Origin of the sequence: Nocardia acidivorans NBRC 108247 (genome assembly GCF_001625085.1) — a bacterium.
GTDB classification, from domain to species: domain Bacteria; phylum Actinomycetota; class Actinomycetes; order Mycobacteriales; family Mycobacteriaceae; genus Nocardia; species Nocardia acidivorans.
This window is the reverse complement of sequence record NZ_BDAW01000039.1, coordinates 1-57,671: the sequence shown is the minus strand read 5'-3', so window position 1 is coordinate 57,671 and position 57,671 is coordinate 1. Positions and strand designations below refer to the sequence as shown.

Here is a 57,671-nt window from a genome sequence, read left to right as displayed (position 1 = left end):
CATGGCGCACCGCCACCTCGCGACGGGCCTCCCGCGCCGGGGAGCCGCCGGGCGGAATCACATCGAACGGCCGCACACCGGTCTTCTCCACCACGTCGTAGTCGTTGTACAGCCGTCGCGTCCCCGCACCGGCCATCAGCGCCACCACACAGCCGAGAATGACGCCGCCCACCAGGCCGGTCGCCAGGGTGCGGGTCTTGCCCGGGCCGATGCCCATCGCGCCCGCACCCGATTGCAGAATCGTCAGCCGATTGGCGTCATTGGCATTGAGTTGATCGATCTGCTGCTGCAATTGGATCTGCGCGGTGAAGGCGCTGGGATCGTTGGCCGAGAGCCGATCACCCCACACCCGCAGCATGGCCGCGGTCATATCGGCGGCGGTGGCACTGCGACTGGCATCCAGACGCCCGTTGATGTCATCGATGAACAGCTGCGCGACCTGCGGTGCGGCAGTGGTCGCGGCCGTGGGCGTGGCCGCGATGACCTGGACGTAGAAAAGCGGGCTGGCCGTGACGAATTCGGCCGAGAAGGCGGAGATGCCGGCCGGGAAGCCCTGCTTCTGCCGCAGGCTGGACTGATACGTCGGATCGTTGAGGTAGTAGGTGTAGCCCTGCGCGAGGATCGCGTCCTGGGTCGGCGGCCGGGTGGAGGCCGCCGAGACCAGCACCCGGCTGGTGTAGGTGGTGGTGTGCCCGTGCGCGGTCAGATACGCCCCGAAGGCGGCGACCAGCGCGATGGCCGTCACCAGCCGGCGCCGCTGCCAGATCCGATCGCGCAGTACCACCAGGGTATTGGGTGTGCGGGTAGTCGGCTCGACGGTCATTTGTGATCCACCTCCACCACGATCCGGATCGGATCGGTCAGCGCGGTCACCCGGAACGCGCGCTGCGGGGTGGCCAGGCCGATGAACGCCTGGGTCACCCCGCGCAGCGCGCTGGCGTACCGGACCTCACCGATGGTGCGCAGCTCGGGATCGGTGACGACCGGTGGACCGGAGTAGGGCGGCACCCCCGATTCGAAGGGATTGGCCGCCTCGCGAATGAGCACCTCGATGATCGACTGACCCTGCACCGGGAACTCCGACAGCGTACTGGTATTGGAGACCGCCTGTTTGACGTAGTGCACCGCCCAGCCCGGTACGGCGCTGCCGGTGAACTGGAAGGTGACCCGATCGGTCTTATCGGTCGAGGACAGTGCGATAGTGGTCAGCCCGATGCCCACCGCCGCCGGATCGGGCGTGCGGGTCTTGGGGACGAACTCGTCGACCGGTGCGGCCGTGGTGCTGGGCGACACCGGCCCGGGCGGTGGCGCGGAGCCCCCGCCGCAGGCCGTCACCAGCAGCGGAATCGCCGCCAGCACCGCCATTTTCGCCAATCGCACGGCGACTGCCCCTCTCGTCATGGCTGTAGGCGCTCGGCATGCTCGACCACCGCGGTCTTGAGCTTGCCGCTGCGCGGCCGGGGTAGTCGGTCGAACACCCGCACACCCACCTCCTGACCCGGACCGAACTGCTGCGCCACATTGCGCCGCGCGTGCGCGACGGTCCGCGATTCGCAGAATCCGGTGCCGGGTACCACTCTCAGCTCGAAGACGCCCGGCCGCAACTGGGCGATCTGCGCCTCGCGCAATCCGGTCAGATCGTCGACCACGCTCGAGGGCAGCGGCAGCGGCCGGCCATCGGCGGCGGTGAAGGTGTCCTCCACCCGGCCGTCCACCACGCCCAGCAGCGGAAACGCCCGCCCGCACGGGCACGGGCCCGGCTCGGCGGGGTGCACCTCATCGCCGGTGCGATACCGGAAGAGCGGAAAACCATTGTTCTGCAGGGAGGTTCCGACGATCTCGCAGCGCGAACCCGCCCCCGGCACCGGGAGCAGCTCCACGATCCCGTAGTGCGGGAAGACGTGATACCCGCCCGCCTCACAGGTGCCCGCCATGGCCACCCGCTCGGTCTGCCCGTAGTGATCGACGATCGGCGCGTCGAACACCTCCCGCATGAGGGTGCGCTGCCCCGGGGCCATCAATTCCGAGGAGGTGATGATGGCCCGCACCCGAATCGTGCTGTGGCGATCGCGCAGCAGTGCGGCCAGCAACGCGATGCTCGACGGCCAGCCCTCGATGACATCCGGACGGAACCGGCGAATGTTCTGCTCTATCAACTCGATTCGATCCGGCGTCAGGTGATAGCTGGAGACCAGCAATTGCCGCGCCCCCGGCAGGGCCAGGGTGGGGCCGTGCGTTCCGTCGCTGGCGAATCCGCTACCGCGCAGCACCACCCGGCGCGCATCGGCGGGCAGCCCGAACCAGCTCCACTGCCGCTCCATCGCCGCCAGTTCGAAGATCGAGGAGTGGATCGTCCGATAGCACTCGATCGGCACCCCGGACGTGCCTCCCGAGCGCACCGACCACATCAGTCGCCGCGGCAGCGTGCGGAAGTCATCGGCCCGTTCGGCCAGCTCCTGCCGCGAGATCAACGGCAGCGCGGGCAGGTCCGCCAGGGTGCGGATACTCGCCGGATCCACCCCGCTGGTCCGGAAGTACTCGCGATAGAACGGTGACCGCGTCGCCGCGATCCGCACCAAACCCCGCAAACGTCGTTCCTGAAACTCCTGGAGCGCGGCCGCATCGGCTCCTTCCAGCCGCGCCAGCGTGCGTTCGATCGCCCCGCGACGCGGATGAGCGCGCCGGAGCCGATATTTCACGCCCAAGCCCACGCTCGCCAAAATCATGTACTCAGCAACCCCCCAGCCGGGCCCCCGCGAAGGTTCCGGCCTCGACTTCCTCACCCCCGACCGCGACGTACACGGGGACCGTCGCGCGTTCCACCGCACGATGATAACTCGAACGATTCACGGAATACATTGGTATAAAGCTAAATAGCGGTGGCGACGATCCCTGATGGGGTGCAGATGGACGAGCATGACCGGCCGGCGGCAAACGGACAGGATCGGCGCACGGGGCGGGCGCTGGCGGTGAGTGTCTTCGGGCTCGGATACGTCGGTTGCGTCTCCGCGGCCTGCCTCGCCGCCAGGGGGAACTCGGTGATCGGGGTGGATGTGAATCCGCAGAAGACCGAGTTCATCCGGCAGGGGCGCACCCCCGTCGTGGAGGAGCGCATCGGGGAGGTGATCGCCGAGGTGGTGGCCTCGGGTCGGCTCACCGTCACCGAGAAGGTAGCCGAAGCCGTTGCGGGCAGCGATATCTCGATCGTCTGCGTGGGCACGCCGTCCGCACCCGGGGGCGGGTTGTCCACGGAGTACCTGGAACGGGTGAGCGCGGAGATCGGGGCGGCGCTCGCGGTCAAGGGCTCCTGGCATGTGGTCGCCTATCGCAGCACCATGGTGCCGGGCACCTGCGCGGGCACACTCATCCCGATACTGGAGCGGGCGTCGGGCAAACGCGCCGGGGTGGATTTCGGGGTGTGCGTGAATCCGGAATTCCTGCGCGAGGGCAGCAGTGTGCGCGATTTCGAGAATCCGCCCAAAACCGTTGTCGGCGAGACCGATACTCGTACCGGCGCGGAGATGATGAGCCTGTACGACGATCTGCCCGGGCCGCGTTTCCGGGTACCCATCGCGGTCGCGGAGATGACCAAATACGTCGACAACAGTTTCCACGCGCTCAAGGTGACCTTCGGTAATGAGATCGGCGCGCTCTGCGCCGAACTCGGCCTGGACTCGCACGCGGTCATGGATATCTTCCTGGCCGACACCAAGCTCAATATCAGTCCGGCGTACCTGCGGCCCGGCTTCGCCTTCGGCGGCTCCTGCCTGCCCAAGGATGTGCGGGCGCTCACCCACACCGCCCGCCAGCACGATCTGGAACTGCCGGTGCTGCAGAATGTGCTGGCCTCCAACGAATCCCAGCTGCGCCGCGCGGTCGATATGGTGATCGGCCTGGGCCGTCGCCGCGTCGGCATCTTCGGGCTGTCCTTCAAATCCGGCACCGACGATCTGCGCGAGAGCCCGATGGTGGAATTCGCCGAGCGGCTCCTCGGCAAGGGCTATGACGTGCGCATCTACGATGCCAATGTGGCGCTGTCCCGGCTGATGGGCGCCAATCGCGCCTTCATCGAGGAGCGGCTGCCGCATATCGGCGAACTGCTGACCGACGATATTGCAACGGTTCTCGCGCACGGGGAGATATTCATCGCGGGCAGCGCCGAACCCGAGGTGGTCTCCGCCATCGACGGACTCGGCCCGGAACACACCGTCATCGATCTGGTGCGGTTGCCGGGGGCCGCGACGCGGCGGCAGCGCCCCGGATATCTCGGCATCGGGTGGTAGCGGCGAAGGGATAGTGATGGCGGCGTCCGAACCGGCGTTCAGCTTTCTGACAACGGCGTACAAGACCGAGGACTATCTCCGGGACACCATCGATTCGGTGGTGGGACAGACGTTTTCGGACTGGGAGCTGATCGTGGTCGACAATGGCATGTCCGATGCCATCGCGGCCATCGTGGACGGCTATGCCGACGACAAGCGAATCCGACTGGTGCGCCAGGAGAACAAGGGCTACGACGGGGGAGTCATGGCCGCGGCCGCGGTGGCGACCGGCCGGTTCTTCGTGGTGCTGGACAGTGACGATCAGGTCATGCCGAACTTCTGCGAGGTGCTGGGCCAGGCCCTGGACGCCGATCCGCATATCGACGCGATCGGTTGTGACGCATTCCGTTTCGACGATTCGGGAGCGGACCTTCCGACCGGCTACTACCGCTCCACCAATGTCAAACAGAAGCCGGACCCCACGAAGCCGCTCAGCCTGACCGATCTGCTCGGCGGACTGGTCCCGTACTACACCGCCGCCATTCGGCGCTCGGCCTGGGAGGCCGTCGGCGGTTACGATCGCGGCGGACAGGAGCTGCACGAATCGGTCGCCATCTGGATTCGCATGGTCGGTTCCTACGACATTCGCATACTGCCGCAACGACTCGCGCGCTTCCGGCTGCGCAGCGACTCCATGACCCGCGATCCGGCCAAGGCCGAGGCGTTCATGGCCGAACTGGAGCGCTCCTTCGCCTGGGCCGCGCCCACCGATCCGGACGCCAGGGCGGCGCTGGACAAGACGCTTCGGACCTTCCGGTACTGGGTGTGGTTGTGGCGGGCGCAGCAGGCGCTGCTGGCGGGCGACGATCCGGCGGCCAGGAGTGCCGCGCGCGACGCCTTCGCGCAACGGCGCACGGTGCGCGCCGCCGCGATCATCGTGTCGGTCAATACCTTTCCCGGCCTGCTGCGCCGGATCCACCCGGTCAAACAACAGGTCTCCGAGCGGGTCGCGCACGCGGCGGGCCGGATTGTCACCACCGTCAAACGGTGACCGACGCGGCACCCGGCGGTCTGCTCGCGGTACTCACACGCGGGGCCTCGCTCTCGGCGGCGGGAATCGCGGCGGTGCAGGGCATCGCGCTGGCGCAGACGCTGGTGCTGGCGCATCTGCTGTCGCCCAGCCAGATCGGCGTCTTCACCGCCGGCACGGTGCTGACCACGTTCGTCGTGGTGTTCTCGCACAGTTCCCTCAGCCATGCGCTGATTCAACGACGCGATCACCTGGCCGATGCGGCGGAAACGGTGTTCTGGGCGACCCTGATCTCCGGTGCGATGCTCGCGGTCGTGCTGCTGGCCACCGCGCCGGTGCTGTCGGCGCTGTTCGGCAACTCGCAGGTCGGGCTCGTCGCCGCCGCGTCCTCGGGCACGGTGCTGCTCACCTCGCTCATGGCGGTGCCGGATGCCTTGATGCAGCGCGAGTTCCAGTTCAGGCGGCGTGTCATAGTCGATCCCGCCAACGCCGCCGCCTTCGCGATCGTCTCGATCACCGGTGCGGCGGCGGGCTGGGGAGTGTGGGCGCTGGTGACCGGCTACTACGCCGCGCTGACGGTGTCGGTGATCGCCGCGTGGTGGCTCTCGGGCTGGCGGCCGGGGCGCGGCCGGTTCCGCCTCGGATTATGGCGGGAAATGGCGGTTTTCGCGTTCCCGCTGCTCATCGAGAGCGTGCTGGAGCGGGCCATCGAGGTGACCGAGGTGGTGCTGGTCGGGCACCGGCTGGAGACCGCCGCCCTGGGCAACTACCGCAATGGCCGGCGGCTGGCCTTCCTGCCCGTCATGGCGATCATCCAAATCTGTTCCTACGTCTTGTTTCCGGCGTTCGCGCGCATCTCCGGGGAGCGGGAGCGCTTCCGGCGCGGCTACCTCACCGCCCTGGGCTGGATGTGGCTGGCGGTGGTCCCGGCCTCCGCGCTGCTCGCGGCCATCGGTGAGCCGACGGTGGTGCTGCTGCTCGGCGATCCCTGGCGCGGAGCCGGTGTCCTGGTCGAAACCATGTGCGGGGTAGGCGTCGGATACGCGCTCATGTCGGTGTCCGCCGAGGCGCTCAAGGGCGCGGGCCGACCGCAACTGATCAATGGGATGAGCGGCGTCGGCGCACTCACGGCCATCCCGCTGCTGGTGCTGTTGCTACCGCGCGGATTGTCCGGTGTCGGGGTGGCACTGTCGATTTCGGCGCTGCTCACCGGACTCACCGGACTGATCTTGGCGGGTAGAGTAATCGGGGTGTCCCGTGGCGAACTCGGGCGCTGCCTCGTGCCCGCACTACTGGCCGCGGTGGTCGCGGCCGTGGCAATCGGAGTGCTGGAACAGCGCGTACTGCACGCCGGTGCGCACGCGGTGGCTCCCGGACTGGGTTTGATCGCGGTGGAGGCGCTGGCCTTCCTCGGGCTCTTCGGCCTTGTGCTACAGCTGATTTCACCCGCCACGCTGCGGCCGATATGGCGGCGGGCGCGCCGCGCATGACGGGTCCGGTGCGGCCGCGGCGCACTCGCCGCCGGATCTCCGTCGCCGCCGCGGTCATCGCCCTGATCGCCGGGATCATCGCCGCCGGATACCCGGTATACGTGCGGCCGCAGGTGGATCCGCTCCGGCATGCCGACGCCATCCTGGTGCTCGGCGGTGAAGGTGTGGACCGCTACGCCTACGGGCTGGACCTCGCCCGGCGGGGCTTCGCCTCGACGGTGCTGTTCTCCAATCCGTATGGCGAGGACACCGATATCGACGAGGTCCGCGAACCGTGCCATACCCCGCAGCGGGGATTCATCCTGGAATGCTTCGCGCCGAATCCGCCGACCACCGTGGGCGAGGGCCGCGAGCTGCGCGCGCTGGCGAGTCAGCGCGGCTGGCAAACCGTCATCGTCATCACCATGCGCCCGCATCTTTCCCGGGCGCGCTACATCCTCGAACAGTGCTTCGCGGGCGCGCTGATCATGGAACCCGGACCGGTGCACATCAGCCCCTGGTATTGGGCGTGGTCCTACGCGTATCAAAGCGCCGGATACGTCCGGGCTTTCATCGATCCGGGGTGCTGAGCAGGACCGCGCCGTCCCGCCGCGGGTCGATGACGAGGGAGTACGCGGTCGCACCGGTGCGCCATCGCGCCCGGATCGCCTCGTCGGTCCGTGTGACCAGCACCTCGCGGCTCGCGACCGGGCCGAGCACCGTCACGATCACGAAAGGCGCTGCCCCGGAACACCTCGCGCCGATCAACCAGGCGGGCTCCCGTGCCTCCAGCCGCTCGGACCACCAGCCCAGCTGTTCGGTCTCGTCACCGCGCACCTGATCGACCATGAGCGGCACCGTCGCGCCGTAGGCCAGCGCGACCACCGGATCACCGTCGCGGTGCACCAGATGACCGCTCGCGACCGGATCGGCGGTGAGCGCGGGATGCAGCGGCCAGGAAACCCGTGCGGAGTGAATTCCACTGCCGGACAACTGATCCACCACCGCGATCGGTCCGCTGTCCGGCGGCGCGATGAGCCATCGCCGATGCGTCACCGGTGCTTCGAGCCGGTGGTAGCCGTCATGCTCGGCATCGACGATGCCGCGCAGCGGATCGACCGCCCGCACCCGCACCCGCGCGTGCGCACTCCACAGGAACGGCCCGCCGACCACGGACTGATCCACCTCGTCGACCGTGACAGTCGGATGCGCGCGGGTACTTCGATGCGCGACCCGCCATCGCGGATGCCCGTAGTAGCTCGCGGTGCCCGGATCCCCGATGACCTCCGCACCGTCCAGTGCGAGGGTCACCGACAGCGCATCGGCATGCCCGTGCGCGGCGATCGAAAGATAGCCCAGCGGACCGACATCCATGAGTACGCGCCGTCGTCCCGACCGCAGCACCACCATTCCGCCGTCTGGGGCGTACCCGCTGGGCGCGGGCTCGGTGGCGGGGGCGACCGCGGAGCCGAGCGCATCCCGCAGCCACAGCGCCGTGATCGTCGCCGTCCCCACCCGCGCCGCCGCCGGATCCGGCACCACCGCGTCGGCGATGCCCAGATGGTCGCGCACCGTGCGAATCTCCTCCGGCCCCAGCCGAAGGGCGAAGCCGCCGTCGTCATCACCGAAGCGCGGCGGCGGATCCGCATCGCCCACCAGCAGGGCCAGAAAACGGGAGCTGCGCGCGATGGCCGCGCCGAGCCGTTGCGGCGGTTCATATTTCAGCGCCAACAGCGCGTAGACCAGCGCGAGCAGCTCCACCGTGAACAGCTGATAGGCGATCGCCTGCTCGGCGCCCGCGCCATCGGGCAGCAGTTGCCGATCGGCGTGCTCGACCAGCAGGGCCGGCGCATCGCGCTGCCACACCGGCGCGGCGGGCAATTCGGGGAACAGGATCGCGACGGTCGCCAACCCGGTCAGCTCACCGATCAGATGATTATTGGCCGAGCTGAACAGCGACCGCTCCACCCAGCACCGCCGCGCGCTCTCCCCGAGCAGGGTGAGGTACCTGCCATACCGTTCGGGCGTCAATCCCGGCGCGTCCCGCAACCCCTGGAGTGCGAAACCCACTGATATGGACCGTATGCCGCATTCGAACGCGCCGCGCCAGGCGATCCCCGCCCCGGGCGGCTGCTGTTCGATCCAGCTGTCCAGATGATCGAAGGCCGCCTCGGCGAAGCGCTCCTCACCGGTGAACAGCCACGCCTGCGCCAGCCACGGCAGATGCTGGAGCCGGTTGAGCTCCCAGATCCACTTCGGATCGCCCGTCGTGGTGCGATGGTCGATGCGCTCGGAACTCACACTCGGCCAGCGTATTTCGGCCAGTGGATCGCGATTCCAGTCGATCAGCGGTCCGAGCCGGGCCGGGGGATAGCCGAAGAACCGCACCTGCCCGCCCAGCACCCGCTCCGCCGCGGCGATGACCGCGGCCGCCGCGGCCGGATCGGTATCGGCGATACGCGCCGCGCGCGCCCGATCCAGGATGACCGGGCGTCCCGCGCCCGCGCGGAAATCCCGCAGCAGCGCAACCCAATCCGGCCGGGAGCGCCCGAACAACGCCGCCTCGGTGGACTCCCAGCTCACGGGCCTGGCGAGAAGCCGCTGCCGCAATCGGCCCGAGCGCCAGAGCAGCTCCTGTCCGCTCATGGCGCGCAGCCGGTGCAGATACCAGGTCAGATGGCTCGACACCGCAGGACCATACCGCGAGAATCGGTTGTGGACTGCCCGAGTGGTGGGGGATCATTCACCCCGTGATCGATTCCAAGGAGAGCCTGCGGCGTTATCTCGCAGAGGATTTGGCGGCACACGGCCTCACGGCATGGCGACCGTACTACTGGCTCACCTATCGGCCCCTCTACTTCCAGCGACTGCTGCGCAGGTCCGAATACTGGCAGAACGTGCGCACCGATCCGATCGGCCGCGGCGTCTTCCTGTGGTATCTGCTGCGCACCAAACTGCTCGGTGAACGATTGGGATTCTCCATCCCGCGCAATGTCTTCGGGCCCGGCCTGTCCATCGCGCACGTCGGCATGCTGCTGGTCAGTCCGAACGCCAGGATCGGCGCGCGCTGCCGTATCCACCAGGGCGTGTCCCTGGCCAGCGGGGCACCCGGGAAATATCCGGTGATCGGCGACGATGTCTTCATCGGGCCCAATGCCGTGGTGGTGGGCTGCGCGATCGGTGATCGGGTGGAGGTTCGGCCCGGAGCCGTGGTCATCAACGACGTGCCCGCCGATGTGCATGTGGCCGGTGTGCCCGCGCGCATCATCCACGACTTCCGGGAAGAATCCGTCCCGCCGCCCGAACCGGATCGACTGGGTTCGAAACCATAAACGTCACAGGCGCTTTCGTAGGTCCCCAACCCCGCCCGCGACACGACTAGGCTGGCGGGTGCAGACTCGTACGCGATTTCCGCTACGACTGCGGGTGAAGGGGAGTCGATGTGTGTGGCATAGTCGGCGTGCGCCGATTCGACGGTGGTCCGGTCAGCAAGGAACTGCTCAGCGATATGAGCGCCGCGCTGCACCATCGCGGCCCCGACGATCACGGCCTCTGGTGCGACGGGCCGGTGGGTTTCGCGCACACCCGGCTCTCCATTATCGATCTGGCCGCCTCCGCGCAGCCCATGACCGGCGCGCGCGGCACCACCCACCTCACCTTCAACGGCGAGATCCTGAACTATCGCGAACTGCGTTCGGGGCTGGACTATCCGTTCACCAGCCGCGGCGACACCGAGGTGCTGCTGGGCCTGTACGAGCGCTACGGTCCCGCCGGGGTGAGCCGGTTGCGCGGCCAATTCGCCTACGCCCTGCACGATTCCGAGACCGGTGAGACCCATCTGTTCCGGGATCGGCTCGGCATCCTGCCGCTGTACTACTACGCCACCGAGACCCTCTTCGCCTTCGCCTCGGAGATCAAGGCGCTGTACCCGGTGATCGAGCGGCCCGCCGTGGACACCGCGAGCCTGCACGACTTCCTGGCGCATCGATCGGTGCCCGCGCCGTACACCTTCATCGAGGGCGTGCGCAAGGTGCCGCAGGGGCATCACCTGGTGGTGCGCGCGGACGGCAGCATCCACACCGAGGCGTACTGGCGGCTGCCCCGCGATGCGGACGCGCTCGATATCAGCCCCGCCGCCGCGGTGGAACTGCTCGACGAGGCGCTGCGGGCCTCGGTGCGCGATGCGCTGGTCGCGGATGTGCCGGTGGGCGCGTACCTTTCGGGCGGGGTCGACAGCAGCCTGATCTGCGCTCTGGTCGCCGCCGAGCGCGGGGGAGCCGGACTGCACACCTTCTCCGCCGGATTCGGCGATGAGCGCGTGGACGAAACCCATTGGGCGCGGATGGCCGCCAAGATCGTCGGCAGCACCCATCACGAGACCGTGATCACCGCCAATGACTTTCAGGAGAACTGGGCGCGGCTGAGCTGGCATCGGGATTCACCGCTGTCCGAACCCGCCGATGTAGCGGTGTACGGGCTCGCCCGGCTCGCCCGCGAACAGGTGAAGGTGGTGCTCTCGGGCGAGGGCAGCGACGAATTGTTCGGCGGCTACCCGAAATACGGGTTCGCCCGCGCCACCCGGTTGGGCGGCGTGGTGCCGAAGGGGCCGCTGCGACTGCTGGAGCAGCGGCTCCCCGCCAACCAGGCCAGACTCACCGTCGCGCTGCGGGCCCTGTCCGAGCCCAGCTATGCCGAGCGTATGCGCGGGTGGTTCGCACCGTTCACCAGTCTGGAGCGGGACCGATTGCTCGGCGGCCCGCCCGCCCGCACGGTCCTGGACCCGTACCTGAACGGACGCGGCGATTCCCTGCGCCGCATGCTCTATGCCGATACCCACACCTGGCTCGCCGACAATCTGCTCGAGCGCGGCGACCGCATGTCCATGGCCGCCTCCCTGGAACTGCGCCCGCCCTTCCTGGACCATCGGGTCGCCGAACTCGCCTTCCGGCTGCCCAGTTCGGTGAAGGTGCGCGGCGGCACCACCAAATGGATTGTGAAAGAGCTGGCGCGCCACCACCTTCCGGTGAATCTGGTGGACCGCCCCAAGGTCGGTTTCAAGGTTCCCTTGGACGAGTGGTTCCGCGGGCATCTGCGCGAGATGGCCTTCGACCTGCTGGACGGCCCCTCCTCGTTCGTCGGCTCACACTTCGATCGGGGCGCGGTCCGACGACTGCTGGACGGGCACACCTCCGGTGCCCGCGATGAGCAGCCCCGAATCTGGACGCTGCTCTCGCTCGAGGTCTGGCATCGCGAACTACAGCGCCGCCTGACCGGCTAGTACGCGCCGTCGCTGCGCGCCACCGCGAAGATGGTGCGCTTGATGATCATGAGGTCCTGAACCATGGACCAGTTCTCGACATAGGACAGATCCAGCCGGACCGACTCCTCCCAGGACAGATCCGAGCGGCCCGACACCTGCCAGAGCCCGGTCACCCCGGGTTTGACCAGCAGGCGGCGGCGCACCTTGCCGTCGTAGCGCTCGACCTCGCCGCGCGTGGGCGGGCGCGGGCCGACCACGCTCATCTCACCCCGGAGCACATTGATGAACTGCGGGAGTTCGTCGAGGCTGAATTTGCGCAGAATTCGCCCGATGGGCGTCACGCGCGGATCGGCGCGCATTTTGAACAGCAGACCGGCACCCTCGTTCTCGGCCTGGAGGTTGGTCAACTCTTTATCCGCGTCCTCGCACATGCTGCGGAACTTGATCATTCGGAACGGTTCGCCGTTCAAGCCGATGCGCTCGGATCGGTAGAACACCGGTCCGGGGCTGGTGATTTTGACCGTCAGCGCGATGGCGATCATGACCGGGGAGATCACCAGCAGGGCCAGCGCGGCGAAGACGAAGTCGAACGCGGCCTTGCCGAAGGATTTGGCGCGATCGTACTGCGGCTTCTCGATATGCAGCAGCGGGAGGTTGGCGACCGGTCGAATCGATAGTCGCTGATCGGCCACATCCACCACGCCCGGTGTCACCACCAGGTCGATACCGAGCGGAGAGAGCTTCCAGACCAGGTCGTTTATCCCCTGGGTGCCCAGGTGCTCGGTGGCGGCGATGGCCACGGTATCGGCGGCGACCGCGCGGGCGGCGTCGAGCACCGAGGACTCCTGGAGAATCGGCAGATCGGACTCGGCGGTGACCGCCGCATCGTCCTCGGGATAGGGAATGTAGACCCCGGCCACCGAATAACCCACGGCCGCATCGCGTTCGAAGCAGCGCATGATCTCCCGGGCCGAATCCCGCCGTCCGACAACGAGAACCGAGGTGAGGTAGTCGCCGTTGCGCCGCCGCCGCGCCGCGTATTTGCGCCAGGCCATCCGATTCAGGATCAGGCCGATCAGGCCGACCGGCAGCGCGATGCCGAGATAGCCGCGCGCGAAATCCATCCGCAGCAGTAGCGAGATGATCGCTATCAGCCCGAACAGGCGCATCGTGGCGGCGATGATGAGCCGGTATTCCTCTGGGCCGGTACCGATTACGGGTGGCGACCAGGTATTGCCGACCGCCAGGAACACCAGCCAGATCAGGGCCAGCAGCACCGAGATGACCGAGTAGCCGATTCGGGCGTCGCCCGCCCAGTCCAGTGGGGAGTCGTAATTGAGGCCGCCGAACCGAATCAGCTGGGCCAGCGCGACCGCACCGCAGACCACCACGGCATCGGTCATACGCAGGCGGCGGCCGTATTCGGCCTGCCAGCGGCGTTTTCCGGAGGGTTGTGGTCGCGGCGGCGTACGAGGTACAGAGCGGTCGAGCCTCTGTTCCCCGTCGAGCTGGAAGGCCATCCTGGAGCTCCATCATGTGGACACTTGAGCCTCTGGCGATCCCCCTCAACGGACGCCCGAGCTGATACTACTGGTTTCGTTCGCGGGGCGGCCGGCATTACCGGAACCGAATGGACTGGAACCCAAGGGATTTCGATATACCGGGCAGTCCGCCGCCGGATCAAGTGATACCTATTTACTAATAGGTGTTCACAAACTGCCCCGTGATGTGGTTCACTTCGTGGAACGTGTTCCAAAGGAGGTACCCGTGTCCGCGCCGTCCATCCCCTCCGGGTTCGACTTCACCGATCCCGACCTGCTCTCCCAGCGCCTGCCCGTCGAGGAGTTCGCCGAACTCCGCCGCACCACGCCCATCGCCTGGGTGCCGCAAGTCGGCAGTGGCTTCAAAGACGACGGCTACTGGGCCGTCACCAAAATGGAAGACATCAAGGAGATCTCCAAGACTCCGGAGGTGTACTCCTCCGAGGAGAACACCGCGGTCATCCGCTTCTACGACGACATCATGCGGGAGGAGATCGAGGTCCAGCGCTTCCTGCTGCTGAACCAGGATCCGCCCCGGCACACCAAACTGCGTCGCATCGTCTCCAAGGGCTTCACCCCCCGCGCCGTCGAATCGCTGCGCAACGCGCTGCGCGACCGCGCCGAGAAGATCGTGCACGAGGCCAAGAAGAAGGGCTCGGGCGACTTCGTCACCGAGGTCGCCTGCGAACTCCCGCTGCAGGCCATCGCCGAGCTCATCGGCATCCCGCAGGAAGATCGCGGCAAGATCTTCGACTGGACCAACCAGATGATCTCCTACGACGATCCCGACTTCGAGGGTGATCACAAGGTCGCCACCGCCGAGGTCATGGGCTACTCGTGGAACCTGGCCGAAGAGAAGCGCAAGTGCCCGGTCGACCTCGGCGGCGCCGAGGACATCATGTCCACGCTGCTCAATGCCGATGTCGACGGTGAATCGCTCGCCTCGGACGAATTCGCCTGGTTCGTCATCCTGCTGGCCGTGGCCGGCAACGAGACCACCCGCAATGCCATCACGCACGGTATGAAGGCATTCGTCGACAATCCCGAGCAGTGGGAGCTCTACCGCGAGCAGCGCCCGCGCACCGCTCCGGACGAGATCGTGCGCTGGGCCACCCCGGTCATCGCGTTCCAGCGCACCGTCCTGCAGGACACCGTGCTCTCGGGCCAGAAGCTCGAGAAGGGCCAGCGCGTCGGAATGTTCTACTCCGCCGCCAACTTCGACGAAGAGGTCTTCGACAAGCCCTTCGAGTTCAATGTCCTGCGAAACCCGAATCCGCATGTAGGCTTCGGCGGCACCGGCACCCACTTCTGTGTGGGCGCCAACCTCGCCCGCCTGGAGATCGACCTCATGTTCAATGCCATCGCCGATGTCATGCCGAACCTGAGCCAGGTCTCGGACCCGGTCCGACTCCGTTCCGGCTGGCTGAACGGCATCAAGAGCTGGCAAGTCAAGTACGAGTGAGTAATTCAGCATGAGTGAACCACGCCGACGCGGACGGACACCTGCGGTGAGCGACGCAGACATCCGCCGCGTCGCGCGGTCACTGCTGGTCGAGCAGGGGCCGGACGCGATCACCCTGCGCGCCATCGCGCGCGAACTGGGTATCACCGCGCCCGCGCTCTACCGGTACTACGAATCCCGCGACCAATTGGTCGCGGAGGTTCGCACCGACGTCTGCAACGATCTGGCGCAGGCGCTCTCGGCCGCCTGCGACGGCCTGCCCGATGACGCGGGCATCCGGTTCTTCGCCATCTGCCGCGGCTTCCGCCAGTGGGCGCTGGACCACGCCCGCGAATTCACCCTGGTCTTCGCCTCGCCCAGTGCGGCCGTACTGGGCAGTGCCATGCAGCAATTCGGCGAACCCGTCGGCCGCCTGTTCCTGGAGGCGGCCGGTCGGCTGCTCACCGATTACGCCGTGGTCACCCCGCCCATGGAGTTCATTCCCCCCGAACTCCGCGACGACCTCATCGCCTTCCAGACCGAATTGCTGCGCGTACTCTCCGATTCGGGCCAGAAGTTCCCCGCCGAGAAACTCGACCTCGGCGTGAGTTACGTGATGATCCAGTTCTGGGCCCGCCTCTACGGCCACGTCACCCTCGAGGTCTTCGGCAACTACCCGATCCCCATTACCAACCCGGACGTGCTGTTCGACGCCACCCTGGCCGATATCGGCCGCAGCATCGGGCTGGCCGGCTAGACCTGCCGCTGTTTGGTCAGCACACGGCGGCCGTACTCATCTGGAATCTTGGCGCGGTAGTGGGTGATTCGCTTGTCCTCGCTCACCCATACCGCGAGGCGCTCCACGGCCCGGCGCGGCAGCGTGGTGAGGAGTCCGTACAGGCCCTCACCCAGCTTGTCGCCGAGTTTCGCGAGCCGCGGTCAGTGCCGGGCTTCGCTGAGATCGGGGAGCATGGTCGGCGGAAGATCATCTTCGAGCACCGGCTCACCCAAGCCGATGCGGCGCTGGATCCGCTGCATCCAGGCCGGGGCCCACCAGACGCGATCGCCGAGCAGGCGCATGGTCGCGGGCACCAGGAACATGCGCAGTACCGTCGCGTCGATGAAGAGCGCGGCGATCATGCCGTACGCGATGTACTGCATGAGAACGAGATCCGAGAAGGCGAACGCGCCCGTGACCACCAGCAGGATCAGCGCCGCGGCGGTGATGATGCCGCCGGTCTGCGCGGTGCCGGTGCGAATCGCCTCGATCGTTGTCGCGCCCCGCGACCGCGCTTCGACCATGCGCGACACCAGGAATACCTCGTAGTCGGTGGAGAGGCCGTAGACGATGGCGATGATCAGCACCAGCATGTTCGCCTGGCCGGGTTGCGGGGTGAAGTTCAACAGGCTCGCGCCGTGACCGTCGACGAAAATCCAGGTCACGATGCCCAGCGTGGAACCCAGACCGAGACCGCTCATGAGCGCGGCCTTGATCGGCAGTATCAGCGAGCCGAAGGTCAAGAACATGAGCAGCGTGGTGATCAGCAGAACCAGGGCGATCATCCACGGAATGCGTTGCAGCAGTGCGTCGATGCTGTCCTTCTGCAGGGCGGGCACACCGCCCACGAACACCCGCACCCCGTCGGGCAGGGGCATCGCGCGCAGGTACTCGATGGTCGCTCCCGCATCATTGATATCCAGCACGGGAGCCTTGGCCCGATAGGTGTCCGGATGCGAGATCGACCGCGCGGGAATATCGAACTGCCCCACCAGGCCCGGCGCCTGATTGGCCAGATTCCAGACCGGGCCGACCGCCGCCGAATTGCTCGAGATGAACACGATCTCCAGCGGATCGGATTTGCGCAGCGGGAAATAGTGGTCGATCTGCTCCTGCGCGACCCGCGTGGGATTGTCCGGGGGCAGATACTTCTCACTGAACCCGCCGAAGACCAGATTCCGCATCGGCAGTATCAACAGCACCAGGGCCAGCAGCAGCGGGACCGCCACCTTGCGCGGATGCCTCATCACCCAGCCGGTGCTGCGGCCCCAGAAACCGTCATTGAGCGAAGTCGCGGACTTGGTGCGCCGAAAACGCTCCAGCCCCAGCAGATCCACCCGCGGTCCGAGGATCGCCAGCATGGCGGGCAGCACAGTGAGCGCCGTGATCGCCGCGATGGTGACCGTCGCGATCGCCCCGTACGCAATGGATTTCAGGAATCCCTGCGGAAACAGCAGCAGCCCGCCGAGACTCGCCACGATCATGGTCGCGGAGAACACCACGGTGCGCCCCGCCGTCATCACCGTGCGCCGCACCGCCGTGCGCGTGTCGTATCCGGCCGCCAACTCCTCGCGGAACCGGCTGACGATGAACAATCCGTAGTCGATCGCCAGCCCGAGCCCGATCATCGAAACCACCGGCGAGACGAAGGAATTCACCTCGGTGAAGTTGGTGACGAACCGCACCACGCCGAAGGCCCCGAAAATGGTGAGCAGTCCGATGATCAGCGGCAGCGCGGCGGCCACCACCCCGCCGAAGATGAAGAACAGCAGCAGCCCGACCAGCGGAATGGCCATGATCTCCATGCGGTGCAGGTCCACCGCGACGGTATCGCTGAGTGTTCCGGCCACCGGCTGCAATCCGCCGACCTGGATATTCAGTCCCCGAATGTCGAAGTCGTCCTTGACCGCGAGGTAGTTCTGAATCAGCTCGGTATCGTTCTCCCCGCGCAGCGCGATCGCCGCCAGCGCCCGGGTCCGATCCTTGGTCACCAAAGCCGCTGAGACCGCCCCGGTCTCGGTGGGCCAGTAACTGCCCTTGATCCCGGCGATCTGCTCGGGATGATCGCGCGGCAGGCTGTTCAGATACGAGACCGCCCGCTCGGTGAAGTCCGTGTCATCCACCGTCTGCCCGTCGGGCGCGGTGAACATCACCACCACATCCACATCGTGATTGCGCCCGAACGCGGCATCCGCCAGCCGCCCCGCCTCGGCGGACTCCGACGAATCATCGAACATGCCACCCGAACTCAGATGGTCGTCCAACCCGAGTCCGTACCCACCCAAAGCGAGCAACCCCGCCACCATCACACCGATAACGGCGAACCGCAATCGGCAGGCCAGATCACCCCATCGCCCGAACAGGTTCATACGTCACGGTAGCAAGCAAGATCGCCGCCTTCACCCCCGCCACCCGCTGTTCACCTGTGCCACAACTGTTTCCATACATCCCGGCTGCTCAGGCCATCCGAATAGCGTGAACACATGCCCCGGCCCCCGACACCCAGACTCCTGAACCATGCATATCGCGATGGCGGTTCGGACTCGGCGTGCTGAGATCAGCTCGGATTCTCCACGAACCGCTTGACGCGCTCCAGGGTTTCGAGCATGCCCCTGCGGTTCGTCCTGCCGCGCGTCCACCCCGCCAGCAGCCAGTACAACCGCATCGGCAGAATCCGGGACAGTTCGAAGGATTCGGTCACATCGGTGCCGTCACCGGCCGGAACCAGTTGGTAGCGCCAGGTATTGAGCCCGAGATTGCCCGGCGCGTACACGGTGAACGCGAATTCGCGCCCCGGCTCGCACGCGATGATCCGGCATTCGGTGGAGTACTTCAGCCCCCACCCATTGCGATTCACATGCCCGCGAAACCGCACCCCCACCGCCGGACCGGTCGCCCCGTCGAGCCATTCGGCCCCGAACGTCTCCGGACTGAACCGCCCCACATCGGTTACATCGCTGACCACCGCCCAGATCGCCTCGGGAGAAGCCGCCATATGAACTGTCACTGAATCCCGCACCGCCCGACCCTAACCCGAGCGCGTACCGGCGGTCACTTCTGAAACCGGGGACGCCGGATGGTGTTGAGGCGGGTGATTATTCGCGGGCGGCGCAGATCGCGGGCGATCCACTCGCCGAGTGTGACGCCCGCCGCCAGCGCACAGCCGACCGCGAACGCGCTGAACAGCTGATTGAGCCCGATGAGCTGTTCATTGTTGAGCAGCGCGTAGAGGCCGCGATAGACGCGCAGACCGGGCAGCAGGGGAGTGATACCGGCGAGGGTGACCACCAGGGGCGGGGTGAGGGCGCGGCGCGCGAGCAGACCACCGGCCAAACCCACGACCACCGCGGCCACGCCCGAGGAGATGACCGGACCGAACCCGGCGTGCTGCACCATCAGATACGCGATGGTGGCCGCCGCTCCGCTGAACGCCGCGGCGGCCAGGGCCCGGCGTTCCGCATAGCAGGCCAGGGCGAAGGCCAGCGAGGTGATCGCACCGGCGAGCAGCTTCACCGGCAGGTTGGTGAGATCGCGGCCCGGTGACATATCGACCGTCGGCACGGTGAGGTTCAACAGTTCGGACACCCGCAGGGTCAGCACGATGCCCGCGATAATGCCGCCGGTCATCATCACCACCTCGAGCATGCGCGCCGAGGCGGTGATCGGTGCACCGGTGATCGCGTCCTCGACCGCGCCGACCAGCTGTAAACCGGCCAGCAGCACGGAGATTCCGGCGGCGATGATCAGCGCGGGATCCATATGCAGATGGCTGGCGAAGCTGGAGACCAGCACCGCGGGTGCGGCCGCGATCGCACCGCCCACCATGTGCTGGAAGAAGAACGGCAGTCCACGACGATTCAGCCGCCGATTGGTGCGATCGATGAGGAAGGTGGTGGCGAAGCTGACCAGGGCGATCAGCAGCCCACCGTTCAACAGCAGCGCCACACCCGCCGCCATCAACGCCCACCCGAAGGTCGCGATCCACCGGTTGTAGGGATGCGGTGCGGTGGTGATCTCATCGAGCGTGGCCAGCGCCTCCTCGGGCGGGACCAACTCGCGGCGAATCCGCCGGGTGAACCGATCCACCGCCGCCAACCGGGTGAAGTCCAGCGAGCGGTAATGCACGATCCGCATGGTGCTGGCGGGCGGCAGGGTCGGCCCGCGATCGGCCGAGATGCGGATCGAGTTGTAGGTGACATCGATATCGCAGTTGGACAGCCCGTACGTGGAGGCGATGAACTCGATCTGATCGGTGGTGTCGGTGACCGCGGTCCCGGCCGCGAGCACCACCTCCCCGACCCGCTCGGCCAGATCGAGCACCTGGGTCACGGTCGCGTCATCGGTGAGATCGATCGGCTGCAGCGGCGCGGGCGCCTCGACCACGGCGTCGGCCATGGCATTGCGGTCGGCGACCGCGCGGTCCACGATGCTGGTCAGCAGGTGTCGCCACCGCCCGCGCAGGCCCGCCACGGCCCCGCCGGTTTTGGTAGCTAGATCGTTGCTCACAGGAGAAAAGTACACGGGTGCGATAGATCACCGGGCCGACCAGGTCTATAGCAGTAGTGTTTTGGAGTATGGCTAACGGTGGCGATCAGATAGCGGAACATCTACGCGCAGCCCTCGACGGTCCGTGGCGGCATGTGCGCGAGAAGGCTCGGGAACACCTCGACGACGACCGCCTGTACGGCGACCCCTACCTGGATTACAAGGCCGCGCGAGCGCGCGTACTGGAGCAGATGCATCTGGTGTCCTCCTTCGGATGGGCCGAACTCGGCTTCGGTAGGGTCACCGGCGGGACCAGCGATCCGGGCGGGGCCGTGACCGCGCTCGAAATGCTCGCCTACACCGATCTGTCGCTGTGGGTGAAATGCGGTGTGCAGTGGGGACTCTTCGGCGGCGCGGTCGACAATCTCGGTACCGAACGGCATCGCGAGATCATCGAAAAGCTGCTGCCGCTGGACCTGCTGGGCTGCTTCGCCATGACCGAGACCGGACACGGCAGCGATGTGGCCAATCTGGAGACCACCGCGACCTACGATCCCGCGACCGAGGAATTCGTCGTACACAGTCCCACTCCCTCCTCGCGCAAGGATTACATCGGCGGTGCGGCCGAACACGCCCGCATGGCAGCGGTTTTCGCACAGCTCGTCACCGGCGGTGAGACCCAGGGCGTGCACTGCTTCCTGGTGCCGATCCGCGATGAGGCGGGCAATGATCTGCCCGGCGTCACCACCTCCGACGACGGTCTCAAGGGCGGTCTGCCCGGCGTCGACAATGGCCGAATCCTGTTCGACCAGGTGCGAATTCCGCGCGAGAATCTGCTGAATCGCTATGCCGACGTCGCACCCGACGGTACCTACAGTTCCGAGATCGTCAACCCCAGCCGACGGTTCTTCACCACGCTCGGCACCCTCGTGCGGGGCCGGGTCAGCGTCGGCGGCGCGGCCGCGGCGGCGGCCCGCGTGGCGCTGAGCATCGCGGTCCGCTACGGCGAACAGCGGCGGCAATTCCAGGATCCGGACACCGGCGTCGAGACCGTGCTCATGGACTACCGCAGTCATCAGCGCCGCCTGCTGCCGCTGGTCGCGCGCGCCTACGCGTTGCAGTTCGCGCAGAACGATCTGGTGCGCCGCATGCACCTGGTGCAGACCGGACAGGATCTGGCCGAGGGCGCGCAGCGCGCGCTGGAGAAGCGCGCCGCCGGATTCAAGGTCGCGCAGACCCGGCACGCCACCCGCACCATTCAGGAATGCCGCGAAGCCTGCGGCGGCGCAGGATATCTCACCGAGAACCGGCTCGTCACGCTCAAGGCCGATAGCGACGTGTTCACTACGTTCGAGGGCGACAACCTCGTGCTGACCCAGTTGGTGGCCAAGGATCTGCTCACCGCCTACTCCGATGAGGTGCGCGATCTGGACGCCATGGGCTGGGTGCGCTTCGCCGCCACCATCGCCCGCGATGAGGTCCGTGAGCGCTCCGGCGTGCGCCAGCTCATCCAGCGCCTGCGCGACCGCTCCAGTGAATCGGTCGACGACGGCGACCTGTCCCGGCGCTCGGTGCAGCTGCAACTCTTCGCCGACCGCGAGGATTATCTGGTGCGCACCGCCGGGCATCGACTGCGCGCCCGCGCCAAGGAGACCGGGCCGTTCGAGGCGTTCAACAATGCCCAGGACCACATTCTGGCGGCGGGCACGGCCCATATCGACCGGCTGGTGCTGGAGGCGTTCATCGAGGGCATTGCCGGCATCGAGGACGACGAGGCGCGCGAACTCGCCGAAACCGTGTGCGATCTCTACGTTTACAGTTTGCTCGAAGAAAACCAGGCGTGGTACATCATGCACCGGTTCATGTCCGTGGAGCGGGCCAAGAATGTGCGCCGCGGCGTCAATGAGCTGGTGGATCGCCTGCGCCCGCACGCCTTGACCCTCATCGACGGTATGGGTGTGCCGGAGAAGATGCTGCGGGCCGCGATGCTCGACACCCCATAGCGCGACCCGGATTCGACTGCCGCACCGTGAACCACGGTGCGGCAGTTCCTCGTTGAGATCTACGACAGGAGATGGCCAATGGCCATGAGCGTGAACGGGCGCTGATCCCGGCCATGCGGCGCGGCGGCCGCGGGACTGACTATCGTGTCGGCGTGACCCGATCGACCGCGCACCCGCCCGACACCCCGGCCCGGCAGGCGGCGCTGCCCGCGCTGATCCTCGCGGCCGTGATCGTCACCCTCGTTGTGCCGCAATTCTTTCCGGCAGACGGCGGCCCGACGGGCTTCGACACCGCCCTCGACGGACACATCCACTCGTCCTTCGACGGACATCAGTGGCTGTATCGGGTGCTGGTCGCGCCGAGCAACAACTACATCGCCATCCCCTTGCAATTGGGTTCGGCGGTGTGGTTCGCGTACCGGCGGCAGTGGTGGGCGACCGGATTCATGATCATCGGCCCCGAGTTCGCGATTCTGGTGAACACCTTCGCGCTCAAGCCCTTCTGGGATCGGCAGTTGCACCACTACCTCGCCTACCCGAGCGGGCACACCGTGCAATTGGTCGCCATCGTCACCGCATTGGCCCTGGTGAGCGCATCGACCCGGGCCCGCATCACCCTTGTGGTGGGCATGGCCGTGGTGCTGCCCGCGGTCCTGGTCGGCATGGTGGGGCTGGGCTATCACCATCCCACCGATGTCATCGGCGGTACCGCGGCCGCTGTCGCCATGGTGACCGCACTGTACCTACCGTGGCGCTACCTCGCGCTCACCCGTACGCCACCACCCCCGCGATGATCATCCAGAACACCCACAGCAGCGCCACGATCATGCCCAGGGTCAACATGATCCGCATGAACCCGCGCCCGAAATCGATATCCCCGTGCTCGCGCGGATACAGCTTGGTCGGCGCGAACCACGGCGTCGGCACCCGGAAACCACCCCCGGCCGCCGCGGCCTCGGCCTCCAACCGCGCCTGCTCCTCGGCATAGGCCTCGGCCTGCGCCTGCTGCGGTCCGCCGTGCCACAGCGTGATATCCACCGGACCCAGGAAACCCTCGTTCAACAGATCCTGCGGCGCGGGCAGATACGGCAGGATGCCGAGCCCGCGGAAGGCCCACGCCACATCATTGGCCGACCACTGCGGCCGTCCCCGCGCCGAGAGTCCGGTGAAGTATTCGTGCAGTCTGCGCGGATCATCGCCGACCAGCACCTCGAAACTGGGATCGCTCCACAGCTGGGTCACCCGCAGATTCGAGCCCGGCGGAGGCACCACCAGCACTGCGCCGTGCACCACGCGCTGACCCAGCCCGCGCTCGGCGAGCCAATTCTGCAGCGCGAAGGTGTGATCGCGGGATTTGTCCAGCGGGGTGCGCTTGTCATTGCCCTCGAAGTTGATCAGCCTGTCGCCGACCCGCCAGGGCCCGTTGAGCGGTACCTCCAGCTCACCGTCCGTGCGCTCCACCAGGGCCTCGGCCTCGATGACCACGCAGCTGCTGGGCGTCCAGATGACCGCGTCGAACGGATAGAGCCGATCACCGTGGAAGAGACTGCAATTCACGGTGGCGACACCCTTGGGATCGCCGCTGCCCTTCCATGTGCGCAGCCAGTCGATCAGAACCTTCTCCGCATGCGTGCCAGCGGGATTCTGTACTCGAACGAGCATCGGCGCTGCACCTCTCTCGTCGAAATCGGTACTGCTGAGGGAAATGGTACGGACGGTTCAGACCCACCGCCCAGATTTACACCGCGTCGTGTGTCGGTGGCTTCACGCTGTTTCGGTGTCTTCGCTTCACGCTGTTTCGGTGTCCTTGCCTCACGCTGTTTCGGCGGGTAGTCGGCCCTCCTTGACCGCGGTCAGCAACTGGGCGTGATCGACCTCGGTCCGATCGGCGTAGCGCACCGCGAACCGCGCCACCGCCTCGTCGAAGGCCTCCGCGCCGTCGAGATATCCCGCCACCAGCCGCGGGTCCACCGAGCGCGCGTGCGCCCGCGCCAGCAGCGCGCCCGCCAGCCGCCCGTAATCGTCGAGCAGGCACGCGTCCAGCGAGGCGGGATCGATGCCGCCCTTGAGATTCCGGAACTGCCGCACGATGAACGGCAGCCGTGCACCGTTCAGGGTCAGCGTGGTCCAGCCCAGCAGAATATCGGTCTCGGCCTGAACATGCCTGGCGCCCTGCACGATTCGCTCACCCTCGTGCCGCGTCGGCGCGGGCGGCAGATACGGGGTCAGCGCCGAGGGCGAGGCCTGCTTGATCTGCAACACCAGCACCTCATCGTCATTGCCGTGCAGCAGCGCCAGATAGCTGTGCAGGCCCACACTTCCGGTGCCCACGATGCGGAAGGCGATATCGGAGACGGTGAACCGGGTGATGAGATTGCGCCGGGATTCCCGCAGCGTGCCGACATAGCTGGTCAATCCGTCGATGACCGCCTCGGACACCGTGTCCTCGACCGCAGTCAGCAGCGGCGGATCCTGGACGAACTTCCTTGTCCCGTACCCGGTTTCATGATCTTCGAGGTGCTCGGTCCACTTGCGCGCCACCTTGGCGCTGGTGTTCTTGCGCGCCTTCTTGGCCGCCTTGCGGAAGTGTTCGAGCAGCGGATCGGCATTGGCCCGGCCGATCACCGACTCGTCGGGCAGCGCCGTCCACGAGGTCAGGAACGGCTGCCCCGCCAGCTCGGCCACCGCCAGCCGATACGACCGCGCCGCATCGCGCGCGGCGTCCAGGCAGTCGTCCTCCGACGCCCCGCCCTCGCGCCCGGCCAGCACCAGGCTCGCCGCGAGGCGCTCGAGATCCCACTCCCAGGGCCCCGGCGCGGTCTCGTCGAAATCATTGATATCCATCACGATCTCACCGCGCGGCGTCCCGTAGAGACCGAAATTCGCCGCGTGCGCGTCACCGCACAGCTGTGCGGTCAGTCCGCTGCCGGGGCCGCCCGCAAGATCAGCCGCCATGAGCCCGGCGGCGCCTCGGAAGAACGAATACGGCGACGCCGCCATGCGCCCGATCCGCAGTGGAATCAGGTGTGGCAAACGTCCGGCATTACTGGCATCGATGAAGTCGAGTACTCCCGGCCGGGCCGCGGAAACCGCGGCCCGGTCCCGCGATCGCACCGGGGTGCGGTCCCGCAGTGCTCGACCGCGATCCCACACCTCCCGCGACGACACGGGGGTACGGAAGTCGATCACGTTGGAGCACACAGCAATCGAACTTACCGTCAGTTGACGGGCACCGCCGGATCGACCGGGAAGATGGGCAGCCGCAGCGCACCCGAGGCCGACTCCGGCACCGTGGGCTGCTTGGGTCGCACCGGATTGATCCGCCGATACGGCGCACCCAGCTCCGGTCGCGGATCGGCCTCATTCCGGTTGGGCCAGAACGCCATTGCGCGCTCGGCCTGCGCGGTGATGGTCAGCGACGGATTCACGCCCAGGTTCGCCGTCACCGCCGAACCGTCCGCGATATGCAGGCCCGGATAGCCGAACACCCGCTGATAGGGGTCGACCACACCGGCCTCGGGTCCCTCACCGATCACACAGCCGCCGATGTAGTGCGCGGTCGCCGGGATATTGAACATATCCATGATCAGGCTGTGCACATCGCCGTCGACCTTCTTGCCGAAGCGCCGGCCCACCTCGTGTGCGAGCGGAATCCAGGTCGGATTGGGTTTGCCCGTGCCCTGTCTGGTCTTGAGCTGACCCCAGCGCCGATACGAGGTGAGCGAATTGTCCAGCGACTGCATGACCAGCAGGATCACCGATCTGTCCGAGGCATTGCGGGCATTGAGACTGCGCGCGAACACGATCGGATGCAGCAGGATCGCGAGCAGGAAGCGAAGGAATCGGAACGCCCCGCCGTCCACGATCGGCACCGACATGGGGAACAGGCCGTTCTGCCCGTGCCCGTAGTGGCACACCTCGACATGGGTGTTCGGCTCCGGATGAATCGAGGAGGTGATCGCTACGCCCTGCGCGAAATCGTCGCGGCCGTGGCTCACCACATTCAGGATCGCCTCGGAGTTGGAACGGGTCAGCTCGCCCAGTCGCGGCGACAGATCCGGCAGCACCGCCTCATCGCGCATCTTGTGCAGCAGTTTCTGGGTGCCCAGCGCCGCCGCGGCGAAGACCACCTGCTCGGCGGTGAAGGTCTTGCGGTCCTTGCGAATCCAGCGATCCGAGCGCACCGTCTCAACGGCGTAGCCGCCGCCGGTCATGGGCCGCACCTTGGTCACGGTGGTCAGCGCGAAGACCGTCGCCCCGGCCTGTTCGGCCAGGTAGAGGTAATTCTTGGGGGTGGTGTTCTTGGCATTGTGCGGGCAGCCGGTGAAGCAGCGCGCGCAGTGGATACAGCCGTTGCGCCGCGGGCCCGCGCCACCGAAGTACGGATCCTCGACCTCGGCGCCCGGATCGGCCTCATTGAAGAACACGCCCACATCGGTGGCATGGAAGGTGTCCGCCACCCCGAGGTCCTCGGCGACCGAGCGAATCACCTCGTCGGCGGGGGTCATCCGCGGATTGGGCGCGACGCCGAGCATGCGCTGCGCCTGGTCGTAGTACGGCGCGAGCTCGGTCTTCCAGTCGGTGATATGCGCCCACTGCTTATCGGTGTAGAAGTCCGGCAGCGGTTCGTACAGCGTGTTCCCGTAGATCAGCGATCCGCCGCCGACCCCGGAGGCGGAGAAGACCGCGCACTTGCCGAGCACGCTGATGCGCTGCGTCCCGGTCAAACCCAGGCGCGGGGCCCAGATCGCCTTGCGCACATTCCAGTTCGTCTTGGGGATGTCCTGCGCTTCCCAGCGGCGGCCGGATTCCAGCACGGCCACCCGGTAGCCCTTCTCGGTCAGGCGCAGCGCGCTGACGCTCCCCCCGAACCCGGAGCCGATCACAACGACGTCGTAGTCGAAGTCGGGCATGGTTTTTCCTCTCGCATGCCTGCGTAACAGATGAGAAACTTCCCAACTCATTCTGTCATTTCCCTGCTATGGCCGAGACCATACAACAGAACACTCGCGACCCACCCGCCTGGAGACTCCCGGGCCGATGGGGTAAGACGTGAGGTTGTGACAACCGAGCGGAACGCCGAACCGGTGTACAGCGATCGCATCCTCACCGTCCCGAACGTGCTGAGTGCGATCCGGCTGATCGGCGTCCCCGTCTTCCTGTGGCTGCTGCTGGTGCGGAAGGCAGACGGCTGGGCCTTCGCGCTGCTGGTCGCCAGCGGTTTCACCGATTTTCTGGACGGCAAACTCGCACGGCTGCTTGACCAATCGTCCAAGCTGGGCGCGATCCTGGACCCGCTCGTCGATCGCCTGTATCTGCTGGCCACCCTGGCGGGCTTCCTGATTCGCGGCATCCTGCCCTGGTGGGTGGTGCTGATCCTGGTCGCGCGCGACGGCATCCTGACCCTGACCCTGGGCATCTACAAGCGCCGGCAGCTGCCCCCGCCCGAGGTGATCTATCTCGGCAAGGCCGCCACCTTCGCGCTCATGTCCGCGCTGCCGTGGCTTCTCGCAGGTCAAATGGATTGGCCCCTGGCAGGTTTCGGGCGGGCCTTCGGCGGGGCATTCCTGGTCTGGGGTACGGCGGTCTACGTCTGGACCGGCATTCTCTACGTGGGCAAGGCCATTGCGGTGTATCGCGCAATACCGACCCCCGTCGCCGGAGCCGTACCGGCCCCGTCGAGCGAAGATCACTAGCCCATTAGGGTGTGTGGCGAACGGATCGGTGACGATCCCGAAAGGACCGCCCGTTGAAAGGACACCGCCAGTGAGCGACCTACCCGACGACCTGCGCTACACCGAGGAACACGAATGGGTGCGCATCGCGGGACCCACCCGAGTCCGGGTGGGGATCACCGACTACGCCCAGTCGCAGCTCGGTGATGTGGTGTTCGTGCAGCTGCCCGACACCGAAAAAGATGTAGCCAACGGCGACAGCATCGCCGAAGTGGAGTCCACCAAGAGCGTTTCGGACATCTACGCCCCGCTGGCCGGGAAAGTCGTTGCGGTGAACGAGATTCTGACGGCCGAGCCGGAGACTCTCAACACCGACCCGTACGGCGACGGATGGATCTTCGAACTCGAGCTGGACTCGGCCGAGACCCTCGATGCCGCATACGGTGACCTGCTCGATGCCGCAGGTTATCAAGGAGTTATCGGAGGCTGAAGCAGCCTTCACAGTTCTACCTGCACGGGTACGGCCCGGCAGGGTACGGTCAATGCCAACAGTTCCGCTGAAGGCATCAACTGCTTGCATGGATTATTCGGTTCGAGGAGGAGAGCAAGGGTGAGCGAGAACAAGGACCCGGGTTACCAGGAGACGGCAGCAGAGACCACTTCGGTGTTCCGCGCTGATTTCCTGAACGAGGTCGACACGTCGCGCCCTGAGCAGACCGGCGAACAGCCGGTGGGAGTCGAGGGTCTGCCCGCGGGTGCGGCTCTGCTGGTCGTCAAGCGCGGCCCGAACGCCGGTTCGCGGTTTCTGTTGGATCAGCCCACCACCTCCGCGGGACGCCACCCCGACAGCGACATCTTTCTCGATGATGTCACCGTGAGTCGTCGCCACGCGGAGTTCCGCCAGGACGACGACACCTTCCAGGTTGTGGATGTCGGCAGCCTCAACGGCACCTACGTCAACCGGGAGCCGGTCGACTCCTCGGAGCTGCAGAACGGCGACGAGGTTCAGATCGGCAAGTTCCGTCTCGTGTTCCTTACCGGTCCGCGGCCGCAGACAAGCGACGCGGGCGCACTATAGGACCGAGCGGAATGACTGGCGCAGCGCAGTGGACGCGCGGGGGCATGTCGATCGGCTCCGTGTTGGATTTGCTGCGTCCGGATTTCCCGGACATCACCATCTCGAAGATTCGATTCCTCGAATCGGAGGGATTGATCAGTCCCGAACGCACCCCTTCGGGGTACCGCAGGTTCCACGTAGCCGACGTGGAACGCCTGCGGTTCGTGCTGACAGCGCAGCGGGATCAATACCTGCCGCTGAAGGTGATCAAGGAACAGCTGGAAGCGATCGACAGTGGGGCCGCGACGCTCGGGGTACGGGAAGCCCGTGCCCGAGCGGGCGTCGTCAGCGAGGGAGAGCTACATCCTATGGGCCCCAACGGGGATGGCCGCCTCCGGCGGCTAGGGGTCGTGTCCGGTGAGGTATCGCCCGAGGAGCTCCGGTTCGATCATGAGATCCGGGTTCCGCGGGCGGATCTGTTGCAACAGGCGGGAATCGACGAGAAGTTCCTCACCGAACTGATTCGCGCGAATCTCATCACGCCCGGTGCGGCAGGCTATTTCGACGCCGACGCGGTGACGCTCGCGCGCACCGCCAAGGCATTGAGTGAATTCGGTTTGGAGGCAAGGCATCTGCGTGCCTTCAAACTCGCCGCGGACCGGGAGGCGGCCATGGTAGCGCAGATCGCCGCGCCCATCGCCAAGAGCCGGGACGCGGACGCCCGCGCCCGCGCGGAGGAGACCGTGCGAGAGTTGGCGGCACTGTCGCTGACCCTGCATACCTGCCTGGTGAAGACCTCGGTGCGTGCTTCGCTCGGAGGCTGAAATCTTCGCCTAGACTCGGTGATACGACTCGCCCCGCTGTGTCGATAGCCGGGTGGTCGGCGAGTTTATGGGAGGCAGTGCGATGAGCGAAATGCGTGTGATCGGCATCCGTGTCGAACAGCCACAGAACCAGCCCGTGCTGTTGCTCCGCGAGGCTTCCGGTGACCGGTATCTACCCATTTGGATCGGGCAGGCCGAGGCCACCGCGATCGTACTCGAGCAAGAGGGTGTCACGCCGATTCGTCCGCTGACCCACGATCTGATCAAGATCCTCATCAAGGATCTCGGGCACACCTTGAAAGAGGTGCGGATCGTGGATCTGCAGGAGGGCACCTTCTACGCCGATCTGGTCTTCGAGAACGATCTGCGGATCTCAGCGCGCCCCTCCGATTCGGTCGCGATCGCCCTGCGGGTGGGTTGTCCGATCTACGCGGAGGAGCCGGTGCTCGAGGAGGCCGGTCTCGTCATGCCGGACGAGCGCGAGGACGAGGTGGAGAAGTTCAAGGAGTTCTTGGAGTCGGTGTCGCCGGATGATTTCAAGGCCACCGACAGTTAGGTGGGGGGCGGCGTAATCGTTGTCTCGACCTGTACTTAAGGTCTAGAAACACGCCGCTCGTCACGCTTGGTTCGACGCCGATGCTCCCGGGACAATCAGGAGAGTAGCCTCGACAGTTAGGCCACGCTCCAAACGTCGATGCAGTGTCCGATGTCAAGACACGAGCCCGGATAGGCCAGCAGTAAGGGAGTAGTCAGTGGGAGACCAACCGCACACCCACGATGTGGTGCAGCCAGGGCTGTTCCCCGATGACACGGTGCCGGACGAACTCGTCGGCTATCGGGTCCCGAGCGCCTGTCAGGTCGCGGGGATCACCTATCGGCAGCTGGATTACTGGGCCCGTACCGGGCTGGTCGTGCCGTCCATCCGCAGCGCCACCGGATCGGGCAGTCAGCGGCTGTACTCGTTCAAGGACATTCTGGTCCTCAAGATCGTCAAGCGATTGCTGGACGCGGGGATCTCGCTGCAGAACATTCGTATCGCGGTGGATCATCTGCGCAGCCGCGGGGTCGAGGATCTGGCCGGGATCACCCTCTTCTCCGACGGGGCCACCGTGTACGAGTGCTCCTCGCCCGAGGAGGTCGTCGATTTACTGCAGGGCGGGCAGGGCGTCTTCGGAATCGCGGTCAGTGGCGCCATGCGCGAGCTGACCGGGGCCATCGCCAATTTCCCGGCCGAGCGCGCCGAGGCGGGCAGTGCCAGCGAGCGTCCGGAGGATGAGCTGTCCTTCCGTCGCAAGGCGAGAATGAATCAGAAAACCGGGTAGACCCGTTCACCTCCGCACCCCGGCAGCCGGCTCTCGAACACGCCGTGCTGCCGGGGTTGTTTTCTGACCTCTCGAGGGGCGCTCCATCTGAAGTCGACCCAGGCAACATTGCTGTAACTTGCCGACCTCTAGACTTGTCGGTGCGTCGCAGCCGTGCGGGAGAGTCCCGGGGATGCAGGTCTTTTCGAAGGCCGGCGGAATCCGGGCGCCGAAGGAGCAGCACCTCCCCGTCAATCTCTCAGGCACAAGGGACCGTGCGGAGTTTCGGCGCCTCTGGAAAGCGGTGGTCGCGAGCCACCCGCCCATGGTGAAAGGGGTTCGGCCGCAACGGCCGTGCCCCGAATCTCTCAGGCGCCAACGACAGAGGGGGAGGGCAGACGACGCGTCGGCCACCGCGCCGACCCCCGCCCACCCCTTTGGAGAGCTGCCGTGACCTGGACTCGATCCTTCGCCGACCGCCATATCGGACCCGACAGCGGCGAACTGGAGCGCATCCTCGCCACCGTCGGTGTGGAATCGCTGGAAGAACTCGCCGCGAAGGCCGTACCGGCCAGCATTCTGGACGGCGCGGGCAGTAATGGCCTGGACGCCCTGCCGCCCGCGGTGAACGAGCACGAGGTGCTCGAGGCGCTGGCCGCGCTGGCCGGGTCGAATACGGTGGCCACCACCATGATCGGGCTGGGCTACTACGACACCCTGACCCCGCCGGTGCTGGTGCGCAATCTGATCGAGAATCCGGCCTGGTATACCGCGTATACGCCGTATCAGCCCGAGATCAGCCAGGGACGGCTGGAGGCGCTGCTCAACTTCCAGACCATGGTGTCCGATCTGACCGGTATGGATGTGGCGAACGCGTCCATGCTGGACGAGGCCACCGCCGCCGCCGAGGCCATGACGCTGTTGCAGCGGGCCAATCGGGGGAGCAAATCGCAGCGGCTGCTCATCGACTCCGATCTGTTCCCGCAGACCAGCACGGTGCTGTTCACCCGCGCCGAGCCGCTGGGGATCGAGATCGTCGAGGCGGATCTGTCCGGTGGGGAGCTGCCCGAGGGCGACTTCTTCGGCGTGATCGTGCAGCAGCCGGGCGCCTCCGGCAAGATCGTGGACTGGACCTCGGTCATCGAATCCGCGCACGCGCGTAAGGCTTTGGTCGCGGTGGGCGCGGATCTGCTTGCGGCGACGCTGATCACCTCATCGGGGGAGCAGGGGGCCGATGCCTGCTTCGGCACCAGCCAGCGTTTCGGTGTGCCGCTCGGATTCGGTGGACCGCATGCGGGATATCTCGCGGTGCGCCAGGCGCACGCGCGGCAGCTGCCGGGCCGACTGGTCGGCGTCTCGGTGGACGCCGACGGCAATACCGCGTACCGGCTCGCGCTACAGACCCGTGAGCAGCATATTCGCCGCGAGAAGGCGACCTCGAATATCTGCACCGCGCAGGTGCTGCTGGCCATTGTCGCGGCCATGTACGCCTCGTATCACGGTGCGGACGGGCTCAAGTCGATCGCGCGGCGGGTGCACGGGCATGCGCAGTGGCTGGCCGCGGGGCTGGGCGACGCGGTGGTGCATCAGAGCTTCTTCGACACCGTGCTGGTGAATGTGCCGGGCGGCGCGGAGACCATTGTGGCCAAGGCGAAGGGCGTGGGGATCAACCTGCGGCTCGTCGATGCCGATCATGTCGGCATCGCCTGTGATGAGGCGACCACGGACGCGCATGTGGTCGCGGTGCTGGACTGCTTCGGCGCGGAGATTCCGGTCGGGCCGGAGGGCGCGCTCTTCCACGGGAAGCTGCGGCCGCATATCGAGAACCGGACCTCGGAATTCATGACGCATCCGGCGTTCACCCGGTACCGGACCGAAACCGCCATGATGCGGTATCTGCGGTCGCTCTCGGATAAGGATATCGCGTTGGACCGCAGCATGATTCCGCTGGGATCGTGCACGATGAAGTTGAACGCGGCGGCGGAGATGGAATCCATCACGTGGCCGGGATTCAATCGGGTGCACCCGTACGCGCCGGTCGAGGACGCGCCGGGCCTGATCCGATTGGTCGAGGACCTGGAGGGATGGCTGTCCGCCGTCACCGGGTACGACCGGGTTTCGTTGCAGCCCAATGCCGGTAGCCAGGGCGAGTACGCGGGACTGCTCGCGATTCGGCGGTATCACCTGGATCGTGGTGATACGCACCGGGATACGTGTTTGATTCCGTCCAGCGCGCACGGGACCAACGCGGCCTCGGCCGCCATGGTGGGCATGCGGGTCGAGGTCGTGAAGACGCGTGCGAACGGCGATGTGGATCTGGACGATCTGCGCGCCAAGATCGCCGACCACGCCGATCGGCTGGCCTGCATCATGATCACCTATCCGTCCACCCACGGTGTGTACGAGCATGAGGTCGCCGAGCTGTGCGCGATGGTGCACGATGCGGGCGGTCAGGTGTACGTCGACGGTGCGAACCTGAATGCGCTTGTGGGACTTGCTCGTCCGGGGCGGTTCGGTGGCGATGTCAGCCATTTGAATCTGCACAAGACGTTCTGCATTCCGCACGGTGGCGGTGGGCCGGGCGTCGGTCCGGTCGCGGTGCGTGAGCATCTGGCCAAGTACTTGCCGGGTGATCCGCTGGAGACGGGATCGCATGCGGTGTCGGCGGCCAAGTACGGGTCGGCGTCGATTCTGCCGATCACCTGGTCGTACATTCGAATGATGGGGGCGGACGGACTGCGGCGGGCTACGCTGACGGCCATCGCCTCGGCGAATTACATTGCTCGGCGGTTGGATCCGCATTTCCCGGTGCTGTTCACGGGGGACAATGGGATGGTCGCGCACGAGTGCATTCTGGATCTGCGGGAGATCACCAAGCGGACCGGTGTGACGGTGGACGATGTGGCGAAACGGTTGGCGGACTATGGGTTCCATGCGCCGACGATGAGTTTCCCGGTGGCGGGGACTCTGATGGTTGAACCCACCGAGAGTGAGAACCTGGAAGAGATCGATGCTTTCATCGAGGCGATGATTGCTATCAAGGGTGAGATCGATCAGGTTGCGGCGGGGGTGTGGCCGGTGGAGGATAATCCGCTGCGGGGTGCTCCGCATACCGCTCAGTGCTTGGTTGCGGAGTGGGATCATCCGTATAGCCGGGAAATCGCTGTTTATCCGCAGGGTGTGGGGAATTCGCGGCCTAAGGTTTGGCCTGCTGTGCGGCGGATTGATGGGGCTTATGGTGATCGTAACTTGGTTTGTTCCTGCCCGCCGATTGATTCTTACGCCGACGACTGAAGCCACTCGGGGCCTTCGTAGCTGGGACAGGGGTTACCTTCTGTCCCAGCGGGGTTCGGAAGAGTGCCACGATTTTTCAGAGTGGGAACCTGGGGTGCCGTACCCGGCTTTCGCTTCCGGACATTTGGTCGAGAACTTACGTTCTCGACCGGAAGACCTGCTGTGGTTGCGTTTTCGGGAAAAGAACAAAGGATTAAAAGACAAAAGATTAAAAGACAAAAGATCAAGCACTTTTTGCTGATCATTTGCTCGGTGTGTTGCTTCTTGGGGTGCGCGTGTTGGGTTGGTGCGCAGTAGGATCGAACGTATGGGCGAAAGTGCTGTTGCGGAGCTCACCAGCTATGAGTTGGTGGAGCGGTTGCGTGCGGTGCACTCGCGGATAGCTGTGGGGCAGGCTGAAGAGGCTGAGTTGATGACTCGGTTGTATCGGCTGCGTCGGGCGCAGCAGCTCGAATTGGGGGTGCGGGCGGTTCACGCGGGGGAGGATGCGGCCACCGAAATCGCTGTTGTGCTGAAGGTTTCTCAGCGGCAGGCCGATGTATTGATTGGGTTCGGGCTGGATTTGGATGCGCGTTTGCCGCATGTGCGGGAGGCGTTCGCGGCGGGGCGGATTGATCTGCCGCGTGCTCGCGCCATTCGGGACGTGCTGCTCAATGCCTCGGATGAGCTTGTGGCACTGGTGGAACCGCGCATTGCCGCCTATGCGGAGACCGCGGATCCTTCCCGGGTCAAGCGCACCCTGCGCCGCTGGCTTCTCGAACTCGACCCGGCGGGGCAGACCGAGCGTCGCAAGGCCGCCGAAGCCGATCGCTACGTCACCGTCAGCGCGGCGGACAACGGCACCGCCATCCTCGACGGAGTTCTCCCCGCCCGGGGTGCGCAGGCGCTCTACGAACGCCTGCGCGAAATGGCCTCAACCCAATGCTGCGGCAACGATCCGCGCACCACGAACCAGCGTCGCGCCGACGCCCTCATCGCACTCGCCGACGGCTCCAACCGCCTGTCCTGCCAATGCTCCGACGAGAACTGCCCGCGCGCAGCCGCCCCGGATCAGTCCGCCAACCCTCGCAAAGCCCTTGTCCAGGTCGGCGTCTCCGCCGAAACCCTCGCGGGCCTGTGCGACAACCCCGCGCTCCTGGCCGGTTTCGGCGCGATCGACCCCGACCTGGCTCGTCAGATCGCCCGCCACGCCCACTTCGACATCATCACCGACACCACCCCGGAAGCGCCGGTCACAGATTCTCAACCTGCCGCCGAATCGGGTGTCACGGCGTCCGCCGCTGCCAAATCGGAGATGCGCTACCGTCCAGCCGTCCGCCTCGCGGGCAAGGTGCGCGCGCTCGACGGTGGCTGCCGCGCCCCGGGCTGCATGGTGCCCGCCGCAGCCACCGACCTCGACCACCAGGACCGCTTCAACCGCCACTCCCCGGAAACCGGCGGCCACACAACCGAATCCAACCTCGGCTGCCGCTGCCGTCGCCACCACCGCCTCAAAACCCTCGCCGACAACGGCTTGAACGGCTGGCAAGTAGTCCACCACCCCCACCGCCGAGTCGAATGGCGCTCTCCCACCGGAGAATCCATCACCACCACCCCCGAGGGAATGAAATTCCTTTTCCCCCGAGCCCAAATACCACCCATTACCGCGAACGGCGTCCCCACCCCCACCCCCATAGACCCCTTACTCAACCCGGGCCGGGTAATAAACGCACTTACCGAACTGGTGCACGTCTACTGCACCCCCACCCAGCGCCGCCGCAAACCAGTCCACCCTCAACAGAAACTTCCCGAGTACAGCGACGCGCCACCGTTCTAAGGCACCCAATTCAAATATTGGGTACGGCACCCCCGCACGCTTGATCGTATTCTTTCTCGTCTCGGTCCTAAAGGCGACCAGATCCTCCCAGCCCCGCTGGAAGGTGAGAATGCGGCACCCAATAGGGGAGCGAAAGCCGGGTACGGCAGACGACGTTCCCACTCTGAAAAATCGTGGCCATCCACCGAACCCCGCTGGAACCGAAAGCCCCCGCCCCAGGTCGGCTTCGAAGGCCCCGTGCCCAACCCCGTTCCCCCGCAAGCCAATACGATCTCCCCCCGCACATGCCCGCCCTCACCAACCCGATGCGGCTCAGTCGATCACGACTACAAGCTTCCCTCGCGGACGACCATTCTCCCCAACCCGATGCGCCTCCGCGACGTCGGCAAGCGGAAATGTCTGCGCGACCGGCAGCGAGAACCGTCCCGAGTCGACGAGTTCGCCTATCTCGGCAAGCGCATGGATCGCACGGCCGTCCTCGCCCCGGCTGAAGTGCACTCCGGTTTCCCGTGCCCCGGCGAAGTCGGCGATCGTCACCACATGTGAAGCGCCCCCGGCCAATTCGATGAGTTCGGGGAGAATCCCGTTGCCCGCGACATCCAATGCGGTATCCACCCCCTCGGGGGCCACGGCCCGCACGCGCTCGCTGAGCCCCGCACCATAGGCAACGGGCTCGGCCCCGAGTGACCGTAGGTAATCGCGGTTGGCCGGGCTCGCGATGCCGATCACTCGGGCTCCGCGTGCCACCGCCAGCTGAACAGCGGCGGCACCGATTACCCCGGAGGCGCCGTTGACCAGGAGCGCGGTTCCGCCCTTGACTCCGAGTTGATCGATCGCACGCGTAGCGGTCTCGATCGCGGCGGGCAGTGCGGCGGCCTCCGGAAATCCGAGGGATGACGGGATCGGTGCATAGGTCTCCAGCACCGCCAGTTCGGCCTGGCCCGCGCCCCGACCGGAGAAGCCGAATACTCGATCACCGATCGCCACGTCGGTCACCCCGTCGCCGAGTTCGTCGACCACGCCCGCGGCTTCATATCCCAGTGTCCGGGGAAGCTCCTCATCCATCAGGCCACTGCGCTTCTTCCAGTCGCTGGCATTGACCCCGGCCGCCTTCACCGCGATCCGTACCTGACCTGGACCCGGGTGCGGGTCGGGCAGGTCCACGACCTCCAGGACCTCGGGCCCGCCGAACCGGCTGAAACGCACTGCCTTCATGAATCGCTCCCGTCTCCGGTCCGGACAACTCGGTCTATGCGCAGTTTGCCAGCCGAGCGCCCGGGATCGCCGAACCCGCAGGGTAATGGCTCATTGCGCCGATGCGATGAGTTCGTTTTCAGCGGCGGCGCAGGGTGGGGTCGAGCAGGGCCGGTGGGGCGTCGTGCTTCTCGTCGGGGGACAGGTCGACACCGGGTGGGACGATGGCGTCGATCGCGTCCAGGATGTCGGGGGTCAGGACCGTGTCGGCGGCGGCGAGTTGGGAGGTCAGGTGGTCGAGGGTGCGGGGGCCGATGATCGCGCTGGTGACGGCGGGGTGTGCGGTGACGAAGGCCAGGGCCAGCTGGATCAGGGTGAGGCCGGCCTCATCGGCCACCTTGACGAGTTGTTCGACGGCGTCGAGTTTGGCGCGGTTGGACGGGATGGCGGTGTCGTACCACTGGGGCCTGGCTTGTGAACGGCTGGTGGTGATTTCGCGGCCCGCGCGGATCGCGCCGGAGAGCCAGCCCGAGGCCAGGGGACTCCAGACCAGGACACCCATGCCGTACTCCTGGGCGACCGGCAGGACGTGGGATTCGATGCCGCGCTGGAGAATCGAGTAGCCGGGCTGTTCGGTGACGTAGCGGCTGGAGCGGATTTCCTTTGCCGCCCACTGGGCTTGGACGATCCGGTAGGCGGGGAAGGTGGAGGAGCCGAAGTACCGGATCTTGCCCGCGCGTTGCAGATCGGTGAGCGCGGAGAGGGTTTCCTCATCGCTGGTGGTCGGATCCCAGCGGTGCATCTGATACAGGTCGATATGGTCCACGCCGAGGCGGCGCAGGCTGTTGTCCAGCTGGGTCGTCAGCCAGCGACGTGAGCTCCCGCGATGGTTGCGCTCGTCGTCGATGGGCAGGGTGGCCTTGGTGGCCAGCACGATATCGTCGCGGCGACCCGAAATGGCTTGGCCGACTTGCTCTTCGGACTGGCCGAGGCCGTAGACGTCGGCGGTGTCGATGATATTGATCCCGGCCTCGAGGGCGGCGTCGACCATGGCGGTGGCTTCGGCGGGGGTGGTGCGGCCGATGCTGCCGAAGTTCATCGCGCCGAGCGCGAGCGTGCTGACCTGGACGCCGGTGCGGCCGAGGGGGCGGTACTGCATGGCTGTTCTCCTCCGGAGACGCGCTATGGTGAGATAAGCGGAACGTTGTTCCGATACCCAACATACGGAACGTTGTTCCGTTTGCCAACACCGCGTCGAACGGGAGTGAATACGGTGGCCGATACCGGATCAGCCGCACCGCGCAAACGAGCCGATGCCCGGCGCAATGCCGAGACGCTGCTGGACGCGGCCGCCGCGGCCTTCATCGCCTCGGGCGTGCACGTGCCCGTGCGTGATATCGCGGCCCGGGCCGGGGTCGGCGTCGGCACCATCTACCGGCACTTTCCGACCCGGGCCGATCTCATCGTGGGGGTCTACCGGCATCAGGTCGAGGCCTGCGCGGAGGCCGGGCCGCGGCTGTTGGCGAGCTGCGCCACCGCCCATGAGGCGCTGGCCCGCTGGATCGACCTGTTCGTCGACTTCCTGGTCACCAAACACGGTCTCGCCGAGGCGCTGCAATCCGGCGACGCGGCCTCCCAGACCCTGCACGCGTATTTTCTCGACCGCTTGGTCCCGGCCTGCGCGCACCTGCTCGACGCCGCCGTCGCCGCGGGCGAAATCCGTTCGGACATAAGCGCTTTCGAGTTGATGCGCGGTGTCGGCAATCTGTGCATCGGGGCGGGCGCCAACCCGGACTACGACGCCCGGCGGCTGGTTGATCTGCTCATAGCGGGTCTGCGACGCTGACGCCGAGCCCGGCCGGCGTCAGCGCCGCGATCAGTCAGGCCGGGGCCGGGGTGAAGACGCCGAAGTGATTGTTCGAGGTGTCGCGGAGTTCGGCGAAGATCAGTCCGCTCGGCGCTTTGGTCACGGGCACCTGCACCGTCGCGCCGAGGGTTTCGGCGGTGGCGACGGTGGCCGCGACATCGGTGACCAGGACATAGAAGACGGCATGATTGGCCGAACTGTCGTGCATGCGGGCGATACCACCGGCGGGGGCGGGGCTGCCGGGGTAGCTGATCAGGTCGTAATTGCCGTCGAAGGCAGGATCTGCGGTGTACGACCAGCCGAAGAGGCCGGCGTAGAAGCTCTTCACCTGCTCGGGCTGGTCGCTGCCGATCTGGAACCAGGCGACGGTGTTGGGGGCGGTCATGGATCCTCCGAGTATGTGGTGTGCGGGTTGCGCATTCACGATCTCGCGGCCGGGCGACAGCCCCCTGTCGGTGTTTGCGAACTATCCGAAGGCGATCATCCGGAGTTTGTGATTGGGCAGGTCCAGATCGCACCCGTCGAGGGTGCGGGCGGGCACGGGTTCATCGCTCATGGTGATGTCGACCATCCGATCCACCCGGAAGCAGCGTGCGGCATCGCGCAGCCGGCACCAAGTCACCAGGCACCAGCCGGTGGTGACGTGCAGGAGCAGCATGGGTTCGACGCGCCGGTGGGTGACCGCGCCGAAGCGGTCCCGGTAGCCGAATTCGATGACCCGGCGGGCCTGCACCGCCTCCTCGATGACCGCGGGAATCCCCTGTGCGGCAGCAGATTCGGTGGTCTCGATCAATCCGACCCGGCCGACGAGTTCATGTGCGGAGGCGGCGGCGGACTCCGGCATGGCGGCCAGGATCTTGCGCAGTGCACTGCGCCCGGCATGCGCGAACGGGGTGTCGAGACTGCGTTCGAGGGCCACCGCCAGCGCCACCGATTCCACGGCGGTGAAGTTCAACGGCGGCAAGGACATTCGCTTGTCCAGTGCGTACCCGCCGCGCCGCCCGACATCGGCGTAGATCGGCACGCCGGACTGCTGTAGCGCGCTGATATCGCGTTCGATGGTCCGCAGGCTGACTTCGTAGCGCTCGGCGAGCTCGCGTGCGGTGCGCAGTCGCGGCGCGATGGCGCGCAACTCCTCGACAATCGCGTAGAGCCGATCGGTGCGGTTCACGAACCCACAGTAGATGGGGGTACCGACAGCACAGCGCCCGTCGGCGAACCGGCGGGCGCCGTGCGATGCGGATCTATACGGTGGTGCCGGGCTTCCAGGTCGACACCGCCCAGATGACCACCACGTCCAGCGCGATGATCAGCAGCGACCACGCCGGGTAGTACGGCAGCCACAGGAAGTTCTCCACGATCGAGACCGCCGCGATGATGATCGCCGCCACGCGGCCCCAGGTCGCACCGGTCATCAGGCCGATGGCGGTGAGCACCACGATGGCCCCGACCACGATGTGGATCCAGCCCCAGGCCGAGGTGTTGAACTTGTAGATGTAGTCATTGGTGCCGACGATCAGCAGATCATCCGAGGCGGCCGCGGAAATGCCCTGCAGAATCGTCAGCACGCCGATGACCAGCAGCAGTACCGCCGCCGCGATGGATGTGCCGGCTGCTACACCCTGCCGCACCGAATGATCGGTGTCCGTAGTGTGCGCCATTGGAACCCCTTCGATGGTCGATGAAGCGGATAGAACCTGTTTCGAATCTTCCACGGGGTTGCTGCAACTTGGTGGCGACATGCCGGTGAAACTATTTCAGGGTGTTGTCAGCGCTTTCGATACCGCGGTGCCGAATGCCAGGTCATTGCTGGACGCGAGCTTGGTATAGGTGCCGCCGGTCCGCTGGGTCAGGGTTTGCAGGGTTTGGGTGCCGGGTCCGTCGATCACGATCACATCGACGCGCACCGGATGCGCCGGATCGGTCGCCGCCGCGATATCGGCGAGTAGCTGATCGCCGGTGACGGGGGAGTCGTCCTCGGGTCCGTCGGTGATCAGCAGAATCGTATTGCTGCGCGCCGCGGCGTAATTGCCCACCGCATTGCGATAGGCGGCCTCCACGGTCGGATAGGTCCGGTCGGGTTTGGCGGTCCCGGGCGTGAGCGTGCCCAGCGACTGGGCGATCGCGCCGCGCTGTGCGTCGGTGAGCGGCGCGGTCGGTGTGACCACCTTGTAGGGTGTCGCGCCGTCGAGATTCTTCGAGTACTCCCAGATGCCCAGCCCGAACTGCGGCGGCATGACGCCCATGGTGGATTGCAGCGCCGCGACGGCATTGGCGAGCCGGGTCATCGTGCCGTCCGCGATGCCCATCGAGGACGAGGTATCCAGCAGCACGGTCGAACTCACCCCGAGCACCGGATGCGAGAGCACCTGCTGCACCTGGCTCAGCACGGACTTCTCCGGCACGCTGGCGGCATTGGGCGGTGCCGCCCCGAAACCGTTGTCGGTGAACAACTTCGACTGTTCGGGTGCGCGCAGGAAATCCGCGAACAGTCCGGCGACGGCCGCCTGCGTCTGATCGACCCAGGCGGCGGTGATGGCCGCGGCCGGATAATCGTCGACCGGACCGTTCTCCGCGGGCCGAAAGGCGGTGAGCCCGTTGCGGGCTCGAATCTGCTGCTCGGTGGCGGGCACCGCATGCACGGGCGCGGCGACCGGATCGGTGGCGGCGGCGAGATCGGTGAGCGCGGTCGCGGCGTCCTTGACCGGCGGCGCGCCCGCGGCGAGCAGTGAGATGGCCGAGCTGACCTGTCCCGAGCGGACCGCGTTGGCATCGAGCGGATCCGTGCCCGAGACGCCGGAGCCGACCGCGGTCGCCACGGCCAGGGCCGAATCACCGCTCGGCATGGCCAGTTTCAGCCCGCCCCACGACGCGAGCCCGATATCGCTCAGCGAACCCTGTTGCAGTTTGGCCAGATCCGCCCAGTGCACCTGCGCGGTCTCCATGGCCTGGCGCAGCGCGTCGGGGACGGCGAGGGCGATGGGACTCACCGCGATCGGTGCGGGCGTACCGCCGATCAGGCCGGGTACGCGCATGAGCTCCACCGAGCGGGTCGAATCCGGAATCCACAGGCCCGGTTGCGGGCCGAGCGCCGGATCCCATGGAGTGGTCGAGGTGAAAGCGGCGACCATGGCCGCGGAGGATTGCGGGTTCACCTTCACCTGCGCGCAGTGGTCGCGCACATGCGGTGTGGTGTTGTTGTAGCTGTCGGCCGCGGCCTTGACCGGTGTGAGGATGCTCGGATCGACGGTCACATTCAGCGTGACGGTGCCCCCGACACAGGAGGCCGCGGCAGCGTTGTCCCTTTCCTTGGCACGCTCTTGGAACCAGGTCCAGCCGACGACGGCCAGGGCTAGCACCAGCACCGCTACCACTGCGACAATCGGTCCCCTGCTGACACCTCGTGACCCGCCCGCGGCGCGATGAGTACCCACCCGCCCAGTCTAGGGAGAACGGCGGTCACCCCCGCCCACCAGGGCATGGAGTGACCGCCGCGGGATCGGCTCAGTCGCGGATCCGGTTGCCGCGGTCGTACTCGTGGCCGCCCCACACCCCGGATTGGCCGGTGCGGGTGGCGAACTCACCGCATTCGCGGCGGATGGGGCAGCCCGCGCAGATGCCGCGCGCGTAGTCGAAGTCCTGCGAGGGGAACGGGAACCACGCCTCATGGTTCGGGTCGCCCTTGCAGGCCGCGTGCTGCCAGTAGTTGGCGGAATCGGAGATGGGAAGCAGATCCGCCAGCGTCTGCTGCTCCTGAACTGCGGTATTCGTCATCGGATGTGCTCCTTTCCTGTCCGATCACGCGGGGTGTTTCTACTTCGGCGATGGCTACGACGCCGCCAGTTCCTTCCAGATCCGGCGCTGTCGCTTCTGCATTTCATTGGGGGCCTTGGGCTCCCACAGCAGTGGCATTCCGGCCTCTTCGGGAGTCCGGTCCGCCTTGGCGGTATTGCACGGACCGCACGCGGCAATCAGGTTGGCCCAGGTGTTCGGGCCGCCCCGGGAGCGCGGGCGGATGTGGTCGACGGTGCGGGCCCAGCCGCTGCAGTAGCCGCAGCGGTAGTTGTCGCGGCGCAGGATCGCGCCGAGGGTGGCCCGGCTGTCATCGTCATGCACCAGAATCCGGTGCTCGAGGTAGATGTAGCGGTTGAGCCGGATGGTCTCCGGCAGCGCCAGCTCCCTGTGCTTCGAGCGGATCGGGAAGTGCGGCCGCCGGTCCTGCACCGATTCGGCGGCGCCGCTGAGCAGCAGCACCACCGCGCGGTCGGCGCGGATCTCGGTCAGCGCCTCGAAAGAGGCGTTGAGCAGCAGCACACCGGTGTGTATCCAGTTGTCGGCGGTTATCTCCGGGTCTTCGGAATGACGGGACAGCATGGGGGTCACCATGTTTCGTAGAGAGAGCAGAACAGGAAGGTGGAAGGTGGTGCTTACGCGTGCACCGGGAGGCGGTCGATCATCCGACTGATGTACAAGTGATCGCCCGCGAGCCGAGCTCGCTCACCCGCCAGATTCGAATTCTGTTCGGGGAACACCGGATTCATTACCGCCTCCTCCTCTCCTGCTGCTGATGGCCTGATCGGCCGGGTGATCATCGTCGAAACTCATGGTGACACAACGGGCATACCGTTGTCGGGTCATTTTTCCGGACCCCGCACACACCAACGGACGGCATAGCGATTTTGTTCCGGCGAGACGCGTATCACAGCGGTGCGGAATAGCGCCGGAGATTCACTGGCAGGCAACCGAGTTGGTAGCCCCCGTGTGGCCGTGATTCATCGGTGGTTACCTGGCGAAGCTACCGTGACGAGTACTCGGAAGGAGCCGGCGTCATGGAGTTCCGACATCTACTTTCGTTCATCGCCATCGCCGAGGAGTTGCACTTCGGCCGCGCAGCGCAGCGCCTTCACCTCACCCAGCCCAGCCTCAGCGCCCAGCTGCAGAAACTGGAGAAGTCACTCGGGGTACAGCTGGTGGCCCGCAACTCACACGAGGTGCGGCTCACACCGGCCGGACGGGAGTTCGAGCTACAGGCTCGGCAGATCGTGGCACAGCTCGACCGGGCCGCGCGTTCGGCGCGAGCCACCGCCGAGGGGCGGGCGGGCAGCCTCAATATCGGCTACAACCTGCCCGCGAGCAGGCATGTGTTACCGGATGCGCTGGTGCGCATGACCGATCGGCATCCGGATATCGTGGTATCGCTGTGGGAGAAGCGGACCGGCCCGCAGCTGGCCGCGCTCTCGGACGGTTCGCTGGATTTGGCCCTGGTCTACGGACATCCCAGTACCGCGGACTTCCGCTATCGGCGCCTGCTGCACCGGGTGCCGCTGGTCGCGGTGGTGGGACGGCGGCATCGCTGGGCCGATCGGCCCGGTGTGTCCTTCGCCGAACTCCAGGATCAGGAGTGCGTGCTCTTCGCCCGGGAGCAGTGTCCCTCCATGTACGACGCCATCTTCCGTGCGGCCGCACAGTCGCGGATCTCGCTGTCGGTGGCGCAGTACGCGGACGATCCGGGAGCCACCGCGCACATGGTGTCGGTGCGCCCGCTGGTCGGGTTCGCCTCGCTGCCCCGGGCCATCTCGATGGGTATGGGCGCGCCGGGAAGTAAATCGGTCGCGGTGAAATTATTGGATCCGGTGCCCACCCTGGATTTGTATGCGGTGTGGCGGTCGGCGGAGACGAATCCGGCGGTGGCGGCTTTTTTGGATTGCGTCGAATCGGAGGAGTCGGATGAGATCGATGATGCCCGTCCGGAAACGGTCGCGGCCATTCGATAGGAAATGACTTTCGCGCGGTAGGAACAGCGTTGTGGGCGGCGACGAGAATCATTGTCGCCGCCCAGAATTCGAAGTGTGAACACAGTTTCTGCGACCGGGGGCGGCTTCGATCCGCCCGAGACCGCGAGTTTGTACACGATCGTTGCCGAGGCGGCCCGCGACCATCCGCTGCGGGAGTCGCTGGGCGGCGCGCACGGTGCGCCGCTGACCTGTGCCGAGCTGGACACCCGCGTGCGGGCGGTGGCCTCGGCGCTGCTCGATCACGGTGTCGCGCACGGCGACCGGGTGGCCGTGCTGGGCCGCACCGGGATGGCGTGGGCGCTGTTGGACTGCGCCGCGCTCGCCCTCGGCGCGGTGGTGGTGCCGGTGTACCCGACCTCCTCACCCGCGCAGATCGAGCACATTCTGCGGGACAGCGGAAGCGCGTATTTCGCCGCCGAGACCCCCGAGGACGCGGCCCGGCTCAAAGCGGCGGGCGCGGAGGCGGTGTGGGGCTTCGACGAGATCGAGGTGTGGTCGGACGGGACCGCGGCGGCGGCGCTGGATGAGCGCATCGCGCGGGTGCGGGCGAGCGATCTCGCCATGATCGTCTACACCAGCGGCACCACCGGCCTGGCCAAGGGCTGCATGATCACCCATCGCAATATGTCTGTGTCCGCGGTGAATACGGTCCGCCAGACCGGTGCGATGTTCGCGGGGGTCACCGCGCTGGCGCTGCCGCTCTCGCATGTGTTCGGCCAGACCATGCTCTTCGCCAACCTGGCCGGGGGTGCGCGCACGCATCTGCTGCCGGGCATTCCCGAACTGGTGCCCGCACTGGCCGAGCTGCGGCCGACGTTCCTGGCGCTGATCCCGTACGCGCTGGAGAAGATTCGCAAGTTCTGCCGGTCGATGCTGGATGAGCAGGCCGAGCGGGAGGCTGTGACGGCCGGTCTGGCGATGCTGGGTGCACGCGAGGTGCTTGCCTCACAACATGCCGTCGCCGCCGCGCTCGGCGGCCGGCTGCGGTATGTGATCTCCGGCGGCGCGTCGCTGGACGAGTCGACCGCCGGGTTCTACGCGGGCTTCGGGGTGGAGATCCTGAACTGCTACGGCCTGACCGAGGCCGCGACCGCGGTGACGGTCAGCGCGCCCGAAACCAATCGGGTCGGCACCGTGGGCAAGCCGATTCCCGGCACCGAGGTCGGGATCGCCGGCGATGGTGAGGTGCTGGTGCGCGGTCCGCACGTCTCGCCCGGTTACTGGGGCGCGGCGGCGGACAACCGTCCGGTGGACGCCGACGGGTGGCTGCACACCGGTGATATCGGTGAGCTCGAGGACGGCTACCTGCGAATCACCGGTCGTAAGAAGGAGATTCTGGTGACCTCGGGCGGTAAGAACGTCGCGCCGACGCCGCTGGAGGATCGCGTCCGGCTGCACCCGCTGGTGAGCAACTGCATGGTGGTCGGTGAGGCGCGGGCCTTCGTGACCGCGCTGGTGACCCTGGATGAGGAGAACGCGGCACGGTGGCGTGCCGCGCATCCCGGGGCCGATCCCGCCACCGCCATCCAGGCCGCCGTGGACGAGGCGAATTCTCTGGTTTCGCGCGCGGAATCCATTCGTGAGTTTCGCATTGTGACAGGCGATTTCACGGTCGCCAATGGATTGTTGACTTCCTCACTGAAATTGAAGCGGGCCGCCATCGCGGCGGCATTCACGGCGGATATCGATCAGCTCTACATGTCGCGCGGTTGAACATCCGCGAAAAATGGACACCTGTTGTGCGGCGATAGCCGGGACCGATCGCCCGATGAATTGCGGTGACTCACCGTCGTTTTCGGGTGTGCCGGACGACAGACTCGAATCAGAATTCGACCACCGAAAGTGATCACATCATGTACGACGTCATCGTTGTCGGTACTCGCGTGGCCGGTGCGCCGCTGGCCATGCTGTTGGCCCGCAAGGGGTATCGAGTGCTCGCCGTGGACCGTGCCACCTTCCCGAGCGACACCCCCTCCACCCACTACATCCACCAGGCCGGTCTGAGCCTGCTCAATACCTGGGGCCTGCTGGACGAGGTCATCGCCACCGGCTGCCCGCCGGTGCGGCATCTGAACTTCACCTACGCCGATATCGTCATCAAGGGCTTCGCCGATGTGTCCTCGGACGGGATCGACGCGGTGTACTGCCCGCGCCGGACCGTATTGGACAAGATCCTGGTCGATGCCGCCGGTAAGTCCGGGGCCGAGATCATCGAGGGTTTCACCGTCACCGGTCTGCTGACCGACGGCGACCGCGTCGCCGGTATTCGCGGTCGCGCCGGTGAGGGTCCCGAGCGGGAGTTCCGGGCCAAGCTGGTGGTCGGCGCGGACGGTTCCAGCTCGACCGTCGCCAAGACGGTCGGCGCGGAAGTCTACGAGGGCTCCCCGGCCGCGTGCTTCGTCTACTACTCGTACTACGAGGGTGTGGACTGGGGAATGAACCACCGCACCGGTTTCGGTGAGCAGCAGTTCGCGGCGTGGCCGACCAATGACGACCAATACCTGGTCGCGGTCATGCGCAAGCGGGATCGGTTCCGTGAGTTCCGCAATGACCCCGATGCCGGGGTGCAGGAGATCGTGGATCAGATCGATCCGGAAATCGGTGCGCGCCTGCGGGATACGGGCAAGCGGGTGGAGCCGTTCCGGCCCATGCTGTACCCGGACAACTACCGTCGCCGGTCCTTCGGCCCGGGTTGGGCGCTGGTCGGCGATGCCGGGTACCACAAGGATCCGTTCACCGGCTGGGGGATCACCGACTCGTTCAAATACTCCCAGCTGCTGGCCGATCTGGTGCACGAAAGCCTTTCGGGCGTAAGGCCGTTCGAGGAGACGCTGCCCGAGTACCAGCGCGAGCGGGACGCGCAGAGCGCCAGCACCTACGAGCTGACCCAGAGTATCTCCGAACTGAGCCTGACCCCGTACTACGACTCGGTATTCCGCGCGGCGAGTATGGACCAGGACTACTCCAAGAAGTTCTTCGGCCTGATCGCCGGCCTGTACCAGCCGGAGAAGTTCTTCGGTGAGGCCGAACTGGCCGAGCTGTACGAGAAGGTCGGATTCCCCGAGGCCGCACGGCATGTGACCAAGAACGTCGGAGCCGCGCAATGACCGGCCCGGGGCTGACCGCGCTGGGGGACAGTTTCGTGGAGGGGCGCGGCGACCCGGCCGCGTCCGGCGGCTATCGCGGCTGGGTGCCGCGATTGGGCGGTCAGCTGGGTCTGCGGCCCGCCGCCATCCGGAATTTCGGGACGCACGGGGCCACCACCGCCGATGTGGTGCGGACCCAGCTGCCCCGGACACCGCGCTCGGAGGTGTACGGCGTGGTGGTCGGGGTGAACGATCTGGTGAGCGCCTTCGATCCGAAGGCGTTCCAGGACAATCTCGATGCGCTCTTCGGGACCCTCTGCGCCGGTGGCGCAATGGTTTTCACCGCCGACTATCCGGATATCCCGGCGCGGCTGCCGATTCCGGAGAAATTCCGCGGCCTGTTGCGCGAACGCTTCGAGTTCGCCAATACCGTGCTGGCCCGGATCGCCGCCGAACATGGCGCACTCCTGCTGGATCTGGCTTCCCGCCCGGAATGGGAACGCCCGGGGGTGTGGACCGAAGACGGTCTGCACCCGAGCCCACTGGGCCATCGACTGTTCGCCGCGGCCGCGGCCGAACTGATTTCGTCGACCACCGCCACCACCGTCGCCGCCTGAGTGCGGGACGGTCTCGGTTCGAGAGGAATTTTCGTGACGGACGACAGACGCCTGGCACGCAACCCGATCGCCATCGTCGGGATGTCGGGCTTGCTGCCCAAGGCACGCGATCATCGAGAGTACTGGCAGAACATCGTCGACGGCGTGGACTGCACGCAGGAGGTGCCGTCCTCGCGCTGGAGCCTGGACGACTACTACGACCCCGACCGTTCGGCACCGGACAAAACCTATTCGCGCCGTGGGGCTTTCCTGCCCGATGTGGATTTCGATCCGCTCGAGTTCGGGCTGCCGCCCAATCAGCTCGAGGTGACCAGCACCATGCAGACGCTGAGCCTGGGCGTGGCACGGGATCTGCTGGTGGACGCGGGTGCGACCGATTCGCCGTGGTACGACCCGGCGCGCACCGGCGTGGTGCTGGGCACCACCGGTCCGGTGCCGCTCATGCATCCCCTCGCCGCGCGGCTCTCGACGCCGGTGCTCAAGGAGGCGGCCCGTTCGGTCGGGCTGACCGAGAGTGATGCCACGGCGATCGCAGACCGGTTCGTGGCAGCGTTCGCGCCGTGGGAGGAGAACTCCTTCCCGGGTCTGCTGGCCAATGTCGTCGCGGGACGGGTCGCCAACCGGCTCGGGCTCGGTGGTATGAACTGCACCGTCGATGCCGCGTGCGCCGCGTCGCTCGCCGCGATTCGCACCGCCATCGCCGAACTGCAGGACGGCCGTGCGGACATGATGATCACCGGCGGTGTGGACACCGAGAACACCATCTTCATCTACATGTGTTTCAGCAAGGTCGGCGCGCTCTCGCCGACCGATCGCATCAGCCCCTTCGCTGATGGCGCCGACGGGACCATGCTGGGCGAGGGCATCACCATGCTGGCGCTGCGGCGGCTGGAAGATGCACGGCGCGACGGGAATCGGATCTACGCGGTGATCCGCGGGCTGGGGTCCTCGAGCGACGGGCGCTCCAAGAGCATTTACGCACCGCGCGCGGAGGGGCAGCGCATCGCCCTGGATCGGGCGTACGCCGATGCCGAATGCTCGCCCGCGGATGTCGAACTCATCGAGGCGCACGCCACCGGTACCGCGGTGGGTGACAAGACCGAGCTGACCGCGCTCAAAGGGCTGCTGTCCGAGGCGACTTCGGAGACCCGGTTCGCTGCGCTGGGCAGCGTGAAATCGCAGATCGGGCACACCAAGGGCGCGGCGGGCACGGCCAGTGTCATGAAACTGGCGCTCGCACTGCATCAGAAGGTGTTGCCGGGCACCATCAATGTGGACGCGCCCAATGCCGAGATCGATTCCGATACCGCGCCGTTCTATGTGAACACCCGCACCAGGCCGTGGATTCGCGATCCGAAGCGGCCGTTGCGGCGTGCCGCGGCCTCGGCAATGGGCTTCGGCGGCACCAACTTTCACGTGGTGCTGGAGGAAGCGGACTCCGATCGCGACGGGCTGAAGGTTTCGCATCGCACCGCGCGAGCGCACATCTGGCATGCCCCCGATGTGGCGAGCCTGGTGGAGGCCGTGCGCGATACCGAGGCGGGCGACGGCGGCGGGATTCCGGAGCATCACGCGCGCATCGGGTTCGTCTCGCTCGATGACGAGACCGCGGCCGAGCTGCGCGGACTCGCCGTGGACGAGTTGCTGCGCAATTCCGGTGCGGCGCACTGGGATCACCCCGAGGGCGTGTACTTCCGCGCCGCCGCGCTGCCCGATCGCAAGGCTGGTGCGCTCTTCGCCGGTCAGGGCAGCCAGTACGTCGATATGGGACTCGATGCGGCACTGAACAATCCGCCCGTGGGCGCGGCGTTCGATGCCGCCAATGCCGCCTTCGCCGAGGCGGAGCGGCGGCTGGGCGGCGTGGTGTTCCCGCCGCCGGCGTTCGATGACGCCGCGCGAACGGAACAGGAAATCGCGCTGCGCCGTACCGAATTCGCGCAGCCCGCGATCGGTGCGCTGGCGGCGGGACAGTTCGAGGTGCTACGGGACTTCGGCTTCCGGCCCGAGGGCTACCTCGGGCACAGCTTCGGTGAACTCACCGCGCTATGGGCGTCCGGGGCCGTGACCACCGGGGACTTCTTCGGACTGGCGCGGGCGCGCGGCGCGGCCATGACCGTGCCCGAGGGCGTCGATGCCGGGACCATGGTCGCGGTCGGGGCCGGGCGGGCCGATATCGAGCGGGCCATCGCCGGGCTCGAGGACGTCTGGGTCTGCAATGACAATGCCCCGGATCAGGTGGTGGTGGGCGGCGGAGCCGAGGGGATTGCCGCGGTCACCGATGTGTGTGCCGAAAAAGGCTGGGTTACAAGGCATCTGCCGGTGTCCGGTGCTTTTCATACGCCCTATGTCGGCCATGCGGTCGAGGCGTTCGGTGCGGCGGTGGCGGCGGTCGAGATCGGTGCGCCGGATGCCCGGCTGTACGCCGATACCGCGGGTGCCTCCTACGGCGAGGATGTGGCGAGCAATCGCGCCACCCTCACCGCGCAGCTGAGCAATCCGGTCGACTTCCACGGTGCGCTCACCGCCATGCGGGCCGACGGCTGCACGGTCTTCGTGGAGTTCGGTCCGAAACAGGTGCTGACCTCGCTGGTGCGGCGCACTTTCGGCACCGACGTGATCGCCATCCCCACCGATCCCGGACCCATCGGCAATGGCGACCTCGCCCTCAAGCGGGCGGCGGTGCGGCTGGCGGTGCTCGGGTTCGAGCTGGAGGGCCTGAACCGCTATGCCGCGCCCGACCGTGCCGTCCGGGACCGCAAACCCGCTATGACGGTGACGATTTCGGCCCCGGAGTACGTCCCGGCGAGCCGTCGTGAGTCCTATGCGGCCGCACTGTCGGACGGCTACCGGGTCGTCACCGCCGCACCCGCGGCTCCCGCCCCGGCCGCCGCCCCCGTCGCGGTGCCCGTCGCCCAGCCCGCCCCCGTACCTGTTCTGTCCAATGGACATTCGGAGAACTCGGAGAATCCCGTGACCACCGACCCGCAGTACCGACTACCCGCACCGGGTGCGCTGGACAGCGCCCTCGTACAGCATCTGCACACCCACCGTCACTACCTGGACGGTCAGTTGGAGCTGGCCCGCGATCTGGCGGGCGCGCTGCGCGACGGCGGACTCGACGAGCTGACCGTGCGCGCCATCGAAGCCGTGAAGGACCACGGCGTCGCGATCAGCGAAAGCCATGCCCGCGCGGGCGATGTGGTGGCACAGCTGGCCGAGCTGGAGAGTGGCGCGCCGGCGGCCGCCCCTCGTCCGGTCCGCGCATACGTCGAGCCGGTAGCGCCCGCGTCCGCATTGAGTGGTAATGGTGCGCCGGTACACGGACTCGCCGCCGCGAATCCCGTTGCCGCACTGGGGAACAGCGCCTCAAATCGGACGAGTGCACCTGGCGTGCCGGCGAACGGCGAATCGGCTGCCCCGGGTAGCGCGCCGGCTGCCGTCGCTCCGCGTTCCGAAACCCTCACGGCGGCCGCGGATCCGACTCGTGGAGCAGCCGTAGCCGTGCAGCCCGGTGCGCTCTCGAATGAGGTGCTGCGCCAGGCGCTGCGCGAGGTGGTCGCCGACAAGACCGGATATCCGGTGGAGATGGTCGATCCGACCATGGATCTGGAAGCGGATCTGGGTGTGGACTCGATCAAGCGGGTTCAGGTGATCGGTGCGCTCCAGGAACGATTCCCGGAACTTCCGGTACTCGGGCCCGAACAACTCGGCACCCTGCGCACGCTCGATCAGATCGTGGGCGAGCTGGCCGGGGGTGATGTCCACCCAAAAGCTGAGGCCGCGGCGCAGACCCCGCGGCATGTCGTCGACCTCGTCGAACTTCCCCCGGTGGATCAGGCCGTCGAGCCCTACCGCCCGGCGGGCACCGCACTGCTGGTGTGCCTGGATGATTCCGCCGAAACCGATTGCGAGGCAATCGAGGAGGCGCTCCGGGCGCGCAGCTGGACGGTGGCGCGGGCACAGGGTCCCGCGGCCGTTGCCGAGGCCGGAACCGTGGACGCCTGCGTGGTGGTCGCCGGTGTGGCCGCCGAATGGGAACAGGCGCAGCGCATTCTGTCCGATGCCATTCTGACGGCCGGGCGAGCGCTGCCGCGACTGCGGGACGCGACCGGGCGGGCGGGGTTCGTCACCGTCACCCGGCTCGATGGTCACCTCGGCTTCCGCGGGCACGCCGAACCGGTCGCCGCGCTGTTGGGCGGAATCGGGGGAGTGGTGAAGAGCCTTGCGGCGGAACAGCCCTCGCTGTTCTGCCGGGCGCTGGACATCGATCCCGCGATCCTGCCGCAGCGGTTGGCCGAGCATGTGCTCGAAGAGCTGTGCGATACCGCGACGGATACTCCCGAGGTCGGCATCGACGGTGCGGGCGTGCGCCGTACGCCGGTGCCCGGTGCGCACGGTCACGCACTGACGACCGATATCGTCACCGCCGGAACCGAATTCGGTCCGGCACTGCTGACCGAAGCCGATGTCCTGCTGGTGACCGGGGGTGCACGTGGCGTCACGGCCACCTGTGTCCTCGAGCTGGCTCGGGTGACCGAGGCCAGGTTCCTGCTGCTGGGCCGGACCACGCTGGATCCGGAACCGGAGTGGGCGCGGGATCTCACCGATGCCGAGCTGAAGCCCGCCGCCGTGCGGGCGCTGGCCGGGACCGGTGTCACCCCACGCGATATCGACCGGGCCTGCGCCCAGGTGCGGGCGATGCGCGAAATCGCCGTCACCCTGGCCGAACTCGGTGACCGCGCGGTGTATCTCGCCGTGGACGCCACCGATTCGGCCGCGCTGGCCGAGGCGCTCACGCCCTGGCACGGTGCCATCACCGGTGTCGTGCACGGCGCGGGAGTCCTCGCGGATTCCCTCATCCCCGACAAGACCGCCGAATCCATAGACCGAGTGCTGCGCCCGAAGCTCGCCGGGTTGGGCGCGGTCTTGGCGGCGGCCGGCGATCCCACCCATCTGGTGCTGTTCACATCGGTGGCCGGACTGTTCGGCAATGCCGGGCAGGCCGATTACGCCGCCGCCAACGAGGCGCTGGGCAGGTTCGCCATGAGCTGGGGCCATCGGCATCCGGATCGCTATGTCACCGCGCTGGACTGGGGCGCCTGGGATGGCGGCATGGTGACTCCCGCACTGCGTGAACACTTCTCGGCCCGGGGCATTCCGCTGCTGGCTCCGACGGCCGGTGCGGCCGCGTTCACCGCCCAGTTCACCGCCTCCCGGCGGACCGAGCGGGTGCTGCTGATCGGCGCGGCGACCGCCCTGTCCGCGGGTGCGGCCGAACCCGCGACGGTGCGGGCTCGCCGCGACATCACCGGGCTCACCGACGAGCCGGTGATCGCGGCGCACCGGGTGGGAGAGCACATCGTGCTGCCCGCTACGTTCGGACTGGGTGCGATGGCGCAGCTGGCCGAGCGCACCCGGCCGGGTCGAATCGTGGTGGGCGCACGGGATTTCCAGGTGTTGCGCGGGGTGGTGTTCGACCATCCGGTGCACACCCTGGAGATCGAGCTGACCCCGGCCGAGCCGGTGGATGGCCGGACGGCCGTGCGGGCCACCGTCTTCGGCGATTCGGCCGCGCGATTCCGGGCCACCCTTATTCTGGCCGATGCTCCGGAAGCCGGTGCCCGGCAGCGGGTTCCGGAAGGTCCGGGAGTGAGTGCGGAGTACATCTACCTGGACGGGATCCAATTCCATGCTCCCGCGCTACAGGGATTGCGTTCGGTCCGCGCGCTGAGCGATGAGGCTCTGGTGCTCGAATGCGAACTACCCGCGGCATCGGTGGCTTCCGGCGCGTACGCGGGCCGACTGCACGACCCGGTGCTCGCCGATCTGATTCTGCAAGCGCCGCCCGTCCTCGGGCATCGCCTGCTCGGTACGGCCTGCCTACCCCTGGGCGTCGGCCGGATCGACTATCACGCCCCGCTGCCCGCGGGCGCACCCTTCCTGGTGGTCGTGGACAACCCGCGCGCCACCCGCATGGAGGCCGTGCTCGACGCGACGGCCCTGGCCCTCGATGGCACGGTCCTGCAACGATTCTCGGATGTCACCGTACTGACGACACCCGATCTGACGGAGAAGTTCCGAACCTCGGTGAGGCGGTGGACAGCATGACAGTGCTGGAGTTCGACGGTATTCCCTTCAATGCCCTCGGTGCGCCCCCGGCGGCGCGCCCTGACAGTACGGCCGTGGCCTCGCCGGTTGGCGACGTCGCGAATTCCGGTTCGGCCACCGCGCATCGGGTCGACCCGATCGCGGAGATTCGCGCGGGAGTGGTGGCCGCGCATCGGTCGGCATTGTCGGCGCAGCTGGCTCTACAGCGGGAGATCTGGCGGCGGTCGATTCGGCTTGCGCCGGAATCGGTTCCGGTGGCCGAGGTGGCGGGGGTGGCCCGCGAGGGTGCGTTCAAGCCGCTGGCCAGGACCGGTCGTACGCGATTGGACCGGGCCGCGCTCGAGCAGTTGGCGCGCGGTGAGGTCGTCGCGGTGTTCGGACCGGGCTATGCGAGGGCGGGCACCGTATGGGCCGCGCGATTGGCGGGTACGACCGCGCTGGCGCTGACCGAGGTGACCGGGATCGAGCTGTACGGCGGTGCTGGAAATGGTCGTATGACAGCGCGATTCGAGGGTGACGCGCGGTCGGCGGCGCTACAGGTCGCCGAGATATTCACGTTGTTCACCGGGATGCCGCTGTGCATTTCGGGAGGTGCGCTCACCGGCAGCGTGGGTGAGTCCGCGGTCGGGAGTTCCAGTGGCACTGTCGATCTGGTCGTCGATGAGCTGGATCTGGTGCCGCGCCCGTACGTCACCGGCACCGTGAGTTTCGGCCCGGGTACCCGGCCGGTCGCGGTTCGGGTGAGCGTCGCCGAACCGGCCGGGATCGACGTCGGCCCCGGCGGCGCGGCGGGTGCGTTGCTGCTCAACGAGTTCCATATGGCGCACCTGGCACGCGGCGATCAGGCCATTGCCATGGGACCGGAGTTCGCCGAGTACACCGGGGTGCGGGCGACCCGGCTGCCGACCGGCGGATTGCTGTTGGTCGATCGGGTCCGCGAATTCGACGGTGCGCGCGGCAATCTCGACGGCGCCGCGTACACCACCGAATACGATTCTCCGGCGGATTCCTGGTACTACGCCGATACCGCGAACGATTCCATGCCGCATTTCGTCTACATGGAGACCTCGCTCCAGGCGGCGCTGCTCATGGGCTATTACGCGGGTCCGACCCGCACCCAGCCGGGTGCGACGCTGAGCCTGCGCAATCTGGGCGGCACCGCGACGGTGCTGCGGCAGATCGATCTGCGGGACGCGACCATCGAACAGGATTCGCGGCTGCTGTCCACGACGATCCTGCCCGGATCATCGCTGCAAACCTTCGACTACACGCTGAGCGTGAACGGCGAGCCCTTCTATCGGGGCGAGACCATGTTCGGCTACTTCAGTGATGAGGCGCTGGGCAACCAAACCGGCTTGGACGCGGGCCGTTTCGTGCCCACCTGGCTGGCCGGGCATCCCGAGGCCCGTACCCGAATCATCGATGTGGCCGCCCGCCGGGCCGATGCGAGCGCTCCGGCGTGTTCGCGCGGCAAGCTGGCGCTCATCGACACCGTCGAGGTGGTCGATCAGGGCGGTGACTACGGTGCGGGGTACCTGCGCTCGCTGCGCGCGATCGATCCGGCGGACTGGTTCTTCGCGCGGCACTTCCACCTGGACCCGGTGATCCCGGGGTCGCTGGGTGTGGAGTCGGTGATTCACGCCGTCCAGGAATGGATGCTGGACGCCGGATTCGCCGAGGGTATGGCCGATCCGGTGTTCCGGATTCCCGCCGACATCGCCTTCAGCTGGCGGTATCGCGGCCAATTCCTGCCCACCGACGGCAGCGTCGAGCTCGAGGCGCACATCAAATCGGTGCGGCGCGGATCGCACGGGGTGACCGCCGTCGTGGACGGCTCGCTGTGGAAGCCGGGACTGCGCATCTACGAACTCGTGGATCTGGCAGTCGAACTCACCGATCGGAAGGCGTGGTCATGACCACTTTCGGTACCCCGGGCCTGGCGCAGACCGCCGCGGATATCACCGGCCTGCTGCTGCGACTGGATCGCCCGTGCTGGATTCTGCGGGACGACAGCGGCCGGATCGCGGCCACCACCGACGACTGGGCCGCGGGGGCGCGCGGTCAGGTGCTGGCGGCGGTGCCACCGCTACCGCCGGAGCGACTGGGCGACAAGGCTTTCCGGACCGCACACGGTGTGCGGGCCGCCTATGCGGCGGGCGCGATGGCCAATGGCATCGCCTCACCGGAGCTGGTGGTCGCCATGGCTGAGGCCGGATACCTGGCGAGCTACGGTGCGGCCGGTGTTGCCCCGGCCGGCGTCGATGCCGCACTGGCGTGGCTGTCGGCGAAATTGGCCGGAAAGCCGTTCGCCTGCAATCTGATTCACAGCCCCGCCGAACTCGCGCTGGAGCGGGCCATTGTGGACGCGTGCCTGCGGCATGGGGTGCGCTGTGTGGAGGCGTCGGCCTTCATGGACCTCACCCCGGAGGTGGTGCGCTACCGTGTCTCCGGGCTGGCGGTGAACCGGCAGGGTGAAGTCGAGGTCCGGAATCGGCTGATCGCCAAGGTGTCCCGGGTCGAAGTGGCCGAGCTGTTCCTGCGCCCGGCCCCCGAACGCCTGCTGCGTCAGCTGGTCGCATCCGGTGCGATCACCGCCGAACAGGCCCGGCTCGCCGAGCAGTTGCCGATGGCCGATGACATTACGGCCGAAGCGGATTCGGGCGGCCACACCGACCGGCGACCGCTGATGGTGCTGCTGCCGGAGTTGGTGGCCGCGCGTGATCGCCTCGCGCGCACCGTGCCGGGCGCGGCGGCGGTGCGCATCGGCG

44 protein-coding genes, 1 pseudogene and 1 riboswitch (1 of these 46 running past the window's edge) are annotated in these 57,671 nt (G+C 67.0%); of the genes and pseudogenes, 26 read left to right on the top strand and 19 right to left on the bottom strand.

Annotated elements, in window-relative coordinates:
* The 3 genes in view from NA10_RS21790 to NA10_RS21780 are tightly spaced (each overlapping or abutting the next) and all read right to left on the bottom strand, a layout consistent with a single transcriptional unit that may run on beyond the window.
* Positions 1-823, bottom strand: partial view of a P-loop NTPase family protein gene (locus NA10_RS21790; protein ID WP_067570865.1) — the 5' portion only. The gene continues 608 nt to the left of window position 1, outside the view; 823 of the gene's 1,431 nt are visible here — the first part of the coding sequence; it begins with the start codon at positions 821-823; its stop codon lies beyond the left edge, outside the window.
* Positions 820-1,401: an AMIN-like domain-containing (lipo)protein gene (locus tag NA10_RS21785; RefSeq protein ID WP_157556667.1), complete on the bottom strand. Its 582-nt coding sequence runs from the start codon at positions 1,399-1,401 to the stop codon at positions 820-822. The genes NA10_RS21790 and NA10_RS21785 overlap by 4 nt, the downstream gene beginning before the upstream one ends.
* Positions 1,398-2,726, bottom strand: coding sequence for a phenylacetate--CoA ligase family protein (locus tag NA10_RS21780; RefSeq protein WP_067570862.1), 1,329 nt, complete (start codon positions 2,724-2,726; stop codon positions 1,398-1,400). The genes NA10_RS21785 and NA10_RS21780 overlap by 4 nt, the downstream gene beginning before the upstream one ends.
* 180 nt (positions 2,727-2,906) lie before the next feature.
* Between NA10_RS21780 and NA10_RS21775 the strand changes: the two genes are divergently transcribed.
* Genes NA10_RS21775 through NA10_RS21760 form a run of 4 tightly spaced genes read left to right on the top strand, consistent with a single transcriptional unit; the run spans position 2,907 to position 7,351 of the window.
* On the top strand, positions 2,907-4,283 hold the full coding sequence (locus NA10_RS21775) for a nucleotide sugar dehydrogenase (RefSeq protein ID WP_157556666.1): 1,377 nt from the start codon (positions 2,907-2,909) through the stop codon (positions 4,281-4,283).
* 16 nt (positions 4,284-4,299) lie between these two features.
* On the top strand, positions 4,300-5,313 hold the full coding sequence (locus tag NA10_RS21770) for a glycosyltransferase family 2 protein (RefSeq protein ID WP_067570860.1): 1,014 nt from the start codon (positions 4,300-4,302) through the stop codon (positions 5,311-5,313).
* Entirely contained in the window at positions 5,310-6,782 is a 1,473-nt protein-coding gene (locus NA10_RS21765; protein ID WP_067570858.1) for a lipopolysaccharide biosynthesis protein, read from the top strand. The genes NA10_RS21770 and NA10_RS21765 overlap by 4 nt, the downstream gene beginning before the upstream one ends.
* Positions 6,779-7,351, top strand: a complete 573-nt coding sequence (locus NA10_RS21760; protein ID WP_084515111.1) for a YdcF family protein — start codon at positions 6,779-6,781, stop codon at positions 7,349-7,351. The genes NA10_RS21765 and NA10_RS21760 overlap by 4 nt, the downstream gene beginning before the upstream one ends.
* Here the strand turns inward: NA10_RS21760 and NA10_RS21755 are convergent.
* Positions 7,332-9,449 (bottom strand): heparinase II/III family protein, encoded by a 2,118-nt coding sequence (locus tag NA10_RS21755; protein WP_157556664.1) that lies wholly within the window; start codon positions 9,447-9,449, stop codon positions 7,332-7,334. The two genes, NA10_RS21760 and NA10_RS21755, sit on opposite strands and share 20 nt — an antisense overlap.
* Positions 9,450-9,511: 62 nt before the next feature.
* On the opposite strand from NA10_RS21755, the gene NA10_RS21750 reads away from it, so the two are divergent.
* On the top strand, positions 9,512-10,093 hold the full coding sequence (locus NA10_RS21750) for a DapH/DapD/GlmU-related protein (RefSeq protein WP_067570853.1): 582 nt from the start codon (positions 9,512-9,514) through the stop codon (positions 10,091-10,093).
* Positions 10,094-10,203: 110 nt separating this feature from the next.
* A complete protein-coding gene (gene asnB / locus NA10_RS21745) occupies positions 10,204-12,039 on the top strand; it encodes an asparagine synthase (glutamine-hydrolyzing) (protein ID WP_067570851.1) in 1,836 nt (611 codons plus the stop codon).
* Here asnB and NA10_RS21740 read toward each other — a convergent pair.
* Positions 12,036-13,541: a sugar transferase gene (locus NA10_RS21740; protein ID WP_084515101.1), complete on the bottom strand. Its 1,506-nt coding sequence runs from the start codon at positions 13,539-13,541 to the stop codon at positions 12,036-12,038. The genes asnB and NA10_RS21740 overlap by 4 nt on opposite strands.
* 247 nt (positions 13,542-13,788) lie before the next feature.
* On the opposite strand from NA10_RS21740, the gene NA10_RS21735 reads away from it, so the two are divergent.
* Both NA10_RS21735 and NA10_RS21730 read left to right on the top strand, forming a co-directional pair.
* Positions 13,789-15,024 carry a cytochrome P450 gene (locus NA10_RS21735; RefSeq protein WP_067570847.1) on the top strand — a complete coding sequence of 412 codons (1,236 nt, stop codon included), beginning with the start codon at positions 13,789-13,791 and terminating at the stop codon, positions 15,022-15,024.
* A gap of 46 nt (positions 15,025-15,070) precedes the next feature.
* A complete protein-coding gene (locus NA10_RS21730) occupies positions 15,071-15,760 on the top strand; it encodes a TetR/AcrR family transcriptional regulator (protein ID WP_307188407.1) in 690 nt (229 codons plus the stop codon).
* 182 nt (positions 15,761-15,942) lie between these two features.
* On the opposite strand, the gene NA10_RS21725 is transcribed toward NA10_RS21730, so the two are convergent.
* The 3 genes from NA10_RS21725 to NA10_RS21715 form a co-directional block, all read right to left on the bottom strand.
* Positions 15,943-18,144 (bottom strand): MMPL family transporter, encoded by a 2,202-nt coding sequence (locus NA10_RS21725; protein ID WP_067570909.1) that lies wholly within the window; start codon positions 18,142-18,144, stop codon positions 15,943-15,945.
* A gap of 194 nt (positions 18,145-18,338) precedes the next feature.
* Positions 18,339-18,800 (bottom strand): SRPBCC family protein, encoded by a 462-nt coding sequence (locus NA10_RS21720; protein ID WP_067570845.1) that lies wholly within the window; start codon positions 18,798-18,800, stop codon positions 18,339-18,341.
* 32 nt (positions 18,801-18,832) lie between these two features.
* Positions 18,833-20,176: a threonine/serine exporter family protein gene (locus NA10_RS21715; protein ID WP_067570907.1), complete on the bottom strand. Its 1,344-nt coding sequence runs from the start codon at positions 20,174-20,176 to the stop codon at positions 18,833-18,835.
* A 179-nt stretch (positions 20,177-20,355) separates the two neighbouring features.
* On the opposite strand from NA10_RS21715, the gene NA10_RS21710 reads away from it, so the two are divergent.
* Both NA10_RS21710 and NA10_RS21705 read left to right on the top strand, forming a co-directional pair.
* Positions 20,356-22,269, top strand: coding sequence for an acyl-CoA dehydrogenase family protein (locus tag NA10_RS21710; protein WP_067570844.1), 1,914 nt, complete (start codon positions 20,356-20,358; stop codon positions 22,267-22,269).
* A 152-nt stretch (positions 22,270-22,421) separates the two neighbouring features.
* Positions 22,422-23,063 (top strand): phosphatase PAP2 family protein, encoded by a 642-nt coding sequence (locus NA10_RS21705; RefSeq protein WP_169812621.1) that lies wholly within the window; start codon positions 22,422-22,424, stop codon positions 23,061-23,063.
* Here the strand turns inward: NA10_RS21705 and NA10_RS21700 are convergent.
* The 3 genes from NA10_RS21700 to NA10_RS21690 all read right to left on the bottom strand — a co-directional run bounded on the left by NA10_RS21700 (position 23,035) and on the right by NA10_RS21690 (position 27,182).
* Positions 23,035-23,931 carry an NERD domain-containing protein gene (locus NA10_RS21700; RefSeq protein WP_067570840.1) on the bottom strand — a complete coding sequence of 299 codons (897 nt, stop codon included), beginning with the start codon at positions 23,929-23,931 and terminating at the stop codon, positions 23,035-23,037. The genes NA10_RS21705 and NA10_RS21700 overlap by 29 nt on opposite strands.
* A 150-nt stretch (positions 23,932-24,081) precedes the next feature.
* Positions 24,082-25,437, bottom strand: coding sequence for a DUF2252 domain-containing protein (locus tag NA10_RS21695; protein ID WP_245677634.1), 1,356 nt, complete (start codon positions 25,435-25,437; stop codon positions 24,082-24,084).
* Between the two features lie 50 nt (positions 25,438-25,487).
* Positions 25,488-27,182, bottom strand: a complete 1,695-nt coding sequence (locus NA10_RS21690) for a GMC oxidoreductase (protein ID WP_067570838.1) — start codon at positions 27,180-27,182, stop codon at positions 25,488-25,490.
* A gap of 147 nt (positions 27,183-27,329) precedes the next feature.
* Here NA10_RS21690 and NA10_RS21685 point away from each other — a divergent pair, with 147 nt between their 5' ends.
* The 8 genes from NA10_RS21685 to NA10_RS21650 all read left to right on the top strand — a co-directional run bounded on the left by NA10_RS21685 (position 27,330) and on the right by NA10_RS21650 (position 36,236).
* Positions 27,330-27,965, top strand: a complete 636-nt coding sequence (locus tag NA10_RS21685; RefSeq protein WP_067570837.1) for a CDP-alcohol phosphatidyltransferase family protein — start codon at positions 27,330-27,332, stop codon at positions 27,963-27,965.
* 70 nt (positions 27,966-28,035) lie between these two features.
* Positions 28,036-28,434: a glycine cleavage system protein GcvH gene (gcvH, locus tag NA10_RS21680; protein ID WP_067570836.1), complete on the top strand. Its 399-nt coding sequence runs from the start codon at positions 28,036-28,038 to the stop codon at positions 28,432-28,434.
* A 120-nt stretch (positions 28,435-28,554) separates the two neighbouring features.
* Positions 28,555-29,022: a glycogen accumulation regulator GarA gene (gene garA / locus NA10_RS21675; RefSeq protein WP_067570835.1), complete on the top strand. Its 468-nt coding sequence runs from the start codon at positions 28,555-28,557 to the stop codon at positions 29,020-29,022.
* Between the two features lie 44 nt (positions 29,023-29,066).
* Positions 29,067-29,825, top strand: coding sequence for a transcriptional regulator FtsR (gene ftsR / locus NA10_RS21670; RefSeq protein WP_157556670.1), 759 nt, complete (start codon positions 29,067-29,069; stop codon positions 29,823-29,825).
* An 82-nt stretch (positions 29,826-29,907) separates the two neighbouring features.
* The gene (locus tag NA10_RS21665; protein ID WP_067570905.1) at positions 29,908-30,381 is read left to right on the top strand and encodes a bifunctional nuclease family protein; all 474 of its coding nucleotides are present in this window, start codon (positions 29,908-29,910) and stop codon (positions 30,379-30,381) included.
* A 196-nt stretch (positions 30,382-30,577) separates the two neighbouring features.
* Positions 30,578-31,147: a MerR family transcriptional regulator gene (locus NA10_RS21660; RefSeq protein WP_067570833.1), complete on the top strand. Its 570-nt coding sequence runs from the start codon at positions 30,578-30,580 to the stop codon at positions 31,145-31,147.
* 146 nt (positions 31,148-31,293) lie between these two features.
* Positions 31,294-31,412, top strand: a riboswitch (glycine riboswitch).
* A gap of 164 nt (positions 31,413-31,576) precedes the next feature.
* On the top strand, positions 31,577-34,420 hold the full coding sequence (gene gcvP, locus NA10_RS21655; protein ID WP_067570831.1) for an aminomethyl-transferring glycine dehydrogenase: 2,844 nt from the start codon (positions 31,577-31,579) through the stop codon (positions 34,418-34,420).
* A 307-nt stretch (positions 34,421-34,727) separates the two neighbouring features.
* Positions 34,728-36,236, top strand: coding sequence for an HNH endonuclease signature motif containing protein (locus NA10_RS21650; protein WP_067570830.1), 1,509 nt, complete (start codon positions 34,728-34,730; stop codon positions 36,234-36,236).
* A gap of 312 nt (positions 36,237-36,548) precedes the next feature.
* Here the strand turns inward: NA10_RS21650 and NA10_RS21645 are convergent, their stop codons facing one another.
* Together NA10_RS21645 and NA10_RS21640 are read right to left on the bottom strand one after the other, a co-directional pair.
* Positions 36,549-37,451 (bottom strand): NADP-dependent oxidoreductase, encoded by a 903-nt coding sequence (locus tag NA10_RS21645; protein WP_067570829.1) that lies wholly within the window; start codon positions 37,449-37,451, stop codon positions 36,549-36,551.
* A 118-nt stretch (positions 37,452-37,569) separates the two neighbouring features.
* Positions 37,570-38,589 carry an aldo/keto reductase gene (locus NA10_RS21640; RefSeq protein WP_067570828.1) on the bottom strand — a complete coding sequence of 340 codons (1,020 nt, stop codon included), beginning with the start codon at positions 38,587-38,589 and terminating at the stop codon, positions 37,570-37,572.
* Positions 38,590-38,703: 114 nt separating this feature from the next.
* Between NA10_RS21640 and NA10_RS21635 the strand changes: the two genes are divergently transcribed.
* Entirely contained in the window at positions 38,704-39,276 is a 573-nt protein-coding gene (locus tag NA10_RS21635; RefSeq protein WP_157556662.1) for a TetR/AcrR family transcriptional regulator, read from the top strand.
* Positions 39,277-39,310: 34 nt separating this feature from the next.
* Here NA10_RS21635 and NA10_RS21630 read toward each other — a convergent pair whose 3' ends face one another.
* From NA10_RS21630 to NA10_RS21605, 6 genes are all read right to left on the bottom strand, one after another.
* The gene (locus NA10_RS21630; RefSeq protein ID WP_067570816.1) at positions 39,311-39,682 is read right to left on the bottom strand and encodes a VOC family protein; all 372 of its coding nucleotides are present in this window, start codon (positions 39,680-39,682) and stop codon (positions 39,311-39,313) included.
* Positions 39,683-39,763: 81 nt separating this feature from the next.
* Positions 39,764-40,468: a helix-turn-helix transcriptional regulator gene (locus tag NA10_RS21625; RefSeq protein WP_067570811.1), complete on the bottom strand. Its 705-nt coding sequence runs from the start codon at positions 40,466-40,468 to the stop codon at positions 39,764-39,766.
* Positions 40,469-40,541: 73 nt separating this feature from the next.
* Positions 40,542-40,958, bottom strand: a complete 417-nt coding sequence (locus tag NA10_RS21620) for a DUF7144 family membrane protein (protein ID WP_067570810.1) — start codon at positions 40,956-40,958, stop codon at positions 40,542-40,544.
* Between the two features lie 96 nt (positions 40,959-41,054).
* On the bottom strand, positions 41,055-42,731 hold the full coding sequence (locus NA10_RS21615; RefSeq protein ID WP_067570809.1) for a VWA domain-containing protein: 1,677 nt from the start codon (positions 42,729-42,731) through the stop codon (positions 41,055-41,057).
* A gap of 70 nt (positions 42,732-42,801) precedes the next feature.
* Positions 42,802-43,071 (bottom strand): WhiB family transcriptional regulator, encoded by a 270-nt coding sequence (locus NA10_RS21610; protein ID WP_067570808.1) that lies wholly within the window; start codon positions 43,069-43,071, stop codon positions 42,802-42,804.
* Between the two features lie 54 nt (positions 43,072-43,125).
* Complete coding sequence (locus tag NA10_RS21605) at positions 43,126-43,671, bottom strand: HNH endonuclease (RefSeq protein WP_067570903.1); 546 nt, start codon at positions 43,669-43,671, stop codon at positions 43,126-43,128.
* A 455-nt stretch (positions 43,672-44,126) separates the two neighbouring features.
* Between NA10_RS21605 and NA10_RS21600 the strand changes: the two genes are divergently transcribed.
* The 7 genes and pseudogenes from NA10_RS21600 to NA10_RS21570 form a co-directional block, all read left to right on the top strand.
* Positions 44,127-45,071: a LysR family transcriptional regulator gene (locus NA10_RS21600; protein ID WP_067570806.1), complete on the top strand. Its 945-nt coding sequence runs from the start codon at positions 44,127-44,129 to the stop codon at positions 45,069-45,071.
* A gap of 75 nt (positions 45,072-45,146) precedes the next feature.
* Positions 45,147-46,805 (top strand): AMP-dependent synthetase/ligase, encoded by a 1,659-nt coding sequence (locus tag NA10_RS21595; RefSeq protein WP_067570804.1) that lies wholly within the window; start codon positions 45,147-45,149, stop codon positions 46,803-46,805.
* A 140-nt stretch (positions 46,806-46,945) separates the two neighbouring features.
* Positions 46,946-48,199 carry an NAD(P)/FAD-dependent oxidoreductase gene (locus tag NA10_RS21590; protein WP_067570802.1) on the top strand — a complete coding sequence of 418 codons (1,254 nt, stop codon included), beginning with the start codon at positions 46,946-46,948 and terminating at the stop codon, positions 48,197-48,199.
* On the top strand, positions 48,196-48,795 hold the full coding sequence (locus NA10_RS21585) for an SGNH/GDSL hydrolase family protein (protein ID WP_067570800.1): 600 nt from the start codon (positions 48,196-48,198) through the stop codon (positions 48,793-48,795). The genes NA10_RS21590 and NA10_RS21585 overlap by 4 nt, the downstream gene beginning before the upstream one ends.
* Before the next feature lie 33 nt (positions 48,796-48,828).
* Complete coding sequence (locus NA10_RS21580) at positions 48,829-54,903, top strand: type I polyketide synthase (protein ID WP_067570794.1); 6,075 nt, start codon at positions 48,829-48,831, stop codon at positions 54,901-54,903.
* Positions 54,900-56,819 carry a hotdog family protein gene (locus NA10_RS21575; RefSeq protein ID WP_067570792.1) on the top strand — a complete coding sequence of 640 codons (1,920 nt, stop codon included), beginning with the start codon at positions 54,900-54,902 and terminating at the stop codon, positions 56,817-56,819. The genes NA10_RS21580 and NA10_RS21575 overlap by 4 nt, the downstream gene beginning before the upstream one ends.
* Positions 56,816-57,671: pseudogene (locus NA10_RS21570) on the top strand (2-nitropropane dioxygenase); the annotation flags it as partial. The gene NA10_RS21575 and the pseudogene NA10_RS21570, both read left to right, overlap by 4 nt.

Excerpts from the sequence above, each read along its gene's own strand:
- NA10_RS21785 (WP_157556667.1), bottom strand. The coding sequence starts at position 1,401 with ATGACGAGAGGGGCAGTCGCCGTGCGATTGGCGAAAATGGCGGTGCTG.
- NA10_RS21780 (WP_067570862.1), bottom strand. The coding sequence starts at position 2,726 with ATGATTTTGGCGAGCGTGGGCTTGGGCGTGAAATATCGGCTCCGGCGC.
- NA10_RS21775 (WP_157556666.1), top strand. The coding sequence starts at position 2,907 with ATGGACGAGCATGACCGGCCGGCGGCAAACGGACAGGATCGGCGCACG.
- NA10_RS21770 (WP_067570860.1), top strand. The coding sequence starts at position 4,300 with ATGGCGGCGTCCGAACCGGCGTTCAGCTTTCTGACAACGGCGTACAAG.
- NA10_RS21760 (WP_084515111.1), top strand. The coding sequence starts at position 6,779 with ATGACGGGTCCGGTGCGGCCGCGGCGCACTCGCCGCCGGATCTCCGTC.
- NA10_RS21740 (WP_084515101.1), bottom strand. The coding sequence starts at position 13,541 with ATGGCCTTCCAGCTCGACGGGGAACAGAGGCTCGACCGCTCTGTACCT.
- NA10_RS21715 (WP_067570907.1), bottom strand. The coding sequence starts at position 20,176 with ATGGCCGACGCCGTGGTCGAGGCGCCCGCGCCGCTGCAGCCGATCGAT.
- NA10_RS21710 (WP_067570844.1), top strand. The coding sequence starts at position 20,356 with ATGGCTAACGGTGGCGATCAGATAGCGGAACATCTACGCGCAGCCCTC.
- NA10_RS21700 (WP_067570840.1), bottom strand. The coding sequence starts at position 23,931 with ATGCTCGTTCGAGTACAGAATCCCGCTGGCACGCATGCGGAGAAGGTT.
- NA10_RS21690 (WP_067570838.1), bottom strand. The coding sequence starts at position 27,182 with ATGCCCGACTTCGACTACGACGTCGTTGTGATCGGCTCCGGGTTCGGG.
- ftsR (WP_157556670.1), top strand. The coding sequence starts at position 29,067 with ATGTCGATCGGCTCCGTGTTGGATTTGCTGCGTCCGGATTTCCCGGAC.
- NA10_RS21665 (WP_067570905.1), top strand. The coding sequence starts at position 29,908 with ATGAGCGAAATGCGTGTGATCGGCATCCGTGTCGAACAGCCACAGAAC.
- NA10_RS21650 (WP_067570830.1), top strand. The coding sequence starts at position 34,728 with ATGGGCGAAAGTGCTGTTGCGGAGCTCACCAGCTATGAGTTGGTGGAG.
- NA10_RS21645 (WP_067570829.1), bottom strand. The coding sequence starts at position 37,451 with ATGAAGGCAGTGCGTTTCAGCCGGTTCGGCGGGCCCGAGGTCCTGGAG.
- NA10_RS21640 (WP_067570828.1), bottom strand. The coding sequence starts at position 38,589 with ATGCAGTACCGCCCCCTCGGCCGCACCGGCGTCCAGGTCAGCACGCTC.
- NA10_RS21630 (WP_067570816.1), bottom strand. The coding sequence starts at position 39,682 with ATGACCGCCCCCAACACCGTCGCCTGGTTCCAGATCGGCAGCGACCAG.
- NA10_RS21620 (WP_067570810.1), bottom strand. The coding sequence starts at position 40,958 with ATGGCGCACACTACGGACACCGATCATTCGGTGCGGCAGGGTGTAGCA.
- NA10_RS21610 (WP_067570808.1), bottom strand. The coding sequence starts at position 43,071 with ATGACGAATACCGCAGTTCAGGAGCAGCAGACGCTGGCGGATCTGCTT.
- NA10_RS21605 (WP_067570903.1), bottom strand. The coding sequence starts at position 43,671 with ATGCTGTCCCGTCATTCCGAAGACCCGGAGATAACCGCCGACAACTGG.
- NA10_RS21600 (WP_067570806.1), top strand. The coding sequence starts at position 44,127 with ATGGAGTTCCGACATCTACTTTCGTTCATCGCCATCGCCGAGGAGTTG.
- NA10_RS21590 (WP_067570802.1), top strand. The coding sequence starts at position 46,946 with ATGTACGACGTCATCGTTGTCGGTACTCGCGTGGCCGGTGCGCCGCTG.
- NA10_RS21585 (WP_067570800.1), top strand. The coding sequence starts at position 48,196 with ATGACCGGCCCGGGGCTGACCGCGCTGGGGGACAGTTTCGTGGAGGGG.
- NA10_RS21575 (WP_067570792.1), top strand. The coding sequence starts at position 54,900 with ATGACAGTGCTGGAGTTCGACGGTATTCCCTTCAATGCCCTCGGTGCG.